This is a genomic window from Vibrio sp. 10N.222.55.A1 (assembly GCF_041473835.1).
GTDB classification, from domain to species: domain Bacteria; phylum Pseudomonadota; class Gammaproteobacteria; order Enterobacterales; family Vibrionaceae; genus Vibrio; species Vibrio crassostreae_C.
Map to the genome: position 1 here is coordinate 1 of NZ_JBFRSX010000020.1, position 57,671 is coordinate 57,671.

Annotated in this window: 47 protein-coding genes and 1 tRNA gene (1 of these 48 running past the window's edge); 33 read left to right on the plus strand and 15 right to left on the minus strand. The window is 45.0% G+C overall.

The window, feature by feature from the left end; translation table 11 throughout:
* Positions 1-62: 62 nt before the first annotated feature.
* On the minus strand, positions 63-1,067 hold the full coding sequence (gene purR / locus AB4493_RS05950; protein WP_372154660.1) for an HTH-type transcriptional repressor PurR: 1,005 nt from the start codon (positions 1,065-1,067) through the stop codon (positions 63-65).
* A 317-nt stretch (positions 1,068-1,384) separates the two neighbouring features.
* Positions 1,385-2,032: a molecular chaperone TorD gene (torD, locus tag AB4493_RS05955; RefSeq protein WP_017093386.1), complete on the minus strand. Its 648-nt coding sequence runs from the start codon at positions 2,030-2,032 to the stop codon at positions 1,385-1,387.
* 285 nt (positions 2,033-2,317) lie between these two features.
* Here torD and torR point away from each other — a divergent pair, with 285 nt between their 5' ends.
* On the plus strand, positions 2,318-3,031 hold the full coding sequence (torR, locus tag AB4493_RS05960; RefSeq protein WP_017067841.1) for a two-component system response regulator TorR: 714 nt from the start codon (positions 2,318-2,320) through the stop codon (positions 3,029-3,031).
* 166 nt (positions 3,032-3,197) lie between these two features.
* Here torR and elyC read toward each other — a convergent pair whose 3' ends face one another.
* Positions 3,198-4,049, minus strand: a complete 852-nt coding sequence (gene elyC / locus AB4493_RS05965) for an envelope biogenesis factor ElyC (RefSeq protein ID WP_102332487.1) — start codon at positions 4,047-4,049, stop codon at positions 3,198-3,200.
* A 115-nt stretch (positions 4,050-4,164) separates the two neighbouring features.
* On the opposite strand from elyC, the gene cmoM reads away from it, so the two are divergent.
* The 5 genes from cmoM (at position 4,165) to fdhF (ending at position 16,220) form a co-directional block, all read left to right on the plus strand.
* Complete coding sequence (cmoM, locus tag AB4493_RS05970) at positions 4,165-4,950, plus strand: tRNA uridine 5-oxyacetic acid(34) methyltransferase CmoM (RefSeq protein WP_017063509.1); 786 nt, start codon at positions 4,165-4,167, stop codon at positions 4,948-4,950.
* Between the two features lie 125 nt (positions 4,951-5,075).
* Positions 5,076-6,413 (plus strand): chromosome partition protein MukF, encoded by a 1,338-nt coding sequence (gene mukF, locus AB4493_RS05975; protein WP_372154661.1) that lies wholly within the window; start codon positions 5,076-5,078, stop codon positions 6,411-6,413.
* On the plus strand, positions 6,394-7,200 hold the full coding sequence (gene mukE, locus AB4493_RS05980; RefSeq protein ID WP_017067527.1) for a chromosome partition protein MukE: 807 nt from the start codon (positions 6,394-6,396) through the stop codon (positions 7,198-7,200). The genes mukF and mukE overlap by 20 nt, the downstream gene beginning before the upstream one ends.
* A complete protein-coding gene (gene mukB / locus AB4493_RS05985) occupies positions 7,197-11,657 on the plus strand; it encodes a chromosome partition protein MukB (RefSeq protein WP_372154662.1) in 4,461 nt (1,486 codons plus the stop codon). Before mukE ends, mukB begins: the two co-directional genes overlap by 4 nt.
* Positions 11,658-11,990: 333 nt before the next feature.
* Positions 11,991-16,220, plus strand: coding sequence for a formate dehydrogenase subunit alpha (fdhF, locus tag AB4493_RS05990; protein ID WP_372154663.1), 4,230 nt, complete (start codon positions 11,991-11,993; stop codon positions 16,218-16,220).
* Positions 16,221-16,344: 124 nt separating this feature from the next.
* On the opposite strand, the gene AB4493_RS05995 is transcribed toward fdhF, so the two are convergent.
* The 6 genes from AB4493_RS05995 to AB4493_RS06020 form a co-directional block, all read right to left on the minus strand.
* Complete coding sequence (locus AB4493_RS05995; protein ID WP_029235462.1) at positions 16,345-17,325, minus strand: alpha-L-glutamate ligase-like protein; 981 nt, start codon at positions 17,323-17,325, stop codon at positions 16,345-16,347.
* A 3-nt stretch (positions 17,326-17,328) separates the two neighbouring features.
* Positions 17,329-18,834: an inactive transglutaminase family protein gene (locus tag AB4493_RS06000; RefSeq protein WP_029235905.1), complete on the minus strand. Its 1,506-nt coding sequence runs from the start codon at positions 18,832-18,834 to the stop codon at positions 17,329-17,331.
* 17 nt (positions 18,835-18,851) lie between these two features.
* A complete protein-coding gene (locus tag AB4493_RS06005; RefSeq protein WP_017062085.1) occupies positions 18,852-19,592 on the minus strand; it encodes an ATP-dependent zinc protease in 741 nt (246 codons plus the stop codon).
* A gap of 312 nt (positions 19,593-19,904) precedes the next feature.
* Entirely contained in the window at positions 19,905-20,876 is a 972-nt protein-coding gene (cmoB, locus tag AB4493_RS06010) for a tRNA 5-methoxyuridine(34)/uridine 5-oxyacetic acid(34) synthase CmoB (RefSeq protein ID WP_017062084.1), read from the minus strand.
* 186 nt (positions 20,877-21,062) lie between these two features.
* Positions 21,063-21,791 carry a carboxy-S-adenosyl-L-methionine synthase CmoA gene (gene cmoA, locus AB4493_RS06015; protein ID WP_017062083.1) on the minus strand — a complete coding sequence of 243 codons (729 nt, stop codon included), beginning with the start codon at positions 21,789-21,791 and terminating at the stop codon, positions 21,063-21,065.
* 139 nt (positions 21,792-21,930) lie between these two features.
* Positions 21,931-22,836, minus strand: a complete 906-nt coding sequence (locus AB4493_RS06020) for a DUF72 domain-containing protein (RefSeq protein WP_029235140.1) — start codon at positions 22,834-22,836, stop codon at positions 21,931-21,933.
* Between the two features lie 314 nt (positions 22,837-23,150).
* Here AB4493_RS06020 and aspS point away from each other — a divergent pair, with 314 nt between their 5' ends.
* The 18 genes from aspS to AB4493_RS06110 all read left to right on the plus strand — a co-directional run bounded on the left by aspS (position 23,151) and on the right by AB4493_RS06110 (position 40,951).
* On the plus strand, positions 23,151-24,929 hold the full coding sequence (aspS, locus tag AB4493_RS06025) for an aspartate--tRNA ligase (RefSeq protein ID WP_017062081.1): 1,779 nt from the start codon (positions 23,151-23,153) through the stop codon (positions 24,927-24,929).
* Between the two features lie 171 nt (positions 24,930-25,100).
* A complete protein-coding gene (gene ruvC, locus AB4493_RS06030; protein ID WP_004736470.1) occupies positions 25,101-25,622 on the plus strand; it encodes a crossover junction endodeoxyribonuclease RuvC in 522 nt (173 codons plus the stop codon).
* A 196-nt stretch (positions 25,623-25,818) separates the two neighbouring features.
* The gene (locus AB4493_RS06035; RefSeq protein ID WP_136973579.1) at positions 25,819-27,279 is read left to right on the plus strand and encodes a methyl-accepting chemotaxis protein; all 1,461 of its coding nucleotides are present in this window, start codon (positions 25,819-25,821) and stop codon (positions 27,277-27,279) included.
* A 92-nt stretch (positions 27,280-27,371) separates the two neighbouring features.
* Positions 27,372-27,983, plus strand: a complete 612-nt coding sequence (ruvA, locus tag AB4493_RS06040) for a Holliday junction branch migration protein RuvA (protein WP_372154664.1) — start codon at positions 27,372-27,374, stop codon at positions 27,981-27,983.
* Positions 27,984-28,086: 103 nt separating this feature from the next.
* Positions 28,087-29,103 (plus strand): Holliday junction branch migration DNA helicase RuvB, encoded by a 1,017-nt coding sequence (gene ruvB, locus AB4493_RS06045; RefSeq protein ID WP_017062078.1) that lies wholly within the window; start codon positions 28,087-28,089, stop codon positions 29,101-29,103.
* Between the two features lie 552 nt (positions 29,104-29,655).
* Positions 29,656-31,242: a cytochrome ubiquinol oxidase subunit I gene (gene cydA, locus AB4493_RS06050; protein ID WP_017062077.1), complete on the plus strand. Its 1,587-nt coding sequence runs from the start codon at positions 29,656-29,658 to the stop codon at positions 31,240-31,242.
* A 13-nt stretch (positions 31,243-31,255) separates the two neighbouring features.
* Positions 31,256-32,392, plus strand: coding sequence for a cytochrome d ubiquinol oxidase subunit II (cydB, locus tag AB4493_RS06055; RefSeq protein ID WP_017062076.1), 1,137 nt, complete (start codon positions 31,256-31,258; stop codon positions 32,390-32,392).
* A gap of 31 nt (positions 32,393-32,423) precedes the next feature.
* Positions 32,424-32,531: a cytochrome bd-I oxidase subunit CydX gene (cydX, locus tag AB4493_RS06060; protein WP_000270284.1), complete on the plus strand. Its 108-nt coding sequence runs from the start codon at positions 32,424-32,426 to the stop codon at positions 32,529-32,531.
* Positions 32,524-32,826, plus strand: a complete 303-nt coding sequence (gene ybgE / locus AB4493_RS06065; protein ID WP_372154665.1) for a cyd operon protein YbgE — start codon at positions 32,524-32,526, stop codon at positions 32,824-32,826. Before cydX ends, ybgE begins: the two co-directional genes overlap by 8 nt.
* A gap of 172 nt (positions 32,827-32,998) precedes the next feature.
* Complete coding sequence (ybgC, locus tag AB4493_RS06070; protein ID WP_017062074.1) at positions 32,999-33,436, plus strand: tol-pal system-associated acyl-CoA thioesterase; 438 nt, start codon at positions 32,999-33,001, stop codon at positions 33,434-33,436.
* Entirely contained in the window at positions 33,426-34,109 is a 684-nt protein-coding gene (gene tolQ / locus AB4493_RS06075) for a protein TolQ (RefSeq protein ID WP_017062073.1), read from the plus strand. Before ybgC ends, tolQ begins: the two co-directional genes overlap by 11 nt.
* Before the next feature lie 3 nt (positions 34,110-34,112).
* Positions 34,113-34,556, plus strand: coding sequence for a protein TolR (gene tolR / locus AB4493_RS06080; protein WP_017062072.1), 444 nt, complete (start codon positions 34,113-34,115; stop codon positions 34,554-34,556).
* 13 nt (positions 34,557-34,569) lie between these two features.
* The gene (tolA, locus tag AB4493_RS06085; protein ID WP_372154666.1) at positions 34,570-35,637 is read left to right on the plus strand and encodes a cell envelope integrity protein TolA; all 1,068 of its coding nucleotides are present in this window, start codon (positions 34,570-34,572) and stop codon (positions 35,635-35,637) included.
* Between the two features lie 12 nt (positions 35,638-35,649).
* Positions 35,650-37,002 carry a Tol-Pal system beta propeller repeat protein TolB gene (gene tolB / locus AB4493_RS06090; RefSeq protein WP_372154667.1) on the plus strand — a complete coding sequence of 451 codons (1,353 nt, stop codon included), beginning with the start codon at positions 35,650-35,652 and terminating at the stop codon, positions 37,000-37,002.
* A gap of 112 nt (positions 37,003-37,114) precedes the next feature.
* Complete coding sequence (gene pal / locus AB4493_RS06095) at positions 37,115-37,657, plus strand: peptidoglycan-associated lipoprotein Pal (protein WP_017062069.1); 543 nt, start codon at positions 37,115-37,117, stop codon at positions 37,655-37,657.
* Positions 37,658-37,690: 33 nt separating this feature from the next.
* Positions 37,691-38,473 carry a tol-pal system protein YbgF gene (gene ybgF / locus AB4493_RS06100; protein WP_017062068.1) on the plus strand — a complete coding sequence of 261 codons (783 nt, stop codon included), beginning with the start codon at positions 37,691-37,693 and terminating at the stop codon, positions 38,471-38,473.
* Between the two features lie 209 nt (positions 38,474-38,682).
* The gene (gene nadA / locus AB4493_RS06105; RefSeq protein ID WP_017062067.1) at positions 38,683-39,744 is read left to right on the plus strand and encodes a quinolinate synthase NadA; all 1,062 of its coding nucleotides are present in this window, start codon (positions 38,683-38,685) and stop codon (positions 39,742-39,744) included.
* 175 nt (positions 39,745-39,919) lie between these two features.
* Positions 39,920-40,951 carry a potassium channel family protein gene (locus AB4493_RS06110; RefSeq protein ID WP_017063519.1) on the plus strand — a complete coding sequence of 344 codons (1,032 nt, stop codon included), beginning with the start codon at positions 39,920-39,922 and terminating at the stop codon, positions 40,949-40,951.
* A 75-nt stretch (positions 40,952-41,026) separates the two neighbouring features.
* Here the strand turns inward: AB4493_RS06110 and AB4493_RS06115 are convergent, their stop codons facing one another.
* The gene (locus AB4493_RS06115; protein WP_372154668.1) at positions 41,027-41,596 is read right to left on the minus strand and encodes a UPF0149 family protein; all 570 of its coding nucleotides are present in this window, start codon (positions 41,594-41,596) and stop codon (positions 41,027-41,029) included.
* Positions 41,597-41,767: 171 nt separating this feature from the next.
* Between AB4493_RS06115 and AB4493_RS06120 the strand changes: the two genes are divergently transcribed.
* The 6 genes from AB4493_RS06120 to AB4493_RS06145 all read left to right on the plus strand — a co-directional run bounded on the left by AB4493_RS06120 (position 41,768) and on the right by AB4493_RS06145 (position 49,318).
* Positions 41,768-44,221: an ATP-binding protein gene (locus tag AB4493_RS06120; RefSeq protein ID WP_372154669.1), complete on the plus strand. Its 2,454-nt coding sequence runs from the start codon at positions 41,768-41,770 to the stop codon at positions 44,219-44,221.
* Between the two features lie 249 nt (positions 44,222-44,470).
* Positions 44,471-44,920 carry an L-alanine exporter AlaE gene (locus tag AB4493_RS06125; protein ID WP_017072260.1) on the plus strand — a complete coding sequence of 150 codons (450 nt, stop codon included), beginning with the start codon at positions 44,471-44,473 and terminating at the stop codon, positions 44,918-44,920.
* Between the two features lie 180 nt (positions 44,921-45,100).
* Positions 45,101-45,191 (plus strand) — tRNA-Ser (locus tag AB4493_RS06130).
* 254 nt (positions 45,192-45,445) lie between these two features.
* Complete coding sequence (gltS, locus tag AB4493_RS06135) at positions 45,446-46,660, plus strand: sodium/glutamate symporter (RefSeq protein ID WP_017062061.1); 1,215 nt, start codon at positions 45,446-45,448, stop codon at positions 46,658-46,660.
* 251 nt (positions 46,661-46,911) lie between these two features.
* A complete protein-coding gene (locus AB4493_RS06140) occupies positions 46,912-47,838 on the plus strand; it encodes a LysR family transcriptional regulator (RefSeq protein ID WP_017062039.1) in 927 nt (308 codons plus the stop codon).
* Positions 47,839-48,064: 226 nt separating this feature from the next.
* Entirely contained in the window at positions 48,065-49,318 is a 1,254-nt protein-coding gene (locus tag AB4493_RS06145; protein WP_136978945.1) for a D-amino acid dehydrogenase, read from the plus strand.
* Between the two features lie 75 nt (positions 49,319-49,393).
* On the opposite strand, the gene AB4493_RS06150 is transcribed toward AB4493_RS06145, so the two are convergent.
* From AB4493_RS06150 to AB4493_RS06165, 4 genes are all read right to left on the minus strand, one after another.
* On the minus strand, positions 49,394-50,131 hold the full coding sequence (locus tag AB4493_RS06150) for a dienelactone hydrolase family protein (protein WP_372154670.1): 738 nt from the start codon (positions 50,129-50,131) through the stop codon (positions 49,394-49,396).
* Positions 50,132-50,353: 222 nt separating this feature from the next.
* The gene (locus AB4493_RS06155) at positions 50,354-51,289 is read right to left on the minus strand and encodes a pyridoxal-phosphate dependent enzyme (protein WP_372154671.1); all 936 of its coding nucleotides are present in this window, start codon (positions 51,287-51,289) and stop codon (positions 50,354-50,356) included.
* Between the two features lie 139 nt (positions 51,290-51,428).
* Positions 51,429-52,715, minus strand: coding sequence for a sensor histidine kinase (locus AB4493_RS06160; protein WP_372154672.1), 1,287 nt, complete (start codon positions 52,713-52,715; stop codon positions 51,429-51,431).
* The gene (locus AB4493_RS06165; protein WP_017062034.1) at positions 52,712-53,389 is read right to left on the minus strand and encodes a response regulator transcription factor; all 678 of its coding nucleotides are present in this window, start codon (positions 53,387-53,389) and stop codon (positions 52,712-52,714) included. The genes AB4493_RS06160 and AB4493_RS06165 overlap by 4 nt, the downstream gene beginning before the upstream one ends.
* Before the next feature lie 125 nt (positions 53,390-53,514).
* On the opposite strand from AB4493_RS06165, the gene AB4493_RS06170 reads away from it, so the two are divergent.
* Genes AB4493_RS06170 through AB4493_RS06180 form a run of 3 tightly spaced genes read left to right on the plus strand, consistent with a single transcriptional unit; the run spans position 53,515 to position 56,469 of the window.
* Positions 53,515-54,534, plus strand: coding sequence for a glycosyltransferase (locus AB4493_RS06170; RefSeq protein ID WP_372154673.1), 1,020 nt, complete (start codon positions 53,515-53,517; stop codon positions 54,532-54,534).
* On the plus strand, positions 54,531-56,018 hold the full coding sequence (locus tag AB4493_RS06175) for a glycosyltransferase family 39 protein (protein ID WP_017063527.1): 1,488 nt from the start codon (positions 54,531-54,533) through the stop codon (positions 56,016-56,018). Before AB4493_RS06170 ends, AB4493_RS06175 begins: the two co-directional genes overlap by 4 nt.
* The gene (locus AB4493_RS06180) at positions 56,005-56,469 is read left to right on the plus strand and encodes a GtrA family protein (protein WP_017062031.1); all 465 of its coding nucleotides are present in this window, start codon (positions 56,005-56,007) and stop codon (positions 56,467-56,469) included. Before AB4493_RS06175 ends, AB4493_RS06180 begins: the two co-directional genes overlap by 14 nt.
* Before the next feature lie 85 nt (positions 56,470-56,554).
* Here AB4493_RS06180 and AB4493_RS06185 read toward each other — a convergent pair whose 3' ends face one another.
* On the minus strand, positions 56,555-57,671 hold the final stretch of the coding sequence (locus tag AB4493_RS06185) for a YgiQ family radical SAM protein (RefSeq protein ID WP_017067347.1). It continues 1,181 nt past the right edge of the window; 1,117 of the gene's 2,298 nt are visible here — the last part of the coding sequence; its start codon lies beyond the right edge, outside the window; the stop codon is at positions 56,555-56,557.

The window sequence follows — 57,671 nt, forward strand, 5'->3', positions numbered from 1 at the left end:
CGATGAACCAAAAAAAAGCGCACCTAAAGGTGCGCTTAATTATATTAAACTGAATTTATCAATTAATTTAACGTTTTAACTGTGCTTCGCTCAACAATTTCAGGATGCATTTCGAACACACGCTTTTCATGGTCTTTATCTTTAATGCGTTCTAACAAAATTTCGAAAGCATTCTTACCAACACGACGTTTGGGTTGGTGAACCGTTGTTAACGGCGGAGAGAAGTATTCAGCCAACTCGATGTTGTCATAGCCGATCACTGAAATATCTTCAGGGATACGAATTCCTTTCTCTTGCAGTCTGCTCATTAGGCCGAGTGCCATCGTGTCGTTAAAACAGAATACTGCCGTTGGGCGATCTACCATCTTAATGATTTTCTCTGCAGCAAGAACCGCAGTATCACACTCGAAGTTACCTTCAATGATCATGTTATCATCGGCAGCAATCTTAGCTTCGTTGAGTGCGCGTTTGTAACCCGCGATGCGTTCAACACATGCCGCTTTGTCTAAGTGGCCACTTAAACATGCAATCTTAGAGTGACCGCGTTCAATAAGGTATTTGGTCGCTAGGTAGCCACCTTCTTCTGAGTTATCGATGATCTTATCAGCCTGAGAGCTCTCAGGGCCCCAATCCATAATCACTTTAGGGATGTCAGCGTGACGATCTAACATGCCTCTCAGTTCTTCAGTTAGGTCAGAACACATAACTAAGATGCCATCTACACGTTTCTCTGCAAGCATTCGAATGTAGTCACGTTGCTTCTCATAGATACCGCCCGTATTACACAGGATCAAAGTGTAACCTTGACGGTAGCAGTAGCTTTCAACACCATCGATAACTTCAGAGAAGAATAGGTTAGTTGATTGAGTAACTAGCATGCCGATAGTGCGGGTTGTATTGCACTTCAAACTACGAGCAACGGCACTTGGTGCATAGTTCAGTTCGTCTACGGCTTTATTTACTTTTTCTTGCGTCGCTTCTGCAACAAAGCGAGTTTTGTTGATTACGTGAGAAACGGTTGTTGTTGATACGCCTGCTAAGCGAGCGACATCTTTTATAGTGGCCATGGTTTTATCCTATTAGAAGCTACTTTCCCAAAGTACGGAATGAAGTAGCCGTTAAGCTACCTAACTAAGAGCTTAAATTTGTAGGGCTCTTTGGGTACTAAAGTGCTAAAAAACAAAAAACCGCTATTGAGCGGCTTGTCTTAACACCGAAATGCTCTGAACTTTAAGTAAGCATAGCATTTCGTGAATGTTTCATATTTTATCGTTTGCGGTCACAATTTTAGACTGACTAGAAATTACTCGCAATAAAATTCACCCGGAAATCCGGGTGAATTGTCACATTCTTCTGAATTTATTTAACGAGTCATCCAATAAGCTTATTCACCAGCGAGGTATTGGGTGTCCAATTTGCAGAATGCAAGTAGCAGAGATGAGACACTAGCGTAGAAACCGAATTCGTCAACGTCATGACATTTAACGTTGAACTTTGGTACCCAAGTAAGAAGTTGTTGCTCGATAAATTGCTGTTGAACAATGAACGATTTTTCTAGCTCTTCTTCAAGTTCCGTTTCATTAGAACGGATGATCAAGTTGCCAAGGAAGTCGAGTTCGATAGCGATGTGGTCAGCTGGTTCTTTTAGGTCTTGGTTCACCACTAAGTTGTGCTTAGCCATGATCTCTTCCATATCTTTTGCTGGCTTATCATTCAAAAGGCCAGTCTCACCGATATACATAGAAGCGTAAGGAAGTGCGCCATGCTTATCTGTTTTTAAGAATAAGTCACAGAAGTCAGCAGACAATTCTAGTTGAGCATCTTCACGCGTTTGTAGGCGGTTTAGCGCATCCACTAGGCTATCGATCGCTGGCTTTAGTGTTTCATTTTCGCCTAAACCAGTTAGGAAAGAACGAATTTCAACAGAGTGGTAGTGATCGAGTTCTTCTTGAGTGAGCTCTTTAGCGAATAAGCTTGATAGCCACCAGTATATTTCTGCTCTTTGCTCGTTGAACGCTTTCGTATCTTTCATTTCTTAGATCCTGATTTAGTCTTGTGGTGTTACTTATATACATCTTGAAGTCACTAGTGCATAAGCACACCAAGGCTGAATAACAAGGTTATTTGCGAAAGGCAAAGTTACTCGTTAGTAGTAATGCCTATATTGAATTGCGATGGACGATAAATAGCAAGGTTTAAGATTGTCTTGTATCAAAAAAGATCCATGTTTCTGGCTTTTATCTTGTGTACCACTAGAATTGTTACGAGTTATGAATAGAATAGTCACTGAAACTATTAAATAAGAAAAGTGGTGTAGATGAGCTATCACGTATTAGTCGTAGAAGATGATGTGGTAACCCGCAGTAAACTGGTCGGATACTTCCAGAACGAAGGTTACACAGTAAGCGAAGCAGAAAGCGGCGCTCAAATGAGAAACGTGTTAGAAGAAAACAACGTTGACCTCATTATGCTGGACATCAACTTACCAGGCGAAGATGGATTGATGCTAACTCGCGAATTACGCAGTCAATCAGACATTGGAATTATTTTAGTTACTGGACGCACGGATAGCATCGACAAAATCGTTGGCCTTGAAATGGGCGCTGACGATTACGTTACTAAACCCTTCGAACTTCGCGAGTTATTGGTTCGAGTTAAAAACCTACTTTGGCGTATCTCTGCTGCTCGTAAAACAGCAGCGGGCGCTGTAGAAGAAACATCAGATGAGTCTGTGGTTCGTTTTGGTGAGTGGACATTTGATATCCCTCGTCGTGCGTTAAGCAAGAACGGCGAACCAGTGAAACTGACCAAAGCAGAATACGAACTGCTAGTGGCTTTGTCTTCTTACCCTAATCAAGTATTAAGCCGCGAACGTATTTTGAATATGATTAGCCACCGAGTGGACGCGCCTAATGACCGTACTATCGACGTGCTGATTCGTCGTATGCGTGCAAAAATGGAGTTCGATCCTAAGAACCCACAAATCTTTGTGACGGTTCACGGTGAAGGTTACATGTTCGCTGGTGATTGATTTCCTTCGGGAGTGATTAATTAACAACGACATTTAAACGTAAAAAGCCGAGACATCATTGATGTCTCGGCTTTTTTATTACTCAGCTTTTACTGTTAACGACCAGAGAATCTACAAATACTTGGCGACTCTGTATGCTTAAGATGAGTTTAAAGATTCAATGGGCTTATTGAGGCTGAGCCGCGGAAACTTCACCGTCATCTTCAATTAAGCTGGAAGCTTCTGGAATAACAGGCTCTTCAACAATGTCATTGCTTGTATCTAGCCAATCACGCAGGCTTTGCCAAACCAATCCCATGGTTTCGTGCCAGTAACGCTCAGTCTGCTCAAGGTATAGCGCTTTCGGCATGTACTTTTCCCACGGCTCAACTATACCTTCTTGTGCAAGGTAGTTAGTTGGTGCCGGCAGTGGTTTCATTCCAGCAGCATTGAATTCGTTCAGTGCGCGAGTCATATGGCTCGCTGAAGTCACCAACACCATTCTTTTATTCTTAACGAACGCAGCGGCTTGGCGGGCTTCTTCCCAAGTGTCTTTTGCGGTTTCAAGCAGAATGATGTCGGGCTTTGCTACGCCAAGTGCTAAAGCCACTTTAGCCATCATTCTTGCGTTACTTACTTCAGTGCCTGCGCCATAGCCAGACAAAATGAGTTTTGCACCAGGGTAGAGGCGTAGAATACGAATCCCTTCACTTAAACGCATCAGGCCGGTGCGGCTAAGTTCTGATGTCGGTGGAATTTGGTCGTCTACGACGTGACCACTTCCAAGAACCATCACGTAATCGACGGTTTCATCGACAGGTAAAAATGCGGTGTGTTGCCTTTCCATTGGCATTAAAAGTTGACTAGAAACTGGCTGGAAAGCGATTAGGAAAATACCACATAGGGCTGAGAGGGTGATTAGGCAACCAGTCTTCCTTTTGGTAGTAAACATCACTAGGGCTAAACCCAGAAAAGCGAGAATTAACATTGCTGGCAGTGGCATCAATAGCGAAGACACTACTTTTTTCAGCTCAAACATATCCGAATAGTCCGAAAAAACATCACTTAGTAGTAAAAAGAGACATCGCCTCTTTATTCCTGAAATTCCTGTGACAGAATAGCAGGCACGATAGGACATAATAACTCAAGTAGCCGTGACTGAAGACCGTAATTTCGACGATATTGCCCACAAATTTGCAAAAAATATTTACGGCTCTGACAAAGGAGAGATCCGTCAGATCATCGTATGGGAAGATTTAGAACAAGCTTTGAGCAAGTTTGAGCAATCAGCTTCGCCGCTGCATGTGCTTGATGCTGGAGGCGGCCTTGCGCAGATGTCGCAAAAAATTGCGTCGCTTGGGCATAACGTTTCTCTGTGTGATCTCTCTTCTGAAATGCTGAAGCTCGCCGAAGAAAGTATCAGCGAAGCGGGTTTGCTAGAGCAATATCGATTTATTCATTCACCGGTACAAAAAGTCGCAGAACATCTCGATGAGAAAGTCGATTTTGTGATGTTTCATGCCGTAATGGAATGGTTAGCCGATCCTAAAGAGGCGCTTGATTTATTGCTTGAACAAGTTAAGCCAGGTGGTGTTGCCTCGATAATGTTTTACAACCACCACGGATTAGTCCTGAAAAATGTGATTTGTGGCAACATTCCTCATGTATTGAATGGGATGCCACATCGAAAACGGTTTAAGCTGCAACCACAAAAAGGCTTGAAGCCGGAAGAGGTTTATCAATGGATAGAAGACGCTGGTCTAGAAATCTGTGGTAAATCAGGCATTCGCTCTTTCAGTGACTACATAGGTAATATGGAGTACATGGGCGATTACCAATTTGAAGATGTATTGGAACTGGAAAAACAGCTATGTCGCCAAGAGCCATATCTGTCACTAGGCCGTTATATTCACGTTTGGGCTCAAAAACCTGCGCAATAACAGCGGTGAATGTGGTAAAAGAAGCCACAACATGCGCTATGCAATCGTAAGAAGCCCGCGTCATAAAGAAATAGGCGTCATATCTAATACATTCGATATGACGAAGAACAGTAACAGGAACCACAATGAGTGAAATGACTCAAACTGCCGAAGAGCAGCCAATTGATGAGTTGGTGGGCTGGGTCAAGCAGCATGATTTTTCATTAAACTTGCCACCAGAGCGCTTAGCATTTTTGATTGCTATCGCAGTACTAAGCAATGAAAGGTTCGATGAAGAGTTGGGCGAGGGTGAACTGCACGATGCATTTACCATCGTCACTCGACTGTTTGAAGATACTGGCGAAGCGTCCGCGTTTCGTGCCAACAATGCCATCAACGAGTTAGTTAAACAGAAGTTGATTAGCCGCTTTACCAGCGAAATCACCGATGGTGCGAGTATTTATCGCTTATCACCATTGGCGATTGGTATTTCAGATTATTACTTACGCCACCGTCAGTTCTCTAAGTTAAAACTGTCTATCCAGCTTTCTATGGTTGCGGACGAGATGGCAAAAGCCATTGAAGCAGCACAAAAAGGCGGAACTCCAGGACATTGGAGAAAGAATGTTTACGGCGTGCTCAAGTACTCTGTTGGTGAAATTTTCGATCAGATTGATCTTAACCAACGTGTTATGGATGAGCAGCAGCAAACCGTTAAACAGCAAATTGCCGACCTTTTAAACAAGGATTGGCGAGAGGCGATTAACAACTGTGAAACCTTGCTTTCAGAAACCTCGTCCACACTAAAAGAATTGCAAGACACCTTGCAAGCGGCGGGGGATGAACTGCAAACACAGATCCTCGATATTCAAGAAATTGTTTACGGTGACGATGAACTCGAGTTCGTTGGCGAAACCCTGTTCGGCTTGCAGATGAAGCTAGACCGAATCACCAGTTGGGGCCAACAAGCCATCGATTTATGGATCGGCTACGACCGCCATGTTCACAAGTTCATCCGTACCGCGATTGATATGGATAAAAACCGCGCCTTTAGCCAGCGCTTGCGTCAGTCAGTCACTGACTACTTTGATGCGCCTTGGTTATTGACCTACGCCGATGCTGAGAAGCTGACGGATCTTCGTGATGAAGCGCTCGTGCTTCGTGATGACGAAGTGATGGGACAAGCACCAATCGACGTAGAGTACGAAGAATTTGAGCAAGTAAATGACATGCTTTCAGATCGAATTGCAGAGATGTTAAAAGCTCACAAACAGCAAGGCGCGCCAATTGATCTTGGCCTTGTGTTACGCGATTACCTCGCTGCACACCCTCGCACACACCATTTTGATTTAGCCAGAATTGTTGTCGACCAAGCCGTGCGCTTAGGTTACTCAGAGTCTGACTATCAGGCTATTCAGCCAGATTGGCAGGCAATTAACGATTTCGGTGCAAAGGTACAAGCAAATGTCATTAACAAGTACTGATGATTACATGCCAGAGAAACTGGTAAAAGCGATAGCGAACCCACTGTTCCCTGCGCTAGATAGCATGCTGCGTTCAGGTAAGCATGTTTCAACAGAAGACCTAGATAACCACGCGTTGCTGTCTGATTTTGAAGTTGAGCTTCAGCATTTCTATCAACGCTACAATACGGAATTGGTAAAAGCGCCGGAAGGTTTCTATTACCTGCGTCCGCGTTCTACGTCTCTGATTGGTCGTAGTGTGTTGTCTGAGCTCGACATGTTGGTTGGAAAGGTGTTGTGTTTCTTATACCTAAGCCCAGAACGTCTTGCTCATGAAGGTATCTTCACCAACCAAGAACTGTTTGATGAGTTGATGTCGTTAGCGGATGAGAAAAAACTCATGAAGCTAGCAACCAACCGTGCGTCTGGTTCTGACCTAGATAAAGAAAAGCTGTTCGAAAAAGTACGTACTTCTCTACGTCGCTTACGCCGTATCGGTATGTTGATTGCGATTGGTGAAACCGGCAAGTTCCGTATCAGCGAAGCGGTATTCCGTTTTGGCGCTGACGTTCGTGTTGGCGATGATATGAAAGAAGCGCAGTTACGTCTTATCCGTGATGGTGAAGCTGTGGTGCATACCCAAGAGCCTAACCAAGGTAGCTTGTTGAATGAAGAACAAGCGGAAGCCACATCAGAAGTAGATGCAGACGTAGACGAAAACGGTCAACAAGACATTTTTAACGATCAAGCTGACTTTGACCTTGAGTCAAATGCTGGCGAACAAACAAAAGTAGAAGGTGAAGCATGATTGAAAGAGGTAAGTATCAATCATTAACCATGGTCAACTGGAACGGCTTCTTTGCGCGTACTTTTGATATTGATGGATTGGTTACAACGCTTTCTGGCGGTAACGGTGCGGGTAAGTCGACCACAATGGCGGCATTCATCACAGCACTGATCCCTGACCAAAGCCTTCTGCATTTCCGTAACACAACGGAAGCGGGTAGCTCACAGTCATCTCGTGATAAAGGCCTTTACGGTAAGCTTCAGCCAGGCGCATGTTATGCCGCACTAGATGTTGTGAACTCTCGTAATCAGCGTCTATTGTTTGCAGTAAAACTGCAGCAAGTCGCGGGTCGTGATAAGAAAGTCGACATTAAACCGTTCGTTATCCAAGGCCTTCCAAGCCATGTGAAACCAACGGATGTGTTGATTCAGAACGTTTCAGACAGCCACGCTCGCGTATGTCAGTTGAACGACGTGAAAGCGGCGGTTGCACAATACGAAGGCGCGCACTTTAAAGCGTTTTCTTCGATTGTTGATTACCACTCACAGATGTTTGAATACGGTGTAGTACCGAAGAAATTGCGTAACAGCAGCGACCGTTCTAAGTTCTACCGCTTAATTGAAGCATCACTTTACGGTGGTATTTCTAGTGCGATTACGCGTTCTCTGCGTGATTACCTTCTACCGCAAAATGGTGGCGTGAAGAAAGCATTCCAAGACATGGAATCAGCACTACGCGAAAACCGCATGACGCTAGAAGCGATCAAAACGACTCAGTCGGATCGTGACTTGTTCAAGCACTTGATCACTGAATCTACGAACTACGTGGCAGCAGATTACATGCGCCATGCCAACGATCGTCGCAACAAGCTTGATCAAACTATGAAGTTCCGTGGTGAACTGTTTGGTTCTCGCGAAACCTTGCTTGATCAAAACAACTTGTTGAACCGCGTTCAAGAAGAGCTTGAGCTGTTGGTCGATCAAGAATCGGCACTAGAGCAAGATTATCAAGCGGCTTCGGATCATCTTCAATTGGTTCAAACTGCACTTCGTCAGCAAGAGAAAATTGCTCGCTACAGTGAAGATCTAGAAGAGCTTAATGAGCGTCTAGAAGAACAGATGATGGTAGTTGAAGAAGCTCAAGAGCGAGTACTTCTTGCTGAAGAGCAGGCAACCATCACTGAAGAAGAAGTGGATAGCCTGAAAACTCAGCTTGCTGACTACCAACAAGCATTGGATGTTCAGCAGACTCGTGCACTTCAATACCAGCAAGCGGTTCAAGCATTAGAGAAAACTAAGCAGCTACTTGGTGATGAGTCTATTACGGCAGAAAGCGCACTAACTCTGGTTTCTGAGCTAAAAGCACAAGAAGAATCAAGCACTCAAACGCTGCTGTCTACTAAACATAAACTAGACATGTCTTCTGCTGCTTCTGCGCAGTTCGACAAAGCGCTCGCTCTTGTTAAAAGTATTGTGGGTGACGTTGAGCGTAAAGAAGCGTCTCAAAGCGCTAAGCAAGCTTTAGAAAAAGGCCGTAACGCAAAACACGTTGTTGAAAATGAACAGCAGTGGCGTGCTCAGCACCGCGATATGGCTCGTGATGTGGCTCAGCAGCGTCAAGCAAAAGAGCTTGCGACTGAATACCAAAAGCAACACAACATCTCACTGACTGACGAAGCGGTTTTCGATGAAGAACGTGAACGTCATGCTATGCAGATCGAGTCTCTTGAGTACGCTCAAGAAGAGCTGCGTGAAGCGAAGAGTGAGCAACGTCGTGTACAACAAAACCACGATCAAGAGATTCAAAAACTTGAGTCTATTGCTCCAGCATGGATCACGGCAAACGATGCGCTTGAAGCATTAAGAGATCAAACCGACGCTGAGCTAGAAGATAGCCAAGCGGTGATGACTCAAATGCAACAAGTGCTTGAAGATGAGAAATCTCAAGCGGTAGCAAAAGATCAGTTGGCTACGCGCCGAGCTGAACTTGAGCACGAAATTGAGCGTTTAGCGTCTCCAGGTGGTTCTAACGATCCTCGCCTCAAAGGCCTAGCGGATACGCTTGGTGGCGTGCTGCTTTCTGAGATCTACGATGATATCACTATTGGTGATGCGCCGTACTTCAGTGCGATGTACGGCCCGGCTCGTCACGCAATTGTGGTTTCTGATCTTGATGGTATTAAAGAGAAGCTGGTGGATCTTGATGATTGTCCAGAAGACCTTTACATCCTAGAAGGCGATGTCGACGCGTTTGATGACAGTTCATTCAATGCCGATGAGCTTGAAGGCGCAGTGTGTGTTCAGCTGAACGATCGCCAAATGCGTTACTCTCGTTTCCCTGAGATCCCACTGTTTGGCCGTGCGGCTCGTGAACAACGCCTAGAGAAACTGCGCGAAGAGCGTGACGTTGTGGTTGAAAACCACGCGAAGGCAGCGTTTGACTCTCAAAAACTGAATCGCCTATACCAAGCATTCAACAGCTTTGTTGCGAAGCACCTGCACGTTGCGTTTAACGCAGACCCAGAGCAAGCACTTGCTGCGATTCGTGATAAGCGTAATCAAATTGTTCGTTCTCTGGCTGAGCTTAACTCTAAAGAGCAGCAGCAACGCAGTCAGCTTCTACAAAGCAAGCAGGCACTTGGTGCGCTAGATAAATTAGCACCAATGGTTCGTATTTTAGAAGACGAAACATTGGCTGAGCGTTTAGCTGAATTAGAAGCGCAACTAGAGCGTTTAAGTGAAGCGAAATCTTACTTGAAGACGCACGGCAAGGCGCTTACTTCTCTAGAACAGTTCGTATCTGCACTAGACGCTGACCCAGAGCAATTCGAAGCTTTGGAAGCAGAGTACCGTCAAGCAGACAACGCGCTACAAACGCTAAAAGGCAAAGTGTTCGCACTGTCTGATCTGATTGAGCGTCGTCATTACTTTGCTTACGCGGATTCTGTTGATTTGCTTAATAAGAGCAGTGAACTGAGCGAGCAACTGAAAGCGAAGTTGGTTCAAGCTGAACAAGCAAGAACCAAAGGCCGCGATGGCTTGAAGCAAGCTCGCGAACAGATGAACCAATACAACCAAGTATTGGCGGCACTGAAGAGCTCACATCAAGCGAAGCAAGAAACGGTTCAAGAGTTCAAACAAGAGCTACAAGAGTTCGGCGTAAACGCTGACGAAGGCGCTGAAGAGCGTGCTGTACGTCGTCGTGACGAGCTTCAAGAGCGTCTGCACACATCTCGCAGCCGTAAGAGTGAATACGAGCGTACGATTACGTCAACTGAACTTGAGATGAAAGCACTGGCTAAGCGTCTTAAGAAAGTTCAAAAAGAGTACACCGAGCTTCGTACTTTCGTTGTTGCAGCAAAAGCAGGCTGGTGTTCAGTACTTCGCTTAGCTCGTGAAAATGATGTTGAACGTCGTCTTCATAAGCGTGAACTGGCTTACCTAACGGCGGGCGAGCTTCGTTCTATGTCGGATAAATCACTGGGTGCTTTACGTCTAGCTGTAGCTGACAATGACGACCTACGTGATTCGCTGCGTCTATCTGAAGACAACGCACATCCAGAGCGTAAGGTTCTGTTCTACATTGCGGTTTATCAACACCTTCGCGAGCGTATTCGCCAAGACATCATTCATACGGATGATCCGGTTGAAGCAATCGAAGAGATGGAAGTTGAGCTCGCTCGATTAACAGAAGAACTGACGCAGCGTGAAAACCGCTTGGCGATCAGCTCTGAGTCGGTAGCAAGCATCATCAAGAAAACGATTCAGCGCGAGCAGAACCGTATTCGAATGCTGAACCAAGGGCTGTCGAACATCTACTTTGGTCAGGTTAAGGGCGTACGTCTGAACGTTAAGATTCGTGAAAGCCACGAGATCTTGCTATCAGGGCTAGCGACTCAGCAAGAGCAACACAAAGACTTGTTTGAATCAACACGCTTTACCTTCTCAGAAGCGATGGCGAAGTTGTTCCAACGTGTTAACCCACATATCGATATGGGTCAACGTTCTCCACAAGTTCTAGGTGAAGAGCTACTGGATTACCGCAACTACCTAGAATTAAGTGTTGAAGTTAACCGTGGTTCAGACGGTTGGTTACAAGCGGAATCGGGCGCACTGTCTACGGGTGAAGCGATCGGTACGGGTCAGTCTATCCTACTGATGGTTGTTCAGAGCTGGGAAGAAGAGTCTCGTCGACTTCGTAGCAAAGACATCGTTCCATGTCGTTTGTTGTTCCTTGATGAAGCAGCTCGTCTGGATGCGAAATCTATCTCTACCTTGTTCGAACTGTGTGACCGTTTAGGTATGCAACTTTTGATTGCAGCACCAGAGAACATTAGCCCTGAGAAAGGCACAACCTACAAACTGGTTCGTAAGGTCTTTAAAGATCACGAGCACGTACATGTTGTTGGCCTGCGCGGTTTTGCTCAAAACAAACCGGCATCCCCAGTTCAAGAGCTTATTGAAGAAGCTGAGCAATAACCTTGATAGCCGAGCAATAAGCTTGATAACTGAGTTATAAGCTCGAAAGCGACTCAATGATATTTGTACAAAGCCCCTAATCAATAGGGGCTTTTTTGTATCTTGAATCTAATTTCCTCAACTGAACTCCTCTCGCCTAATTCTTTTATCGATACTGATAAGACCACTCATACCTTGTGGTTATTATCAATGGAACTTGTTTGAGGTCACACGCACAAAACCACAAATAATATATGGTAATGACATAGATTTAATAATATTAATAATATTGTATTACTTAAATTTTAATTATTGATAACTCGCGTGTGCGAAAGGTAAAGGTAGGACTTAGGTATGATTCAAATCGTGATTGATGGGAAATATCGAATCGTCGAGCAAGGACAAACCGTTCTTGAAGCGGCAAAAACATGTGGTTTGGAAATCCCATCTTTATGTGGTTTGAACAAAACAGCGGATAAAGTGCCGTGTGATTTGTGTGTCGTTGAAGTTGATGGCGTTGGTGTTACTCGCTCTTGTGAGCTTGAAGTGTCTAATGGGCTGAATATTACCACTCAGTCAAAACAGTTAACGAATCATCGACAAGAAGCGTTGAATCGCATTATGACCGATCACTACGCTGACTGTGAGGCGCCATGCCAAACAGCCTGTCCTGCTGGGGTCGACATCCAATCTTACCTGCACCATATTGCTCAAAATGATCACATCAAAGCGATTGAAGTGATCAAAAAGACATTACCAATGCCGCTTTCAATTGGTCGTGTGTGTCCTGCTTTCTGTGAAACCGAATGTCGTCGTAACTTGGTTGATGAATCCATTGCGATTCGCCAACTCAAACGACACGCTGCCGACGCGGATTTAGCGACTCAAGAGAGCTACATGCCAGCTAAGAAACCGAATAAAGGCAAGAGTATTGCAATTGTCGGTAGTGGCCCCGGTGGGCTTACGGCGGGTTATTACCTATCTAACGAAGGCTATGATGTCAGTGTCTATGAGTCGATGCCGCAAGCGGGTGGTTGGCTGCGTTACGGTATCCCTGAATATCGCTTACCTAAGTCGATTCTAGATAAAGAAATCGAGTTGATGTGTCGCAACGGAATGGTGGTTGAGTGCGGTAAAAAACTCGGTGTTGATTTTACACTGTCTGATTTAAGTAACGATTTTGATGCGGTTTGTTTAGCCGTTGGTGCATCGCAAGCGGTCGAGATGAATTACCCGGGTAGCGAACTCGGAGGTTGTTATTTGGGTGTCGATTATCTGAAAGATTACGTGACCGATCAGCAGTACGTCACTGGTAAAAAGGTTGCCGTGATCGGTGGCGGTAATACAGCGATTGACTGTGCTCGAACCGCAGTTCGTGATGGCGCGGATACTACGCTGATTTATCGTCGTACTCGAGATGAGATGCCAGCAGAAGATTACGAAATCGAAGAAGCTGAACATGAGGGTGTGAAGTTCCACTTCTTAACCAACCCTGCAGAAAACATAGCCGATGAAAATGGTCATGTATCAGAAATACGATTAGAACGAATGGCTTTGGGTCCTGCTGATGCTTCAGGCCGCCGCAGCCCTAAACCAACTGGCGAGTTCTTTGTTGAAGCGTTTGATACGGTTATTGCTGCCGTGTCGCAAAAGCCTGATCTGAGCTTTATGGACAATGAAGCGATTGATATTCCTCTTACTCGTTGGAATACCGCAGATGCTGATCCACAAACCATGCATACCGGAACCGGAAATATTTTCAGTATTGGTGATTTCCGACGCGGCCCTGCAACCGCAGTCGAAGCGGTGGGGGATGGGCGTATTGCTGCACAAGCGATCGATCGCTTCTTCCATGGTGATATGGACAATATTCCAGCCAAACCGTTTAACTCAAGAAAGCACAAACAGCTCAAAGCGGTGGATCCTGAGCAATACCAGTCGATACAACGCATGGCTCGTAAGATCATGCCAGAACTAACGCCCGAGCAGCGTGAACAAAGCTTTGATGAAGTAGAAACAGGGTTTGAGAATGCTGATGCAATAGCGGAAGCTGCAAGATGTCTAGAGTGTGGCTGCCAAGCCAATACCGATTGCGACCTACGAGACTACTCGACCGAATACAAAGCAACGCAAACGCATCCTGAATACAAAATCGATGTGGCTTCGAATGAGAGTTGGCAGGCGATTCGTGCTGAAGAAGCGAAGGTCGGGTTAACAAGGCAAAAATTTTCGGCCGATGACAGTTCTGAGTTCATTATCTTTGACGCCAACCGCTGTATTAGTTGTGGCCAGTGTATTCAAGCATGTCGAGAACAGAATGTTCATGGCGTTCTAAGCTTCATGAATCAATCGGATGGCAAACCTGCATCAAGACCTGAATGTCGCCCTAACTTTGGGGCAGATAAGACCTTAATGGGCGACTCAAACTGCGTTCAATGTGGATCGTGTATTCAGGTGTGTCCAACCGGTGCAATGGTGGATGCTCGCGACAGAAAGCAGGGAGACACAGACGTACTCAAGAAAGTCGATACCATCTGCACCTATTGCGGTGTCGGCTGCAAGCTAACCATGCATATCGATGAGCAGAAAAACAAAATCCGCTATATCGAAGGCGGAGACTCTCCGGTTAATGAAGGCATGTTGTGTGTTAAGGGACGATTTGGCTTCGATTTTGTGGGCAGCGATGCGCGTTTAACCACACCATTAATTCGTAAAGATGGCTGGTTGCAACCTGCAAGTTGGGATGAGGCAGTTAAGCTTATTGCCGAGAAGTTTACTGCGATTAAGCAAGGCTTTGGCAGTAACGCTTTAGCGGGGTTCTCGTCGGCGAAAACCACCAATGAAGATAACTATGCCTTCCAAAAATTCATACGTCGTGAACTCGGTACCAATAACGTCGATCACTGTGCGCGCCTTTGTCACGCATCTACTGTTACTGGTTTAGAGGCTTCGCTAGGTAGCGGGGCGATGACCAATGATATTCCAAGCATCAAGCACTCAGATGTGATCTTTATTATTGGCTCCGACACCACGTCAGCACACCCAATTATTGGCTCGCATATCAAGCAAGCTGTGAGACATGGTGGAGCGAGATTGATCGTTGCCGATCCAAAACGAATCGATATTGCTGACCATGCTGAACTTTATTTAGCGCACCGACCGGGTACTGATGTAATGTTGATCAATGGTGTGATGCAGCAAATCATCAAACACGGTTGGTACGACCAAGAGTATATCGAAGACCGTGTGGATGGCTTTGATACCTTGCTTCAAGAGGTAATGTCACCAAGTTATTCACTAGACAAAGTGGAGCTGGTAACTGGCGTTAAAGCGGAAGACATCTTCGCAATGGCGCGATTGATTGGTACTGCAGAGCGTACAGCGGTGTACTACTCGATGGGCATTACGCAACATACCACTGGTCACGATAACGTTCGATCAATCGCTAACCTACAGCTATTGTGTGGCAATATCGGAATTGAAGGCGGCGGTATCAACCCATTACGTGGTCAATCCAATGTTCAGGGTGCGTGTGACATGGGCGCATTGCCAAATAACCTTCCGGGTTATCAGAAAGTGTACAACCCAATGGTTCGTCAAAAATTCGCGATGGAGTGGGGTGTTTCTGACCTACCGGCTGAAACAGGCTTAACGTTGACCGAAATTATTGATGGAGCGTGTCATCGAGATGTTCGTGGTCTGTACGTAATGGGCGAGAACCCAGTGCTGAGTGACCCGAACCAAGCGCATGTGATTGAAGGTCTTGAAGCGTTAGATTTCCTCGTGGTTCAAGATATTTTCTTAACCGAAACCGCTCAATATGCCGATGTGGTGCTACCGTCTTGCTCGTTTGCTGAGAAGTCTGGTCATTTTACTAATACCGAGCGTCGTGTTCAGCGTATTAACCCGGCGGTATTGCCTCCAGGTGAAGCGAAAGAAGATTGGGTGATTATCCAAATGTTGGCTAATGCGATGGGCGGCAATTGGGAATATGACTCGGTTGCTGATATCACCAATGAGATAGCGCGTGTCACGCCACAGTATGGTGGTTTACGTTGGGAGAACATTACGGTGAACGGCGTGCAATGGCCAAGTAATAAGAACAACCCTGATGGCACACGTATCATGCACCAGACCCAATTTACGCGTGGGCGTGGTCAAATGGAGGCGATTCCGTTTAGATACGCTGCTGAGCTACCGGATGCGGAATACCCGTTAGTATTAACGACAGGCCGTATTCTAGAACAGTTCCACACCGGAACCATGACACGTAAAACAAAAGGGTTGGATAACTTAGCAGGGCCGCGTGCCATGGTGAGTGTTCATGATGCTGAAGCGCTAGGTATCTCGAATGGTCAGATGCTTAAGGTCTCAACACGTCGTGGTGAAATCGAAATCGCGGCCTTTGTGACTAAACGAATGCAAAAGGGTGTGGTATTTATTCCATTCCATTTTGTTGAATCACCAGTTAACCGTTTGACTACCACAGCGACTGATCCACACGCGAAGATCCCTGAATTTAAGGTGGCGGCTGTGCGTATTGATCCTATTCGTGAGCCTGAGAGTGAAGTAACAGAGGCTTAATCATATTAGCTCGGTGAAGACGGCTGGCATTAAAAAGCCGCGTAACTCTCAGAGTTATGCGGCCTTTTTATCGAGCTAGATTCAGTATCAATAACTGAGTCGTTTCGCTTTAATTTAGATGAGCTTAGTTTGGAACAATTTCGCTACCGTGAACACCAAATTGCTTAGCAGCGTAGGCAACGCGCTCTGCTGGTTTTGGGTATTCAGCCGGTGTGCCCAGGTTTTCAATATGATGCAAGCGAGGTAATAAACCTGCGCCGTTTGCAATCTGTATTGCTAATCCAGGGCGAGCGTTTAGCTCCAGTACCATCGGGCCTTCTTCTTGGTCTAAAACCATGTCCGTACCCATGTAACCAAGGCCTGTCATTTCCCAAGCACTTGATGCAAGTGTCAGCAGCTTTTCCCAATGGGGTACTTGTAGTAGCGCCAACTCTTTACCCGTATCTGGGTGGTGAGTCACTGGGTGGTCAAATTGAACCGCACGAACGGCTTTACCCGTAGCGATACAAATACCTACGCCCACAGCACCTTGGTGCAAGTTAGCTTTACCATCAGAAGCCGAAGTCGATAGACGCATCATCGCCATTACAGGGTAGCCCTTGAATACAATGATTCGTACATCTGGTACACCCTCGTAACTGAAGCCGTCAAAACACTCGTCAAACTTGATGAGGTTTTCAACTACAGCAACATCGTTCTTACCACCGAGTGAGAAAAGACCCGCGAGAGCGTTACTGATGTGGCGCTCTACGTCTTCTTCATTGATAGTCGAACCCGATGGCTTGGTGTAAACGCCGTCCTTGTGAGAAGTCACAACAAGGATACCTTTACCACCACTGCCTTGAGCTGGCTTGATTACGAAACCCGGCCACTCTTTTACCATCTTGTGGATTGTTTTTACTTCAGCTTGATGACCAATCACGCCAATCAGTTTTGGTACAGTAGCACCAGCCTGTTCAGCAATGATCTTCGTCTTAAGCTTGTCATCAACGAGTGGATACTTGGAACGATCATTGTAGCGACCAATATAACTATGGTTACGCTTGTTCATTCCCATTATGCCTTTGTCTTTCAACCTAAACGGTGAAGTAAACTGATCAAACATAACTTAGTCCTCCGCTAGCGGTTTAAAGCGACGAAGCTCGGTTAGACGGTATCCTGTGTAGTTACCTAGTAGCAAGATGGTCGCTAGAATAACAAGTTGTAAACCAATAAAGTTAAACGTTAAGTGCTGAATGAACGGGTTAGTCATGCCTAAGTAAACAAGAACCGCAGTGAATAGAGAACCACCACCTTGCAGCATTACTTCTTTCGCGCCTTCTTCTTCCCATAGGATAGACATACGTTCGATAGTCCAAGATAGGATAATCATAGGGAAGAACGTAATAGATAGACCTTCAGTCAGACCCACTTTAAACGCGACTACAGTAAACACAGAGATAATCATGATTACCGTGATGATTACGGCGGATATCCTGGCTACCAAGAGCAAGTTGAGTTTGGACAAGTAACTTCGAATAATCAGACCCGTACCTACAATAAGCAGGAAGCCAACAATACCCGTTACCAGTTGTGTTTGTACAAAGGCTACCGCAATCAGTACTGGCATGAACGTACCAGACGTTTTCAGGCCGATGATGACACGTAGGAACACAACAATCAGAGCACCGATAGGAATCAGCATGATGGTTTTAAACATCGCTTGCTCTTCTAACGGTAGGCTGTGAATTGAAAGGTTTAACAGTTGATCAGCAGAGACTTTACTATTGGTTGCTTCCGTTGGTGAAACCTCTTGAGCAATCATAGAGAAGTGAACTTTACTGTTCTGACCGCCAACAACATCCAGTAGAGAAACGTTTGATTCGTCCCAGATGAGTAGGTTTGGTTGAACTTGTTGTTCGCTTGATTCAGGAGAGAATAGAACCCACTCGTCGTTATCCCAGATCTGAATCATGTTTTGAATCGACTGACGACGACGACCATCTTCTAGCTCGATAACACCAACCACTTTGTTGTGTATTTTCGCCGCTGAAAGTAGCTTGTGTGTCGCTTCCACTTTGGTCATGTTGTTCAGAATCAGCGCTGAGTTTTGGCTGTCTGGATCATTAAGTGTTTTGATGAGCTCACGGGTAAAAGTGATATTGTCTGCAGAACGTTTCGTCGCTCTATCAATCAATGCAAGAGAAGCCGCTTCTTCAGGGCCGTCGAAGCTTGGTTGCGAGACTTCACCTTCTGGTGCGATAGCATCAACTTTTGCTTGGTTGTCGACTAGGAATTGTGTTTTGTAGTAGATGGTTTGAGGGCCATCTGCGTATCGAATAGACCACTCTGCGCGGCGACCTGATTCGGTATTCAAGTAAGAGATACCGTAACCCGGCGATGAAGCCGATTCGCCGATAAGTGTGTAGTTAGACTGAGTATGAGGAGCCGCTAAGGAAACTTTTGCTTCTTTGCCTACTGCGTTGAACTCGATGCGAGCTTCAACGTCCCAAACCTGTCTGGTTTCCCCTGGAGTCCAAGGTACACCGTAGGTCGTATGTCTGAACATACTCAGTGTTATACCTGCCACAATAAGCAGGAATATAGAGATATAAAATGGAATTCTTGACGTCATAGCTTACCCTACTATTGTTATTTAACTTCCGTTTGTACGTACTTTTTACTTACATCTACTAGCGCTATGTCTTTGATAAATTCGCGCCCTAGTAACACAGGGTGACTCATTTGAGAGCGATCCGCCAATGTAAATTGCGCTTTTTCATGGATTTTTCCAACTTTCACCCATAATTCGATCACAGCTCGACGTTCTGCTTGATCATTGGTTGATTGACGGATTTTTACATAACGTACAACAGGCGCTTCAATCCATTTCTGGTCTTCTTTAGCTTGGGCTTTGTCGTCTAGGTGAAATTTAACCCAGTTCTTGCCGTTACGTTCGAATTCTTTGATATCGACAGCGTTTAAAGAAGAGGTGGTTGCACCTGTATCAACACGAGCATCAAAGCTTTGCTTGATAGAGTCGATAAACACTTTTTCGATGCCGCCAAGGATAGTCGGTTGTGATATAGGAGCGATAGGAGCAACGGCAATAGCGACCGGTTCCTCTTCCTCTAGCTCTTCAATAACCTTGTGTTCCATGCTCGTTAGATGGGTATCTAATTGACTAGAAAGGGTAGTAATTTCGTCTTCTAAGCTTTCAATATAGTCACTTTGATTGCTTAGTTGCAGTTCAAGATTTTGAACCTTATTTGCGATGTTTGTCTCTGAGCGGGAAATAGCGTCGAGAGTTTCTTGGTGGTAGGTAGCACCATTTGTAAGAGTACAACCAGAGAGCAAACCAACCGCCACAATAGGCGATAATCGCTTAAACATAAAAAAACCTTTGAGAATTAGAGAATAGTTCAGACTATTTAGAAGTTTAGCCCACAAAAAAGGATGCGTGAAGCATCCTATTGTAAGAGTCTGGTCATATTGAATCGCAATGTGAGCGCTACGCCAATTATTGCTATTTGGAATAGCTCACTTATTAAACACAAGTCAATTTTTGTTCAATTCTTAAGCTAAGGAAGCAAGGTTCACCGCGAAATTAACAGTGGCTTTTTGACCATGCAAGCAATTGTTTTGCTGCCTTAATAGGCTTGTGCTTTATTTACTCAATATGCCACTGCTTTGTGGGCAGTAAATCTATGGCTTTGTTGCTACCAGAATCGCACGTCTCGGTGCAGGGTGACCTTCAACCGTTTTACTTGGATCGTTCGGATCGAGGTAATCTGGAAGAGAGTTGTGTGTCATCCATTCTGTGGTGCGTTGTTCACCAATTGTCGTGACATTTTCGTCAACGATTCGTACGTCTTCAAAACCAACTTGTTCTAGCCAGCGTTTCAGTGCGCGAGCTGAAGGGAAGAAGTAGACGTTTCTCATTTGCGCGTAACGGTCAACCGGAACTAATACTGCGTTCTCATCGCCTTCAATCACCAAGGTTTCAAGAACCAGTTCACCGCCAGACACCAATTGGTCTTTCAGTTGAATCAAGTGGTCCAGTGGTGAACGACGATGGTAAAGCACGCCCATGCTGAATACCGTGTCGTAGGCTTCTAGCTTTGGGAGCTGCTCAATACCTAGAGGTAATAGGTGAGCTCGTTGGTCATCGCCCATCAACTTACGAATTGCTTCAAACTGAACCAAGAATAGGTGGGAAGGATCGATACCAACCGTTAAGCGAGCACCTTCACCCAGCATGCGCCACATGTGGTAACCATTGCCACAACCTACATCGAGAACCGAACGGTTTTTTAATGGAGATATATGTGGAAGCACACGATCCCATTTCCAGTCACTGCGCCACTCTGTATCGATATGGATGTCGTGAACCGTATAAGGACCTTTTCTCCACGGGTGGAAAGTCTTCAATAAGCTTTCTAGCTTTTTCAGTTCGCCTGTGTGGTATGGCGTAGAACTACCAATCGTCACTGAATTTTTCAGGTCAACTTGATCTGGCACGTCTTGTGGAATCTTGTTTAGTGCACGTAGCCAGCGGTCAAAGTCACCGTGCTCTGCATTTTGCCAATCGGTCAGTTGCTGTGGCAGGACATTTAGCCACGGCTGAAGGCGAGTATCTTGGGCAATAAGTTGATAAAAATTGGCAAAATTAAACATAGGTTTTCACTGAGTTGGTGGTGTAGAAATTAAATTTGTCACTTCATTAAGAGTGTGGACAAACATGCTAGGGAATCTCGTTTATCGTGTTTGATAAGAGATCCCCAATTCGTTTGTTCCTCGCTCTTGAGGATGACATTTTAGTACGTGCTAACGGTGTCGCGACGGTTACGTAATCTAAAATGTTTACTTTATCGCGAACATTGAACCAAAGTTGAAACATTGGAACCAGACTTCGCTGCTTGAGAAGCCAATCTTATCAAATCGCTCTCTGTGAACAGGGATCGAATCCGGGCGCATCACGTTTTCAATTGCGCTACGTTTCTGACTTACTTCTAGCTCGCTGTACCCGTTAGCACGTTTGAAATCATGGTGCAGGTCGATAAGCAGTTCATTTGAGCTTTCATCTTCGAATACGTATTTTTCTGACAGGATTAAGATCCCGCCTGGGCGCAAGCCAGCATGAATTTTCTCAAGCAGAGCGTATCGATCGTCTGGAGAAAGAAATTGCAGCGTAAAGTTAAGCACCACAACAGAAGCGTCTTTGATTTCCACTTCACGGATGTCGGCTTCAATCACTTCTACCGGTGTGTCACTGCGGTAAGCATTAACGTGCAATTTGCAGCGCTCAACCATGGCTTCTGAATTATCGATCGCGAAAATCGTGCAGCCTTCTTGCTGAATGTGACGACGCATAGAAAGTGTCGCAGCACCAAGCGAGCAGCCAAGGTCGTAAATATTTGAGTGTGGCTTTACAAAGCGCTCAGCCAGCATGCCGATTGCAGAGATGATATTGCTATAGCCAGGCACCGAACGTTGAATCATATCCGGAAATACTTCAGCAACCCTTGCATCAAAGGTGAAGTCTCCAATTTTATCAATAGGAGCGGAAAAGATATTGTCTGTGTTGCTCATAGCATTTTCTCTCGACAGTCAGCGTAATTGGCACAAAATTCGTACCAAATAAAAGGGGGCGTATTTTACGTAAAAAAAACGCCACTGTCACGAAAACTGAGATTTAGCTCAAGGTTCGAAGCTACTTACAAGTGAGAGGTTAAAACATCGAGATTTGGTGATTGCCTTTTTGAGCTGGAAACTGAGCCAGTTCGGGCAGTAATAATGATGTATTTTCAGAGACTTGCTTTTGTAGCCTCTTATAAATAGCAATCGCAAGTTCAGGTGCGTGGTTATTGTCTGGGGTGTGGATCATTAAATAGGGCTGCTTGCCTTCATTAAGCCAGTTTGGGATTTTGGCAAACCAAGGCTTAAAAAACTCAATATTAGGTTCTTGGTCTGGGTGACCAATAAATCGAATCATCGGGTTATTGGCGGTAGCAATTGCATGAACAGGAACACGCGGTTTTTTCTGATGCGCATCGATCACCGCTTCTGTGGTGGGTGGCGCAGAGAAAACGGGGCGGCTGTCCATAATGATGCGATTGATGCCTTCCTCAACCAGCCATTGGTTGAAGCGTTTTTCCGCATCGCCCTTATCAAAGAAACCTAAGTGTCGAACTTCGACGCCAAGCTGCATATCTTTTGGGAATAAGGTGCAAAACTTTTGTAGGGCAGGCAGCATGCTGGGCTCAAAACTGTGCGGCAGCTGAATCGTCCATTGACCAATACGGTCATGCAGTGGCGACATCGTCATCAAGAACTCTTTGAGTTCGGCTTGGCAGTGTCTCAGTTGTTGCTGGTGGGTGATGAATTTGGGCAATTTGAAGGTGAACTTGAAATCATCGTGACTGGCGGCTTTCCAATTGTGAACGGTAGACATACTTGGCGTAGCGTAAAAGGTGGTGTTGCCCTCAACGGTATGGAAAACTTGGGTGTATTTTTCCAAGCGTTCGGCAGGCTTGGTGCCTTTACCGTAGAACTGACTTTGCCACTCAGAATGAGACCACATAGTTAATCCAAGTCTTAGAGGTAAAGTTTCTGTTGTTATTACACGATTATCCATCTATTACACCGTTATCCATCACGCCATCAGTCATTACAAAAAGTTTTTGGGTTGAAACGAAAATCTACTTTACGAGAGTTTTGCTGATTAAGGTACTTTCGAGATATAATTATCGCAATTTTTTCGGTTTTGATGAATCTTTGCGCACTTGATGGGCTAAAAAGCAGCAAAGCCAGATAAAACACAATAAATTCGAATGTGGAAGGTCGATTTTAAGCGAGTTTCCGCGTATAAATGTTCCTTTGCTCTGTTGTGTGGAATGACCACTGACAGCTTGGAAATTAGTAAATAATTAAGAGATTGGGAAATTCATTATGCGTACCCATTACTGTGGTAACCTGAACAAGTCCCTGGCGGGACAAACTGTAGAATTGTGCGGCTGGGTAAACCGTCGCCGTGATTTAGGCGGTCTTATCTTTATTGATATGCGTGATCGTGAAGGCATCGTTCAGGTTGTTGTCGATCCAGATATGAAAGATATCTTCCCGATCGCTAACCAACTGCGTAATGAATTCTGTATCAAGTTTACTGGTGAAGTACGAGTTCGTCCGGACAGCCAAGTAAATAAAGACATGGCTACTGGTGAAGTAGAACTTTACGCGACGGGTCTAGAGATCATTAACCGTTCAGAAGCGCTTCCACTAGACTTCAACCAAACGAACTCTGAAGAGCAGCGTCTTAAGTACCGTTACATCGATCTTCGTCGTCCAGAAATGAGCGACCGTATTAAGCTTCGTGCACGTGCTTCTAGCTTCGTTCGTCGTTTCCTAGATGAGAACTTATTCCTAGACATCGAAACGCCAGTACTAACGAAAGCGACACCAGAAGGTGCTCGTGACTACCTAGTACCAAGCCGTGTTCACAAAGGTAGCTTCTACGCACTTCCTCAATCTCCTCAGCTTTTCAAGCAACTGCTGATGATGTCTGGTTTTGACCGTTACTACCAAATCGTTAAATGTTTCCGTGATGAAGATTTACGTGCTGACCGTCAGCCTGAATTTACTCAAATCGATATCGAAACATCTTTCATGACTTCTCAAGAAGTACGTAACGTGACTGAGAAGCTTGTTCACGATATGTGGAAAGAACTTCTAGATGTTGAACTAGGTCAATTCCCAGTAATGCCTTTCTCTGAAGCGATTCGTCGTTTCGGTTCTGATAAGCCAGATCTACGTAACCCACTAGAGCTAGTGGACGTTGCTGACTTGGTTAAAGATGTTGAATTCAAGGTATTCTCTGGCCCAGCTAACGACGAAAAAGGTCGCGTAGCAGTTATCCGTGTTCCAGGTGGTGCTAAGCTAACTCGTAAGCAAATCGACGGCTACGCTGAACACGTAAACATCTACGGCGCGAAAGGCCTAGCTTGGATGAAGGTTAACGACCGTGCTGCAGGCATGGAAGGTATTCAATCTCCAGTTGCTAAATTCCTAAGCGAAGACGTAATCAACGGTATTCTAGATCGTACTCAAGCTGAATCTGGCGATATCATTCTGTTCGGCGCAGACAAAGCGGGCATCGTTGCTGAAGCAATGGGCGCACTTCGTCTTAAACTAGGTACGGATCTAGAGCTAACAGACACATCTGCATGGGCTCCACTGTGGGTTGTTGACTTCCCAATGTTCGAAGAAGACGGCGAAGGTAACCTACACGCAATGCACCACCCATTCACATCACCACTAGGTGTGAACGCGGAAGAGCTAAAAGCGAACCCAGCAGCAGCAAATTCTGATGCATACGACATGGTAATCAACGGCTACGAAGTAGGCGGCGGTTCTGTACGTATCCACAACGCAGAAATGCAAACAGCGGTATTTGGTATCCTAGGTATCGAAGCACAAGAGCAACAAGAGAAGTTCGGCTTCCTACTTGAAGCGCTTAAGTACGGCACGCCACCGCACGCTGGTCTAGCATTCGGTCTTGACCGTCTAGCAATGCTGCTTTGTGGTACTGAGAACATCCGTGACGTTATCGCATTTCCGAAAACAACAGCTGCAGCATGTCTACTGACAGACGCGCCAAGCCTAGCGAACCCAGCATCACTGGAAGAGCTAGCAATCGCAGTTAAATTGGCAGAGAAAAAAGAGCAAGCGTAAGCCTGTTATCTTTTCTTGTTGATGAAGAGATCCTAGTTGATAGAGAGCTCTCAATTAATTAGCCAAGACTTGCCAGTAAATTAGAGAATGCCCGTTAATTTGACGGGCATTTTTTTTTGCGTTCGATATACTAAGCTCATAAAGCATGTATAAATAATCAGTATTGAAGTTATGTCTATTATCTTAGGAATTGACCCTGGCTCGCGTATTACCGGCTATGGCGTGATTCGTCAAAATGGTCGCCATCTATATTACTTAGGTAGCGGTTGTATTCGCACCTCTGAAAAAGAACTGCCGGGCCGACTCAAACAAATCTACGCCGGTGTGAGCGAAATCATCACTCAGTTTCAACCGGATGTGTTTGCGATAGAACAGGTCTTCATGGCGAAGAATGCGGATTCTGCACTTAAGCTGGGACAAGCGCGTGGCAGTGCGATAGTGGCAGCGGTAAATGCTGATCTCCCCGTTCATGAATATGCGGCTCGTCTAATCAAACAAGCGGTGACAGGCAATGGTGGTGCAGATAAGTCGATGGTTCAGAACATGGTGATGAGCATGCTTAAGTTACCCGCTAAACCACAGGCCGATGCTGCCGATGCTCTAGGCGTAGCGATCACTCACGCCAACACCAATAAAACTTTGGTAGCTCTTGCTGGTAAAGCGACAGGCGCGAGAAAAGGGCGCTACCGTTAATCCCATCCCTCTATTTTCTAATAGCTTGCATTACATGAGCCTTACGCCTCGTTTGGCTCAGTTCAAAACAATACGCCCCTAAATCCTTGATGAAATGAGATCTTTCGAACACAAACCAAATAATAACATTGCGCATCATTTAACATGTTATTAACATCGGTCAGAGGTCTAACAAGTTAATCAAGGATGATCACTGATGAACCCTATCAAGCTGTGGCGCGCGTTGTTTCTACCCAAAAGTAATGGGTGGAGTAACAACCAAGTCAGACAAGCCGATATCTTATTACTCTTTACCTTTATCGCCTTCTTTGTGGGTGTCTACAGCTTAATTAAATGGACAAAGCACGAAGAGCAACTTCTGATCACCACATCTGTATTCCTTATCGTGTTTGAACTGATCTCCGCACTGCTGTTGCGTGTTACCAGTAAACCCAGCCTTGCACTTAGCTTTGGTTTTGTCGGGATGGCAGTACACGCGTTGAACATCATCTACCAAAGCGGTGGTGTGGTGGCGTCAACACAGGCTTATTGGGTGCCTTTGCTAGTGGTCGCTTTTTTCTTGTCGGGAACTCGAATTGTCGCCCTTGTATGGAGTGGGTTAGTGATTGGCGTTTCTTTGGTGATGACTTCAGCTCATCTTGATGGCTTTGAATTTCCGCAGTTAGTACTTACTCCGGAAGCGGTGGTGGTTGAAACATGGTCTGGTGTGATCATGCCGCTGGTGGTGATTTGCATTGCTCAAGCGTTTACCGCTAAGCAAAAAGAGGTGGCAATTGAAATGGCAGAAGATGCGATCTCGGAAAGCCAACAGATTGCCAATCAAGCGACGCAAAGTGAAGGTCGACTTTCTATTGTCCTAGACCAAGCTAACTCAAACTCTGAAAGCTTACAGGGCGTATCTGTCCATTTAGATCAGCAGTCTCAAGACCTGCATGCTCAAGTTGAAGTGTTGAACATCAATTGCGAATCTCAGGCGAGTGCAGCAGAACAGATGAGCCAACAACTGCATCAAATGACTCAAGGCATCGAAGAATCTAATTCATTTGTGGGTGAGCTAAAAGAGCGCAGCGAAGCGGTCGGAATGAAAGCGCAAAAGAGCTCAGAATCACTAGAAGCCTCAACCAGTGCAATCAGCCAGATCATTCAAAGTAATCAAGAAATCATGAAAGTCGCTGATTTGATTACCTCGGTTGCCGAGCAAACCAACCTATTAGCACTCAATGCAGCTATAGAAGCGGCTCGTGCCGGTGAGCAAGGACGAGGTTTTGCGGTAGTTGCAGACCAAGTGAGAGAGCTATCGGCGAAAAGCAGCCATTCCGCGATAGAAATTCGAACCTTATTAGACCGAAGTAAAGAAGAAGTGGAACATGGCAGAGCCATCATTGAAACTACGGCCAATGAAATGAACGGCATTATCTCTGAGGTGCAAACCATCTCGACCGATGTTAATCAGCTCACCAATATTATGGCGATGCAGATGAGCTCATTGAAAGAACTCGATCTCGCCAGTTCAGAAGTGGCGCAGAGCGTTGCAGAAACCAAATCCGTGTCAAGTTTAGTCGCTAATTATGGTTCTGAACTGACCGGGCATGTCACCTCAGTAAAAGAACTGGTCGAAAGCTTAAACAGCGTGGTTTCCCAAGCTAAGCAAGCTTAAATAAATCATCCTAATAAACACAAAGAACTGGATAAGCATCCAGTTCTTTTATATTCTGTCCCTCAAATTATATTCCATCAAGAGAGTGAATTGTGATCGGACGTCTACGCGGTACATTAATAGAAAAACAGCCACCAGAATTACTAATCGAAGTGAGTGGCGTTGGCTATGAAGTTCAAATGCCAATGAGCTGTTTTTATGAATTACCAAACGTGGGCGAAGAGGCAATCATCTACACGCACTTTGTTGTACGTGAAGATGCGCAGCTACTTTATGGTTTTAACACGGTTAAAGAGCGTGCGCTGTTCCGTGAAGTTATCAAAGCAAACGGTGTGGGCCCTAAGCTTGGCCTTGGCATTCTTTCAGGCATGACAGCTAGTCAATTTGTGCAGAGTGTTGAGCGTGAAGACATCTCGACGCTGGTTAAACTTCCGGGTGTGGGTAAGAAAACCGCTGAACGTCTGGTTGTTGAAATGAAAGACCGCCTGAAAGGGTGGGGCGCGGGTGACTTGTTTACTCCAGCGACAGATGCAGCTCCGATTGATTCTATGCCAACCGTTCACGACGCGGAAGAAGAAGCGGTAAGTGCGCTACTTGCATTAGGCTACAAGCCGACTCAAGCTTCCAAGGTGGTTTCTCAAGTGGCTAAAGATGGCATGACCAGCGAACGGTTGATTCGCGAAGCTCTGAAATCGATGGTTTAATACCCAATATACTTGTTCGACAAAATAGACTCATTCACTTTGCCTTTACACAGAGTCAAGAAGCGCAGAGTCAACAAGAGCATAGTTAGGAATAGCAGAATTTATGATTGAAGCCGATCGCCTTATTGCACCGGATAACCCAGTATTCAAAGATGAAGATGTCATTGATCGTGCAATACGCCCTAAAGCACTGGCTGACTATCAAGGTCAGGATCACGTTCGTGGCCAGATGGAGATTTTCATCAAAGCGGCACAACTGCGTAACGAGGCGCTCGACCATCTGTTGATATTTGGCCCTCCAGGCTTGGGTAAAACCACGTTGGCGAACATTGTTGCCAATGAGATGGATGTCAACATTCGTACGACTTCAGGCCCTGTTCTAGAAAAAGCAGGCGACCTAGCGGCGTTACTGACCAATCTCGAAGAAAATGATGTCCTGTTCATTGATGAGATTCACCGTTTAAGCCCTGTGGTTGAAGAGGTGTTGTACCCTGCAATGGAAGACTACCAATTAGATATCATGATTGGTGAAGGCCCAGCGGCACGCTCTATCAAGATTGACCTTCCTCCTTTTACTTTGATTGGCGCAACCACTCGTGCTGGCTCACTGACATCGCCGTTACGTGACCGTTTTGGTATTACTCAGCGTCTTGAGTACTACAAGGTTGAAGATCTACAAAACATCGTTCAGCGCAGTGCAGATTGCCTTGGTCTTTCTATGGAGTCCGAAGGGGCGCTAGAAGTTGCTCGCCGAGCTCGTGGTACGCCACGTATTGCTAACCGTCTACTGCGCCGTGTTCGTGATTATGCGGAAGTAAAAGGCGACGGGCATATTTGTCCGGAGGTTGCTGACAAAGCGCTAAACATGTTGGATGTCGATGCTAAAGGTTTCGACTACATGGATAGAAAGCTTCTGCTGGCGATTATGGAGAAGTTTGGTGGTGGTCCGGTAGGTATCGACAACATGGCTGCCGCGATTGGTGAAGAGAGAGACACTATTGAAGATGTGTTAGAACCTTACTTGATTCAACAAGGTTACCTACAAAGGACGCCAAGAGGTCGAATCGCGACCGACAGAGCGTATTTACACTTTGGAATAGATAAACCCTCCAATCGTTAAATTATTCATTTTTAAAGATCCCAGTTGCATAAGCGCTGGGGTTTTTTGCTTTTTACTGAATAACAACTCTTTGAGCGAGTCGATAAAAAGATCGAAAAGGGAGCTTCAAAAATGGAAACTTTGATTTCAGGTTTGATTTAGATAACAGGAAATGAAATAAGTTGTCATATTTTTTGTTAATACTTTATAGGTAGTTGTAATTCGGATGTTGAGGCGGTGCTGAGCATTTGTCACAGATATCATGCGCTGTTATTAAGACAAGCATAATTGGTGTGATTTTAATCATAATTGTACAAAAATAACTCTAATTTGCTCGAATAAATTTGATACAAATCAACGCAGGGTTCTCCCATAAACCTTTTGAAACATACTGATTTTACCAGTAATATTAGCGCCAGCTATATTAGCTCATGCTTAACAATAATCTAACTATAACGGTACGTTTTTGCTACAAATTTCAACTTGTAATAACAATTACACAAATTGTTTTAACATGGATTTTTGCGGTGAATAATCACACAAGTGTCATTCAGCCGACACAAAGGAGTTACCATGATTGATGTTGTTGATCTGTCGCGATTGCAGTTTGCATTTACAGCGATGTATCACTTCCTATTTGTTCCACTGACTTTAGGTATGGCATTTCTACTTGCCATTATGGAGTCAGTTTATGTAATGACTGGCAAGCAAATTTACAAGGACATGACCAAGTTCTGGGGTAAATTGTTTGGTATTAACTTTGCTCTTGGTGTAGCGACAGGCTTAACCATGGAGTTCCAGTTTGGTACTAACTGGTCTTACTATTCTCACTATGTTGGCGACATTTTTGGTGCTCCGCTAGCTATCGAAGCGCTTGTTGCATTCTTCCTAGAGTCTACTTTTGTTGGCCTATTCTTCTTCGGTTGGGACAGACTGTCAAAGCGTCAGCACTTAGCGGTAACTTGGTTAGTAGCACTTGGCTCTAACTTCTCTGCGCTTTGGATCTTGGTAGCAAACGGCTGGATGCAAAACCCAGTGGGTGCGGAATTTAACTTTGAAACTATGCGTATGGAAATGGTGAGCTTCGCTGAAGTTGTACTAAACCCAGTAGCACAAGTTAAATTCGTACACACAGTAGCGTCTGGTTACACAACGGGTGCAATGTTCATCCTTGGTATCAGCTCATACTACATTCTTAAAGGTCGTGACCTTGCCTTTGCTCGTCGTTCTTTCGCGATTGCAGCGTCTTTCGGTATGGCGGCGATCTTGTCAGTAATCGTACTAGGTGATGAATCTGGTTACGAGCTTGGTGAAGTTCAAAAAGTGAAGCTCGCTGCTGTAGAAGCGGAATGGCACACTGAAGAAGCACCAGCAGCATTTACTGTTTTTGGTATTCCGAACCAAGAGACAATGAATACTGACTACGCAATTAAAATTCCTTACGTAATGGGTATCATCGCAACGCGTTCGCTTGATACTGAAGTAACGGGCCTACGTGACCTACGTGATGACCACGTTGATCGTATCCGTACTGGTATGTACGCGTACGAGCTGCTTGAAAAGCTACGTGCAGGCGATAAGTCTGAAGAAAACATGGCTGCGTTCGACGAAGTGAAAGGTGACCTAGGTTACGGCTTGCTTCTTAAGCGCTACACAGACGACGTTGTTGATGCAACTGAAGACCAAATCCAAATGGCTGCGGATGATTCTATCCCAACAGTTTGGCCTCTATTCTGGTCATTCCGTCTGATGGTTGCTTGTGGCTTCATCATGCTGTTTGTATTCGGTGCTGCGTTTGTTCAAACGTGTCGTCAGAAAATCGAACAGAAACCATGGGTACTTAAAGCTGCGCTATTCTCAATCCCACTTCCTTGGATTGCGATTGAAGCAGGTTGGTTCGTTGCTGAGTTTGGTCGTCAACCATGGGCGGTTGGTGAAATCCTACCGGTTAACGTTGCTGCATCAGCACTGACTATTGAACAGCTTTGGACTTCTCTATTCGCTATCCTGGCACTTTACACAGTGTTCTTGATTGCTGAAGTTTACCTAATGCTGAAATTCGCACGTAAAGGTCCAAGTAGCTTGAAGACAGGCCGTTACCACTTCGAACAAAACGATAACTCTGTTGAAGACAAAGTTAGCCGTTCAGTTGAAGTATAAGTGAGGGAATATTATGTTTGATTACGAAAGCTTACGACTTATTTGGTGGGTATTGATCGGTGTTCTACTGGTTGGTTTCGCCGTAACTGATGGCTTTGATATGGGTGTTGCCGCTCTGTCACCTGTTATCGGTAAGAGCGACACTGAACGTCGTATTATGCTAAACACGATTGCCCCTCACTGGGATGGTAACCAAGTTTGGCTTATCACTGCGGGTGGTGCATTGTTTGCTGCATGGCCACTGGTTTACGCGACGTCTTTCTCTGGTTTTTACTTCGCAATGTACGTAACGCTAGCTGCACTTTGGTTACGTCCACTTGCTCTTGACTACCGTTCAAAGATCGAAGATCCAAAATGGCGCAAAACTTGGGACTACGCACTTTGCTTTAGTGGCGCAGTACCACCAATCATTTTCGGTGTGGCATTTGGTAACCTACTACAAGGTGTTCCATTTGAACTGAACGAATTTATGATGTCTAAGTACCATGGTACGTTCTTCGCTCTGCTTAACCCATTTGCATTGCTTTGTGGTGTGTTGGCTCTGATGTTGTTCGTGATGCAAGGTGCAACATGGCTTCAAATGAAGACAACAGAAGCGCTGCACGCTCGTGCTCGTAACGTTGCTCAGATCACTGGCCTAATTGCTATTGCTCTATTCGTTATTGGTGGTTTCTGGGTTCAATCTATCGAAGGCTATGTAATTACGAGCACTATCGATACGTTTGCTGACTCAAACCCACTAAACAAAGAAGTATCACTTCAAGTGGGTGCTTGGATGACAAACTTCGAAACTTATCCAGCAATGTGGGCTGCGCCGATCCTTGGTGTAGCAATGCCACTGCTTGCTGTGATTGCATCTCGCTTTGAGCGTGGTGGTTTCGCATTCTTGTTCTCAAGCCTATCGAACGCTGGTGTTATTCTAACGGCTGGTTTTGCAATGTTCCCATTCGTAATGCCATCAAGCCTGAACCCTAACCAAAGCTTGACTATGTGGGATTCAACAGCGAGTGAGCTAACGCTTGGTCTTATGACTGTCGTTGCGGCGGTAATGGTTCCTGTGATTCTTGGCTACACAACTTGGACATACTACAAAATGTTCGGTCGTCTAGATAAGAAACACATCGAAGATAACGACGTTTCAGCTTACTAAGCTAGAAGTTAAATAACTTAGGAGAAATTTTATGTGGTATTTCGCATGGATTTTGGGTGTACTTCTAGCATGTGCATTCGGCATCATCAATGCTCTATGGCTAGAGCATTCAGAAATGATGGACAAAGACAGTGAGTAATCTCGCAGAGCAAATCGCTAAGCTGCATCAACCAATGGATAAGACTCTGTTTAGAGCCTTAGCCCTAGTATTGGGTTTCATGCATGTGGGTTTAGTGATGTGGGATCCTGAAGCGTATGCGACAAGCATCGGTGGCTTTAACGCGATCATCGGACCAATGTTTATTTGGGCAGTATGCTCAAGCATGGTTTACGGTATCGGATTTAAGCCAAGAGCTTGGATGTGGCAGCTACTGTTTAGCCCATATGTTTCACTCACAATTTTGCTCTACCTAACGGTGCTGCGCCTTCTATAAAAGGCAAAGGATTTAGGTTCATAACAACGTGAGCCTTTATACTTGTTGGGTTTTTAGCCAAAAAGAGGTCATCTTATACAGATGGCCTTTTTTTTCGTCTCTCAAATCAAAAAATTCACAGCGATATACTATTAATGATAAGGAGTTAGGTTATAGTGAGATCTTTATCGTTTTGGATTGTGGTAGCAAATTGCAGGGATTATCTAAGCTATTTACGTGGCCAGTGACTGTGTATTACGAAGACACCGATGCGGGTGGCGTTGTATACCATTCAAACTATCTTAAGTTTTTCGAACGCGCTCGAACTGAGATGTTGCGCTCAATTGGCGTTTCTCAGCAAGTATTGTTAGAACAAAACATCGGTTTTGTAGTCCGACATATGGACATTGATTTTATTCAAGGCGCGCGTCTTGATGATTCTTTACAAGTCATTACAAATATTTACGAGTTGAAGCGAGCTACCTTGGTCTTCTGTCAAGAGATCGTAAATCCTGATGGCAAGGCATTGTGTAAAGCAATGGTTAAGGTAGCATGTATCGATAATCAAAAAATGAAACCCAAAGCAATGCCAACATTTATTCTCACGGAGCTAACGAATAGTGACTGCTGAAATCTCAATCTTAGGCCTAATTTTAGAAGCTAGTTTACTAGTTAAGATGGTCATGCTGACTCTTATGGGCATGTCTGTTGTTTCTTGGGCGATGATCATAAAAAGAAGTAAAGTGTTATCTCAAGCTTCTAAACAAACAGAAGTGTTTGAAGACAAATTTTGGTCAGGCGTTGATCTTGCAAAACTGTACCAAGAGAGCAACAAACGCAAAGACGAGCTTTCTGGTACTGAAGAAATTTTCTACGCAGGCTTTACTGAGTTCGCTCGCCTTCGTAAATCGAATGCAACATCACCTGACTTCATTATGGAAGGCACTGGCCGTGCGATGCGCGTTGCCGTTGCTCGTGAGGTTGATGAACTAGAAACTAACTTACCTTTCTTGGCGACCGTTGGCTCTATCAGCCCATACATCGGCCTATTTGGTACGGTTTGGGGCATCATGCACTCATTCATCGCATTAGGTGAAGTGAAGCAAGCGACGCTCGCAATGGTTGCTCCTGGTATTGCAGAAGCACTGATCGCAACAGCAATGGGTCTATTCGCTGCGATTCCAGCGGTAATGGCGTACAACCGCTTCAGCAGCCGAGTAGGCAAGCTAGAACACAACTACGCGACTTTCTCTGAAGAGTTTCACAGTATCCTTCACCGTCAAGCGATGGCTGGCAGGGAATAATAGATGGCTGGATACCAACCTAAAAAACGCAAAATGACAGCAGAGATTAACGTTGTACCTTACATCGACGTTATGCTTGTTTTGCTGATCATTTTTATGGTGACTTCGCCGTTTGTTACTCAAGGCGTTGACGTTGAATTGCCTCAGGCTTCAACGGCTAAATCGGCACAAGACCTACTGGGTGACGACAATGCAAGTTTCATCATCGTTGAAGTGAACAAAGACGGTGAACTTGGCTTGAGCGTTAATGACGAAGAAGTACAGCGTGGCTTATCAATGGAAGATATTATCGTCCGTGTGAAAGCCGAGTTGTCTCTGAAGCCAAACTCTCCAGTGGCGGTTGGTGGTGATGCCGCAACGCCATACGCTGAAGTGGTTTTATTACTTGATGAATTAAGCCGTGCAGGTGTGCCAAAGGTTGGCCTTTTAACGGATATAAGGGAATAGCTCCGTAGCATTCATGAAAGCGAATAATAAAAAATCCAATAATTTCAGATCACCGCTTCTTATTTCTCTTGGGCTGCACGTCATTTTATTCGTTGCGCTCATTTGGGGGGCGGATTTCACGATGTCAGAGCCAAAGCCTACAGGGCAGATGGTTCAAGCAGTGGTGATTGATCCTCAGTTGGTTCGCCAGCAAGCTCAACAGATTCGTCAACAAAGAGAAGCGGCAAGCAAGAAAGAGCAAGAGCGTCTTGACAAACTAAGACGTGAAAGCGAACGACTTGAAAAGAATCGTAAAGCTGAAGAAGAAAATATTCGCAAGCTAAAAGAACAGCAAGTGAAAGAAGCTAAAGCAACTCGTGAAGCTGAAAAGCGTCGAGTTGAGAAAGAGAAACAACGCAAAGCTGAAGAAGCGCGTTTACAGCAAGAGCAAAAGAAAGCCGCTAAAGCCGAAGCTGACCGTAAGCTAAAAGAAGCTGCGTTAGTGAAAGCCGAGAACGAGCGTAAAGCCAAAGAAGCGGCAATCGCAAAAGCTGAACAAGAACGCGTGGCAAAAGAAAAAGCAGCGAAAGAGGCAGCAGACAAAGCTCGTAAAGAGAAAGAAGCCGCTGAACTCGCGGAAAAGCAACGCATAGCGAAAGAGAAAGAAGCGGCAGCCGCAGCAGAGAAAGCCCGTAAGGCAAAAGAAGCTGCAGCAAAAGCAGAAAAAGAGCGTAAACAACAAGAAGCCGCATTGAACGATATCTTTGCTGGGCTTGAAACGGAAGCGACTCAAAACTCTTCAGCAAGACAACAATTTATCACTGATGAAGCGCAACGTTACGGGGCTATCTATACCCAACTGATTCAACAGAACCTGTTGTTAGAAGACAGCTATCGAGGACGCTCATGTCGAGTGAACCTTAAGCTGATTCCAACGGGCTCTAACGCGATATTGGGTAGTTTGAGTATCTTAGATGGCGATAGCCGTTTATGTGCAGCAACCAAGCGTGCGGTGGCACAAGTACAATCTTACCCGTTGCCTAAAGACCCAGACATTGTGAACTCACTGAAAGACATTAACTTAACTGTATCACCAGAGTAAAAGGACGAACTTGTGTTAAAGAAACTATTACTGAGTTTTGTTTTCTTAATAGCTACAAGCAGCCAGTTTGCACATGCAGCGCTGGAGCTGGTTATTACAGACGGTATTAACTCTGCAAGACCTATCGCTATTGTACCTTTCCGTTGGGAAGGCTCAGAGCCATTGCCACACGATGTATCAGCGGTTATCGCTTCTGACTTACAGCGCAGTGGTAAATTCAGCCCAGTTGCGACAAGCAAAATGCCTCAAACGCCTTACAGCGAAACTGAGGTTAACTTTGATGCTTGGACTAACCTAGGTGTTGACTCATTGCTTACCGGTAGTATCACTAAAAATGCCGAAGGGCAGTATGTGGTGAATTACCAATTGATCGATATTGTTCGTGGTCAACTGACCAAAGGACAAAGTCGTGCGCTGAGTGATGAAGGCCAATTAGTGCTTTCTAAAGATCACGTTCTATTCAATAAGAAGGCTACGGTTCCTGGTAATCGCTTGAGAGAGTACGCACACCGTATCTCAGACCTAGTGTATGAAGAGCTAACTGGTGAGAAAGGCGCGTTCTTAACTCGTATCTCTTACGTGGTAGTGAACGATAAAGACAAGTACCCGTATCAACTTCGTGTTGCTGACTACGATGGCTTTAACGAGCGTTTAGTACTTCGTTCTAAGCAGCCTCTCATGTCTCCAGCATGGTCACCAGACGGCAAAAAGCTAGCTTATGTGAGCTTCCAGAATGGCCAAGCTGAAATATTCATCATGAATATTTACACGGGTGAACGTGAGAAAGTGACGTCATACCCTCGTCACAATGGTGCGCCAAGATTCTCGCCAGATGGTAAAACATTGGCATTGGTATTGTCGAAAACGGGCAGCCTTCAGGTGTACACACTTGACCTTGCTAGCCGTAAGCTGACTCAAATTACCCGCGGCCGTTCGAATAATACTGAACCATTCTGGCACCCAGATGGCAAGTCTCTTATTTTCACATCGGATCGTGGTGGTAAACCACAGATTTATAATGTAAATTTGTCCAATAATTCGACTTCTCGTATTACTTGGCAAGGTAGCCAAAACTTAGGTGGCCAGATCACTCCTGATGGTCGATTCATGATCATGGTGAATCGCAGCAACTCAGGTTTTAACTTGGCTAAGCAAGATTTGGAAACCGGTGCGGTTCAGGTACTAACAAAAACATTGTTAGATGAGTCTCCAAGTATTGCACCGAATGGAGGTATGGTTATCTATAGCTCTATTTACAACAAAACAAATGTACTATCGATGGTTTCTATCGATGGACGTTTTAAAGCTAGATTACCGGCAACTAGCGGACGCGTAAGAGCGCCTGCATGGTCACCGTTCCTCTAGGGAAATTACATATTCTTTTAGCTATTGATAGTGTTAACTATTGTGGCATTTAACTATCTATAGCACTCTTAGTCGCTGTAGAAACTAAGTTTGATAACGTAAGGAAAAAAAGATGCAACTTAACAAAGTTCTTAAAGGCTTGATGATTGCACTACCAGTGATGGCAGTAACGGCATGTAGCTCAACTGATGAAGCAACATCTGCAACATCTGGTACTGAAAGCAACCAAACAACTTCAGGTTCAGAAGGCAATGTAGACACAACTGTTGTAACGCCAATTGACGCTAACGGTCAACTGTCTGAGCAAGAGCTTAAAGAGCAAGCGCTACGTGAAACTCAAACAATCTACTTCGCATTCGATAACTCTACTATCGCTGGCGATTACGAAGAAATGCTAGCAGCTCACGCAGCATACCTAGTTAAGAACGTTGACATGAACGTTACTATCGAAGGTCACGCTGATGAGCGCGGTACTCCTGAGTACAACATCGCACTTGGCGAGCGTCGTGCACAAGCTGTAGCGAAATACCTACAAGCTCTAGGTGTTCAAGCTGACCAAATCTCTATCGTAAGCTACGGTGAAGAGAAGCCACTTCTTCTAGGTCAATCTGAAGATGTGTACGCTAAAAACCGTCGCGCAGTACTAGTTTACTAATTTTAGTAGACTATATAATTGAGGAATTGCCTCATGTTCAGTAACACAAAGCGAGTCATTTTGCTTTCGTTACTGGCAAGTGCAGCGAACACCGCGTTCGCTGCACCAGCTCCAGTATCCGATCTCAATAGTACCGCAACCAATTCATCATCTTCCTCTCGATCAGCATCTAACGAATCAGATATTGAGCGTTTAGAGCGCCTGCTTCAAAATCGCAATCTCGTTCAGCTTCAAATGCAACAGCAAATCGACGACATGGCACTGGAGATCAGTGAACTTCGTGGTGATCTGGAACGAAACAGCTACGATATGAAGCAAATGCTAGAGCGTCAGCGTGAACTGTTCATTGAACTGGATCGCGTAAGAGGCGAGGTGAAAGCAGCAGGAACAGCAACGGTAGCAGTGGCGGCGAGCGAAGGCTCTAAAGACGCTTCTGGTACGTTCAGTACTGATGTGGATGAGCAAACTGCTTATCAAAATGCTGTAGATATGATTCTAAAGCAACGAGACTACACGGGTGCTATCGCTGCATTCCAAAAGTTTCAAAAAGACTTCCCAGATTCTACCTTCACACCTAACTCACATTACTGGTTAGGTCAGCTTTATTTCGCTAAGAAGCAAGATAAAGAAGCCGTGAAGAGCTTCGCTGCTGTTGTGTCGTACAAAGACTCAAACAAGCGAGCAGATGCACTGGTTAAGCTTGGTGACATAGCAGCGCGCAACAACAACGCGACGCAAGCTAAGAAATATTACCAACAAGTCGTAACCGAGCACCCAAACAGTGCTTCGGCTAAAGTGGCCAAAACCCACTTATAACCAAAATAGGGGTGCTTAGGCGCCTCTTTTTTATACCTGTTCACTTCCGTTTAGTGTTTACTTCTCTTGCTAGTGATGACAACACATCGCCTTGTTTATGCGTTTTAAGCATTAGCTAGTCACCGCTTGCAACCAATCCTTTTTGATCCCAATCGCTGTCCTGTGTAGAATACTCTAATTCTCGGAAGAAGTTGCGTAGAGCAAGAGCAATGAGTCATATACTAGATAAAATCGATACAGTTTACCCGTTTCCGCCTAAGCCAGTTCCATTGAGCGATGCTCAGAAACAGGCCCACATCGCAAACATCAAAAAACTACTTCAAGAAAAAGATGCAGTTCTAATTGCACACTACTACACCGATCCTGAAATTCAGGCTCTGGCAGAAGAAACTGGCGGTTTCGTTGGCGATTCATTAGAAATGGCTAAATTCGGTAACCGTCATTCAGCAAGCACTTTGATCATCGCTGGTGTTCGTTTCATGGGTGAGTCTGCAAAGATTCTTACTCCTGAAAAACGCATTCTAATGCCAACACTCGAAGCTGAATGTTCGCTTGATCTTGGTTGTCCGGCTGACAAATTTACAGAATTTTGTGATGCTCACCCTGACCACACCGTGGTTGTATACGCGAACACTTCAGCGGCTGTCAAAGCTCGTGCAGACTGGGTGGTTACGTCGAGCATCGCTTTAGAAATCGTTGAAAGCCTAGACGCTGAAGGCAAACCTATTATTTGGGGCCCAGACCGTCACCTAGGTTCTTACATCGCAAATCAAACCGGCGCTGACATGTTGCTTTGGCAAGGTGAGTGTATCGTTCATGATGAGTTCTCAGCTGATGCTTTGAAAAAAATGAAATCGGTATACCCAGAAGCGGCTATTTTGGTACACCCAGAATCACCAGCAAGCGTGGTTGAACTGGCTGATGCTGTAGGCTCAACAAGCCAGCTGATCAAGAAAGCAAAAGAGCTGCCTCATCCACAGATGATTGTGGCGACAGACAAAGGTATCTTCTTCAAGATGCAGCAATTGGTTCCTGAAAAAGAGCTGATTGAAGCGCCGACAGCGGGTGCTGGTGCAACGTGTCGTAGCTGTGCACACTGTCCTTGGATGGCAATGAACGGCCTTGAAGCGATTGAAAACGCACTTGAGAATGGTGGTGAGCAACACGAAATCTTCGTTTCTGACGAATTACGCGTGAAGTCTCTTATTCCTTTGAACCGCATGCTAGATTTCGCAGAGCAGTTAAATGTGCAGGTAAAAGGTAACGCGTAAGTCGTTCTTTTATCTAATCAACAAAAAAACCAGCCAATAGTGCTGGTTTTTTTGTGCCTGAGTATAGGCCGCTAATATCAATTTTGTGGTCATGTATCTTTTTCTTATGATACATCTTGTTGATATCGCGTATTTTTTCTAGCATGTAAGTAAGAGGAAAAGATTAGAGGCTCGAATGATAATCTGGTTACAACTCAAACGCTGGATCAAAGCAAACATCTTTGTTTTGAATGGCAAAAACTTACTGTTCACTTTTCTTGGCTACATCGCTTTATCGTGGTCGATGCTGTATTTGGCGGGTGAAACAGATTTAACCAGTTCGGTTACCGTATTCGCTTACTACTTGGTGGTGACGGCTTCTACGGTTGGTTATGGTGATTTATCACCGACCACGGTAGCGGGGCAGTGGATCGTTATTCTATTTGTGATTCCAGGCGGGTTGAGCCTTTTTGCCGCGTTGCTCGGTAAAGTGGCGACAGAAGGTGTTGAATATTGGCGAGCGGGCTTGCTAGGAAAAAGGAGAGTTAGAGTGGACAACCACATTTTGATGTTGGGGTGGAATGAGCAAAGAACCATTCATCTCATCCGCATGCTACAACACGAAGAAACGGGTAAACGACCAATCGTGCTATGTACGCGTTCAGATATCGAGAACCCGTTACCCGGTGAAATCAATTTCGTCAAAGTAAACAGCTACACCGATGGCAAAGAGATGGAGAAAACGGGCATTGAGTCTGCAAGTTGCATCCTGATTGATAACCCAGAAGACGACATTACGTTATCTGCGGCGCTTTACTGTGCCAACCGAAACCCTAAAGCGCACCTTCTTGTTTACTTTAAAGATGAAGCGCTGAGCGATTTGTTACACAAGCATTGCCCTAACTCAGAATGTATTCCAGCGGTGGGTGCTGAGATGCTAGCAAAGGCTGCGGTAGACCCAGGTTCCAGTGCGCTTCACCAAGAATTATTGAGCTCAACAAGAGGCATGACACAGTATTCAACGTATTTCCCTGAAGACGCTGAGTCTGTCACCGTCGCGCCTATTTTCTCAGTGTTTAAAGAGAAGTATCAAGCAACTCTGATCGCCATTGATACGGGGAGCGGTATTGAACTCAACCCAGAGTTAGATCAAGTGGTCAGCAGTGGCACTAAGCTGTTTTATATTGCTGATGAGCGAATTGATGACTTCGATTGGAAAGGCTTCTAAAGCGACTATTTTATTTCGTCTGAAAACTAAAAAAGGCCTCATAATGAGGCCTTTTGGCTTGTATAAAGCTAACTGTTATTGAGCTTCAGCCAGTGCAATGCCACGCTGCGTTAGTCCGCAAAGCATCACAGGAACAGCGTTAAAGATCTCTTCGAACTGCTCTAGGCCTTCGATGCCTTGCTCTGCAAGCGTAGCAATTGACGTTTCTGGATCGTAAAGCATGCTCAGTGACAGCAGGACACCGCCAACGAGTGCGTTATCTTCGCTCTCTTCAGGCATTAGTGTTTCCCAATCGTCGCGAGCAATCTGCCAGCCTTGAAGCAAGCCTTCACAAAAATCACGAGCGGCAGTGTTCACCACTTCTTCGTCGTCTAATTGACAAGCTTCAGGCCAAACCCAAGTCCCTTCAAGCAGTTCTGGGCGGGTTTTATTCCAAAGCTCGATGATAACTTCAATGTAGCTTTCTAGCTGTTCACCATCCGTAAAAGGTGCGACTTCTTCGCCACCCCATAAGAACGGTAGCCACTCATGCGGGGTTAACACGTTCGGTGCCGCTGCCATTGCAGTGACAAAGCCCATTGTTTTGTGTTCTGTGATTAGCTTTCCTTCCAACTCTGGAAGCGCAAGAATATCTTGTAAAGTCAAAGTGAGGTACCGTAAAAGGGAACATATTTGCGCTTATAGTACCAATGAACTTGTGCCAATCAAGCTTCAATCTAAAAAGGCTTGATGTCATGGATGATAAACACTAGGTTTAACAGAAAAGAAAACAATAAAAGAATTATGCAGATACGGTCGTCTTTAAAGAAAAAAAGCATGGTAGCGCTTGGATTATACCTTGCGATGTTTATTGCCATTGTCGGTAGTGTGACGTATTACGTCGTAGAATCCCCTGTGCGCGCCAAATTACAACAAAACCTCGACTTGCGTACGCAACTGTTATCCGCATTGATTACAGAGCCACTCAGTAGTTCTCGAGGCTTCGTAGACAGTCTCGTTGGGTTTGCTCAAGCGCATCGTAACGGTGATGATGTTATTCCGCTCTTTAAGTCCATGTTGGCGGCGAGCGACGATACGATTGTCAGTGCCGGTATTTGGCCCGAACCTTATGCGCTTGATTCTAAAAAGCTTCTCAACAGTTACTTTTTTAATAAAGCCGACGATGGAATAATCGACCAGATATATTCTTACAACAACCCCCAAAATGCCCCTTATCAAGAAGAGTATTGGTACACCTCTGTCGTCAACCAAAAACAAGGCACGATCTCTTGGAGCGATGTTTATATCGATCCATACACCCATGTTCGAATGATCACCGCTTCATCCCCTTATTATTATGATGGCATCTTTGCTGGCGTGGCAACGGTGGATCTCTCTCTCGAAGAGTTATTGGGTTTTATTAAGAACCATGCGGAAGAGTATGATCTTGGTATTACGCTTAGGGACAAACTTAACCAAGTGTTGGTTTCGCATAACTTTAATCTCGTTGAAGGCATTTACATCAGTAGCAATCAATTTGGTGATTTCGGCTGGCAAGTGGATGTGGTGAACTCCAAATCACGAGTAGAAGACGAAGTGTTTCGTCAGGTGATGAGCATTGAAGGCGGTATTGTTCCGCTATTGCTACTTTGTGTCATGGCGGGGTATTACTTATTGAACCGTTATTTGATTAGTCCAATCACAAGGATTGCAGCACAGGTTGATAGTTCGAAAGCCGGCGAAATCATTGATGTGGATTACTCGAGTGATGACGAAATCGGCCATTTGATTAAAACCTTCAACGAAAAGACCATTTATCTCGAAGCGGAAAAGGTTAAAGCTCAGGCATCCACCAATGCAAAAACCGCTTTCCTTGCGACCTTGTCACATGAAATTCGCACTCCGATGAATGGGGTATTGGGTACCGCTCAAATCCTATTAAAAACGCCTCTAAATTCTGAACAAGAGAAGCATCTTAAGAGCTTGTATGAGTCCGGCGATCATATGATGACTCTACTCAACGAGATCTTAGACTTCTCGAAGATCGAGCAGGGCAGGTTGGATCTTGATGAAACGCGTTTCCCGCTTGATTCGATCATCGGCAGTATTAACAGTGTTTACTACACATTGTCTTCCGAGAAAGGGCTTCAATTCAAAGTGTACTCTGAGGTGACTTCGGGTCGTTGGTACTTCTCAGATAAAGCTCGCCTTCGCCAAATTTTGTTTAACCTATTGAACAACGCGGTGAAGTTCACCTCCAGAGGCTTTGTTGAGGTGTACCTGAAAGAAGTTGTAGAGGGGAGTGACACCTATCTGAGCATTCGAGTTCGTGATACCGGAATTGGTATTTCTAAAGAAGCTCAGAAGCGTATTTTTAAACCGTTTGAACAAGCGGAGTCTTCGACCACAAGGCGTTTTGGCGGTACTGGCCTTGGCCTCGCGATTGTGAAGAAAATTGCCCAGTTGATGGATGGCAGTATTACCGTCACCAGTGAAGAAGGGATAGGCACGAGTTTTGATGTTCGCTTGAAGATTCAGCCATGTCAGCCAGGAGAAATCGAGAGTTTGCCACATAAGAAGTTGGACTACTCTGGCTTAAAGGTACTGATCGTCGAGGACAACCGAACTAACACGGTGATCATTGAAGCCTTCATGAGCAGTAAAGGCTTTACCTGTAAGAGCGTCGAAAACGGTGAACTTGCGATACAAGCCGTGGTTGCTGAGCGCTTTGATTTGGTGCTCATGGATAACCATATGCCTGTGATGGATGGCGTTGAATCAACCACTGCTATCCGTGCTTTGATAGGCGATGTGTCATCGGTATTGGTGTTTGGTTGTACGGCTGATGTCTTTAAAGAGACTCGTGAGCGTATGTTGGGGGCAGGTGTGGATTATATTATTGCTAAGCCGATTGACGAGCGTGAACTGGATGATGCCTTGTTCCGCTATTCAAATAAGCTTTATCAATACCATGAAGTAAAAGCGGATGAGCTCGAAAGCCAAGACGTAAAACCACACGATTCGAAAAGTAAAAGCGAGTCACTGCCTAAACCTGATCTTCGCAACAAAGATAACACTGAAGAGCTGTTAGTGACGTTGTATGTGGCGCTAGAAGACAACAACCTAGAACTGATTCAATTTGCACTAGAGAGCCTACGTGTCCACGTTGAAGCTATGAACAACGCGGAACTTACTGAACAAGTCGATAAAGCGTTAGAGCAGGTTGCTTTAGGATCACCACCTACACAAGATGTCATTAATATCATTACTGTAAATCTACCTATGGCTTAAATGTTGTTTAATTACGGTAAGGTAAATGACGAACTGTCCAATATTTGACCTTGGTTGGATTTTTTGGTGAAAGTGACTGCTTTTAAAGTGGTTTTTGGTTGTTAATTTACAACTTGATTTTTAATTTGGAGTGTATGACTACTAATCTTGTGATTTAATAGCGACATTATCTGGTGAGGTGCAAATGTGCCTTGTTTATATGTTACTAAATCACTAATTAAGCAGTGATATATTTTAGGTTTGTCGTCAATGAAGTCTCGTGGTCCATTTTGTATTCGAAACGCAGCTGCGGATACATTTGCTATGGTCGTTTTCTGTTTTATTTCTGGCATGATCGTAGAAGTGTTTATTTCTGGTATGACGTTTGAGCAATCTCTTGCTTCTCGAACGTTATCTATTCCTATAAACATTGCTATCGCTTGGCCTTATGGCGTTTTTCGTGATTGGTTCTTACGCAATGGTGCAAAACTTTCAGAAAGCTCATTGATGAAAAACTTGTCTGATTTGATGGCATACGTGTTATTCCAGTCTCCAGTGTATGCGGGTATTTTGTTGGCAGTGGGTGCTTCAGGCGACCAGATCGTTACGGCTGTCACCAGTAATGCAGTTATCTCGTGCGGTATGGGCGTACTTTACGGCTACTTCCTCGATATGTGTCGTAAATGGTTTCGAGTTCCTGGCTACTATCAACAAGCTTAAGAAAAGCAACAAGCGTAAGTGCAGCGAAAGAATGAAATTTGGTTTGTTTTTGATCTAATGAGTTAATTTGTAATCGAACAAACCGAAAAAGGCACTTTTTTTGAGAATGCCCCTTGACCAAAGCAAGCAGAATCAATAAAGTAGCGCCTCGTTGAGTGACATGCTCAACACACAATTTGTGGAAGGATGGCTGAGTGGCTTAAGGCGCTCGCCTGGAAAGCGAGTATACGTTTATAGCGTATCTGGGGTTCAAATCCCCATCCTTCCACCACTATTCAAAACCCTAGCAGAAATGCTGGGGTTTTCTCGTTTTAGAGCCTCTATATCCCACCTCATCTGTATACCTCCCTAATATCCGTTCCTTTAATCATTGCTTTATAGTTATAATCTCTATTAATACCGTCGCAGAATTAACCATATTAGATGTTTTTATCATCGATAATCGCTTGATTTTTTGGCCTGAATCTAGATTATTAATAGTACGCAATATTATGAATAATCTAACTATTAGGAACCCATAGCCTCATGACAGAAACCCTAGTTTCTCCAATGCTCTCTTTTACGATCGCGATTTCGTTACTGTTTATCGGTAAAGGTTTGATTGAGCGATCTGAAGTATTAAGAAAGTATTCACTGCCAGAGCCTGTGATTGGTGGCTTTGTCTGCGCAGCGACCGTAGCGGCGCTTTACTATATTTTTGAAATCCAAATCACTTTTAGCCTAGATGTCAGAGACTTTTTGCTTCTCTACTTTTTTGCTGGCATCGGGCTCCAAGCGGATATTAAAACACTGATTAAAGGCGGGCGACCGTTGTTCATCCTACTGTGTCTTGCTGCCATTTTTATTGTGTTGCAAAACGTAGTCGGAATGGCAGTCGCTTCTGGCTTTGGAATGGATGCGAAAGCAGGCTTGCTATCTGGGTCTGTTAGCTTGATAGGCGGCGTAGGCACAACGTTAGCTTGGGCGCCAATGTTTGTGGAAGAGTTTGGTATTGCTAACGCGCTCGAACTTGGTGTCGCTTCAAACACGGTTGGTTTAATTGCAGCGTGTGTGATTGGTGGTCCGATTGCGAACTACCTGCTCAATAAACACAAAGTAAGCCCTTCTAATGAAGAAGAGGTTACGGTTGGTGCATTCCAAGAGAGTGAAACAAAAACAGAGCTTAGCCACTACGGCGTTCTGTGGGCGTGGTTGATTCTTAACTTAACACTAATGCTGGGTTACAGCTTGAGTGAAGTTATCGACTCGATGGGCCTAAAACTGCCGTTATTCGTTAGCTGTTTGATCGCAGGTATCCTAATCGGAAACGTTGGTCGCGCACTGTTTAAGAAACGTCGTACACAAGAGAAAATCGCTCAAGGCCGCAAAGGCTTAGCGATGATCTCTGATATTTGTTTAGGCATGTTCTTGACCATGGCATTGATGGGGTTGCGTATCTGGGATCTCGATGGACTGTTTGGCTATATCTCTGTTGTCATGAGTATCCAGATCTTGCTTTCCCTGTTGTTTACTGTGTTTGTCGTTTATTACTTGATGGGAAGAAACTACGATTCTGTGGTGATATGTTCAGGCTTCGGTGGTATCACTCTAGGCTCGACCGCAACAGCAATTGTGAACATGACCGCAGTAACTCATCGATATGGCGCAAGCCCACAAGCATTCATTGTGGTGCCATTAGTATGTGGTTTCTTTGTTGATTTGATCAACGCATTGGTGATCAGTTTCTTTGTTGGTCTGTAGTGAAGTGACCGGTTATTGACTGCTTGAGGTTTACATCGGGATAATGACCACAAAGGCGATGACGAAAGTTGTCGCCTTTGTTTTATCGACAGCAAGCTAAAACACGTATATCAGCCTTTGATGTGATGTCTTGAAGTGACTCGGTGCACAAGTTAGTAAGAGCAATTACGATCTTGATAAATTGGGATATATGTTCGCAGCAAATTTGTGAGACGCTTGATTAAGTGTCAGTTGAATTACAAGGAAGTTGAATGCACCACTTTAATATCCGTGCTCTTGAGTATTTAAATGCGTTGTCAAAATATGGGTCGTTACGTAAGGCATCTAAGATGATGAACGTTGACCCTGCCGCGATGAGTCGGATGTTGACACAGTTAGAAGCGCAAGCGGAAATGAAAGTATGGGAGCGCAACAACCGCCAATCACTGTTAACCGAAGCGGGTAATGAACTGCTGAATTACTACCGTTCCATTGTTCGTGGAGAGGCCGCTGTACTTGCTCGACTAACTAAGCTTAAAAACCTCAAAGGAGGCAATGTCAGCATTGCTATCGGTGAAGGATTTATTACCAACTTGGTGTCAAAACCGATGCAAACCTTCATGACTCGTTATCCTGATATCAATCTTTCTATTGAGATCGCTGGGGCATTGGATGCAGTCAAGATGTTGGAAGATCAACAGATAGACTTTGCGATAACCTATGCGTCTGCACCGCACCCTAAACTGCACTCCCACGTTGAACGCAGCCATCCGCTCGAATTGATTGCTCCGAAGGGGCACTTCCTTACGATGAAAGAAGCACCAGTGGTAATGCAAGATATTCAAGACGCTTCTCTCGCCTTGATCGATAACTCGACCGGTATGGGGAGGCTAGTAAAGCAGGCTGAACAAATTTCCCATCTTACCTTGCAGCCAAAACTTCAAACTAACTCAGTCACGGCACTGACTAACTTCGTTTCAGCAGGGTTGGGCGTCACCTTTATGCCTAAGCTCACTGTGATCGATGAAATAAAGTCAGGGCAGATTGAAGTGGTTGCGACCGAGTTGGAGATGCTATCGAAGGCGACGGTTAAGGTTCAATCTTTGAAAGGCCGTGCACTTACGCTACAAGCCGAAACCTTGTTGGATTTCTTACTCGAGAACGCCACTTTCTTAAGCCATGACGCTTACAATATCTAGGCTTAGTTGATTTACTTAGCGACTCCTACCTAAGCTTTCAAATACCGCCAATATCACACTTTTAAACTGCCGAATTCGTTTTTAAGCTGAATTGAGTTTTTGTCAACGATTACTCTATTGTTAAGTCAACATGTGCGGAATAAGTTACAAATCATTAACGAAACGAGTTTTAGACTGACAGCTGTGTTCGACAGATTCTGTCTTTGTCGGGCATTAGGGGAAGATAATGGAAGTTATTGTAATTGGCAGTGGTGTTATTGGATTGACCAGCGCATGGTATTTGGCAAAAGAAGGTCACTCGGTCACGGTTATTGATCGTCAAGATAGCAGTGGCAAAGAAACCAGTTTTGCGAATGCCGGGCAAATTTCTTACGGTTATTCATCACCATGGGCGGCACCGGGCATCCCTTTGAAAGCGATGAAATGGCTTACCCAAGAACATGCGCCACTTAAAGTGAAGCCTTCTCTTTCTCCAGAGTTAATGTCTTGGGCGACTAAGATGCTCGCCAACTGTAATGAAGCCAAGTACGCACAGAATAAATCGCGGATGTTACGAGTCGCTAACTACAGCCGAGATTGCCTGACTCATCTAAGAATCAGTGAAGATTTGGCTTATGAGGGCCGGCAGAAAGGCACCTTGCAAGTATTCAGAAGCGAAAAACAATTGGACGCTATTCAGCAGGATATGAAGCTATTAACAGAGAGTGGAATCGAACACTCGCTGTTTGATGTTGAACAGTGTCTGTCAGTGGAGTCTGGTTTAGCAGACGTTAAAGACAAGCTGGTGGGCGGCCTGTATTTACCACACGATGAAACCGGTGATTGTCATCAGTTCTGTTTAACCTTGACCGAAAAAGCCAAGCAACTCGGCGTTCAGTTCGTGTTTAATACCGAAGTGGTTAGGCTCAATCATCAGAATCAAACCATTGAGAGTATTACAACGACTCAAGGCGAGTTCAAAGCGGATGCTTACGTGGTCGCTTCAGGAAGCTATTCTCGAGAACTGTTGAAGCAAGTCGATTTGTCGATCCCGGTTTATCCAGTGAAAGGCTATTCGCTAACACTGCCGATCGTGAATGCAGATAAGTCACCAACCTCGACTGTGATGGATGAAACTTACAAGGTAGCGATGACGCGATTTGATGATCGTATTCGCATTGCAGGGACGGCAGAACTTGCGGGGTTTAATTACCTTATCCCTGAAAAACGCAAAGCCACGATTGATATGGTGATTAAAGATCTTTTCCCACAAGCGGGTGACTTTTCTAAGGCTGAATACTGGACTGGGTTAAGACCAATGACGCCGGATGGTACGCCTATTATCGGTAAGACGCCTATCAAGAACCTATTTACAAATACTGGACATGGGACATTAGGTTGGACAATGGCATGTGGCTCAGGAAAGATCTTGGCAAGCGTGGTCAGTGGCTCTGATTGCGATATAAAAGCAGACGACTTGAGCATCCATCGTTACATGTAGTTCATCCAAATCCTTGGTCATACGAATTAGCCCATGTTTATTAAGCATGGGCTAATTTGGTTTGAGTGTCGCGGCTTATCGGGTGGTGGTTTCTAACACATGAGTGAATCGTTCCCACGATTTTTGGTCAGCTTCATGTTGATAGTTATTCGATCCGAATACTGTGAAGGCGTGTGGCGCACCACTATAAGTGATCATCTCATGCGGAACTTTGGTTGATTCAAGTTGAGCGGCGAGGCTTCCAAAGTCGTGCATTGAAATCATGGCATCAGCCGTGCCGTGGAACACGACTACGGGAGCTTTAGTCTGCGAGTAGTCTTGACCTTTTGGTGTTGATAAACCGCCATGGAAGGTTACGTAAGCCTTCGAAGGAATTCCCGCACGAGCAGCTTCCAATACAGCAGCTCCACCAAAGCAGTATCCCATTATTACGTTGTTATCTAAGTTGCCGCCAAGTCTTTTCGCTTCCATGGCTCCTGCGTTGAGTAGCGCACGCATTTTCTCTCTGTCTTTGTACAGTTCACCTGTGTGTTGTTTTTTGTCTTTCACTTCGGTTGGGCGAATGCCTTTACCAAATAGGTCGATGGCGAACACGTTGTAACCGAGTTCGTTGAGCATCTCAGAACGTTTCTTTTCGTAATCGGTTAAGCCATCCCAATCGTGTATTAGCAGTACTAAAGGTGCTTGGTCACTGGCCTCACTCCAATAACCTTCGTAATCCATCCCATCGACTTGGTAAGTGACGTTTTCTCCTGATATCGCAGAGAAGGGCAGTAAAACTGAAAACAGGCCGAGTGTAGTGAGTTTTCGCATGCGTAATTCCTTTCGATGACAATTGACGTTCCAATCGAAAGTATAGATAACGCGATGATTCTCGCCAGATTTCTGTCTCTAACTTGAAATGTCTGGCAGGGATAGCAGGTGGCTATTACTGATAAACAGCCATCGAAAGGGAGTGCGATGGCTGTTCATGATGCGCTGAGAAATTCTCAGTTCGCAGAAACGCGGGGCATTAGAGTAGAAAAGAACGGATTACTACCAAGTAGCGTTATCAGCGGTGTGACTACTTCGAAGTTCTGGGTACTTACGTTGATAGCGCGGCAACATCGACTCATTACCTAAGATACCACCTTGATGGATATAGATGACAGTTTTGGTTGGGTTATCTTCTTGCCATTGTTCTAAGCATTGCCACATTAATGGGTCGTAGAGCAGGTCGAATTCAATATCAGTTTGTTCTTGTAGAGCCAACCAAGTTTGATAATCCTGTTGATACAATTTTCCAAAGTGGTGTTTGGCTTTAAGCGGTAATATCTGCGGATGTTCACTTTCGCCAAGCTCATTGAATTGCTGCGTTAAATAGTCACTGCCACCAACACAAGCACAGGTTAACACTGGGATGTTGTGCATTTTTAAATGCTTATGAAGGTACAGCGCAGTACTGCCAGTCCCTGCGGGGAGTGCGATCACAAAATCGTGTTGGTTTTCGAAGCGAGTCCAGCTCAGTATTTCTATTGCCAATTGCTTAACACCATACTCAGCAAGCTGAGAGCGGCCACCCTCGGGTAACACAATGCAGTGTGAGTCAGGTTGTCTTACTTGCTCAATATACTCTTGTGGATGAAGCTCAGAGCCTGTTTCTTTGACTGAAATAACCTCAGCCCCGAGATCGATAGCGCCACGGTAGTTGCCGAGTGGGCGTTCTTGTAGCCATCGAGGTAGGTGATCAACGTAAAACTCAAGCGTCCAACCTTTGATTTTTGCAAGTGCGGCTAGCGAGAACAGAGAGTTAGCCTGCGCAGAGCCATAGCTGATCAAGGTTGTGGTCTCTGGGTGCTCGTCTTCCAGTAGCTTCATGAACTTTCTGGCTTTGTTGCCGCAAAAGTGGGAATGAAGCTGATCGTCACGCTTTAAGAAAAAGGTGTGGTCGTTGTATTGATGTTGAGTTACAGGGCTATTATTTAGTTTCATCGCACTTAGACAAAATGCTGACTCAAGAGCCAGCATTTTTAAATCAAATAGGACTGACGAGTATCTAGTAGCTAGGGACCGCTGTAAACCAACTAAATCAAGTTTTCGTTCGATATTGAGCTTCGAACTATGAACTCATTTACTCTGGGGTGGATGCGGATAGATCGGTTTGAAAGGTGATCTTAGCGGTACATCCACAACAGCTGCGATTGACCAATTCAAAGCCCCATTGGAAGCGTTGACATAAGTCCTCGACAATCAATAAACCTAACCCATGCCCATTTGGATTGTATTGTTCTTGGAGGCCTTCTCCTTGGTCTTCAATCACAACACTCTCGTGGGACAGAGTGACCGTTACGGTGCCACTATTGGTCGCTGCAATGGCATTTCTCAACAAGTTTCCGACCAACATATTCATTATCGCGCTGGTGGCCTGAATTGTGGGTTCTGATTGAACTTGTAAGGTTATCGCGACTTCCTTCTCGTCAGCCTGCAACGAATTTTTAGAAACGATAGTCTCTAGCTCTTGCTGGCTGAATAAACGTAGCGGTGCATCGTCACTGTTTCTTTCATAGCGAACGAGACCAAGCAGTGCATCGACCATTTCAGACATTTGAACAATGGCCTCATCAATACGTTCAACCTGACGAGATTGAAATTCGGTGGTTTCGCTTCTCAGTAACAGTTTGTTGGCACCACGAGCAACAGTCAACGGAGTTCTTAGTTCATGACTTGAGTAGCGTGCGAAAGCTTGCTCGCGTTTTACTAGAGAATTGATTTCTCTTCTGTATTGATTGAGTTGATCCGTCAACTGACGAAACTCCACCGCCGCATCGTCATTCACTCCAAATTCTTCGTTTAGATTGAGCTTATTGGATTCAAGCTGTTCAGACAGGGAGTTGAAGGGCTCAATCAGCCGTTTAGACAACCGATAGAGCAGAGCTCCGAAGCTGAATATTAGAATAGAGAGAAGGGCTAATACAAATGTGGTGGCATAAACGAGCTCAAAGACACTAAGCTCGACACGGTCTATTTCAGAAAGCAGAACAATAGGGTTAGTTCTACCTTCATGAGTATACTCGCCTACATAGACCATGCGAGATTCTGGATCTTCACCGACCTCACCAATGAAATTTTCTTTGCCTTCAATATACTTTAAATACTTTTTCGGTAGATAGGAAAGATCGTTGTAAGCGATAGTCAGGTCATCAATACGAAGCTCTCCACTTTCACCTGACTGGAATAACCCGACTGCATAGTTGCGGTCAATTAGGATGCGTCTTTCACCCACGCGGTCTTCCGACAAGTACAGGGCTGTGATAAATACCACATAGACAAATGCCGACACAATTACGGCCATTAACCCAAAGAAAACCGCTAAGCGGCCCGTTAGGGTTTTTGTGCTTGTAAGAACATTTGAAATCAATTCGATGGCTCCAATCGGAAGCCAACTTTAGGCACCGTAATTAACATCTGAGTGTCGAAAGGCTTGTCGAGTTGATTACGTAACTGATAAATGTGACTGCGCAACACATCATTGTTGGGTTCGTTTTCTTCCCATAACTTGTAGGAAATAGCTTCACGAGTGACTACTTCAGGTGCGCTTTGGCACAGCATCTCAAGTATGGTGTAAGTGGTTGGGTTGAGCGCTAGTAGTTTATCTTGGCGGTAAGCTTTACGCGTTTTTTGGTCGATGGTGAGTTCATCGAACTGAAGTTTTGAAGAGGCGACTTTTCCGCGGTAACGACGGACTAACGCGTTCATTCTTGCTTCTAGAATATCCAAATCAAATGGCTTGGTGAGGTAATCATCGGCACCGTGTTCAAAGCCTTTCAGCATATCTTCTCGGCTATCTAAGGCGGTCAGCATCAAAATAGGTGTCGCGTTACCTTGGTCTCGCAGTTTATTACAAACCGTTAGGCCGTCCATTCTCGGTAACATTAGATCCAATATGATGATATCAAATGAGTTTTCCAACGCGAGTTGTAGGCCAAGTTCACCGTTGTCTGCGTAATCGAGTTCCATGCCAATACACTCAAAATAATCAAACAAGACACCTGCAATTTCACGGTTATCTTCGACTAATAGAACTCGTTTCATTTTGATTCTCATACAGAAATAGACAGTAACATTATCCTGAGTGAGCGTGAAAAATATGTCAATAACATAACTTTCACTTATGGGAGGGTAGATTGGCTTCAGATTAAAAAATAGAAGAACGTATTATGTCTGAACTTCATATTAGCCGCCCTAAGATATCTACATCGCAGATCAATCCTGCGGTCTCTTTGTCTATCATTGTGCCTTTTTACGATGAACAAGAGGTATTGGAAGAGTTCCACTCTCGCCTTACCAAGGTGCTTGATAGCTTACCGATCACGAGTGAGATTGTTTATGTCGACGATGGCAGCAAAGACAACAGCTTGGACTTGGTGAGTTCATTCACTTCAATCAACAGCTCAATCTCGGTGATTGGTTTAAGCCGTAACTTTGGTAAAGAGTCAGCGATGAGTGCTGGCCTCGAACACTGCCGAGGACAAGCTGTGATCTTGCTCGATGCCGATCTGCAAGATCCGCCCGAGCTGATTCCTCAAATGATTGCCAAATGGCGCGAAGGTTATGACGTCGTCAATATGCAGCGTAGCCAACGTGACGGTGAAACGTGGTTTAAGAAGTTTTCAGCCGCAAGCTTTTACAAAGTCATGAACGTGGCGGCGAAGATCGATGTTCCAGAAAATGTGGGTGATTTCCGATTGTTAAGCCGAGAGGTTGTCGACCATATCAACCAACTGCCTGAACGTAACCGTTACATGAAAGGCATCTTTTCATGGCCAGGTTTTAGACAAGCAACGATTCAGTTTAAGCGCGATGCTCGCTTCTGTGGCGAGACGAAATGGAACTACCTGAAACTCATCGGATTGGCGATGGATGGCATCACATCATTTTCTATCCGCCCACTGCGTATTGCGACGGCCGTTGGTGGATTAGTGGCGCTTACCGCTTTTGTGTATGGCGTCTTCATCGTGTTCAAAACCATGATGTTTGGTGAGCCTATTACTGGCTACCCATCCATGATGGTGGTTCAACTTGCCCTTGGCGGCATTCAACTTCTGAGTATTGGTTTAATGGGGGAATACATAGGTCGTATTTTCATTGAAACCAAGAATCGTCCTTTGTATCTGATTCAATCGGTGGTCGATACCCCAGCATTAAAAACACATTTTAAATTAGAGGAGTCAGCATGAGCCTGAACCGAACGCACCTATGGTATTTGTTGGCTTTTGCATTGGTTCTAAGGCTCTTATCTCTGGCGACATACCCTTTAATGGATACTACGGAAGCGCGCTATGGAGAAATGGCTCGCTTGATGGTAGAAACCGGCAATTGGTTAACCCCTCAATTTGATTACGGCATCCCTTTCTGGGGTAAGCCTCCGATGTTTACCTGGATGAGCGCGATTGGCATTGAGCTGTTTGGTTTGAGTGAGTTTGCTGTGCGTGCGCCACACTGGTTAGCAGGTTTTGCGACGATTTTGTTGGTTGCGTACATGGCTAAGCGCACCGGACAAAGTGCCTTGGTGGCGGCCGTGGTATTGGCGACATGTGGGATTTTCTCTATCGCGGCGGGTGCTGTTATGACTGACATGGCATTAACGTTAGCGATGACCATAGCCATGTTAGGTTTCTACCTATGTTGGTTAGGAGGAGAGGGTTCGAAGGGAGAAGGGAGCGCGAAGACTAATCGGTCTTGGGGCTATGTCGGTTTCATTGGCTTAGCACTAGGCTTGCTGGCAAAAGGGCCGGTAGCGATTGTGATTATGGGTATCGCCGTTTTCCCTTGGTTAGTATTGCAACATGGATTTTTTGGCGCTTTTAAAGTGTTATGGCAACGCTTTCCACTGTTGTCAGGCTTAGGCGTGATGCTAGCGATTGCTTTGCCGTGGTACATCATGGCTGAAATGGCAACACCGGGTTTTATTGATTACTTTATTGTTGGCGAGCACTTTAAGCGTTTTGTTGTGAGTGGTTGGGAGGGCGATTTATACGGTTCTGCCCATGACCAAGCAAGAGGCATGATTTGGATTTTCTGGATTCAAGCGGCTGCGCCGTGGTCGATTGTGTTGCCTATTTTGACTTTCGCCCGTCGTAAGAAAATCGCAGAAGTTAACGCTGAACATAGTGGGTTGTTTTCATTCCTTGTGTGTTGGTTGGTCTCTCCTCTAATTCTTTTCACTATGGCGGGTAATATTCTTCCAGCTTACGTCCTACCGGGTATTCCAGCCCTTGGCTTGCTGGTGGCAACGCTTGTGGTAGAAAAAGATAAGAAGTGGTTCTCGAGTGTGGCTTTGGTGCTACCTGTGCTGTTAATGATTGCGATGGTCTACCTCAACCTAGGCAAAGCGAACGAGAAAAGTGACCGTATTATCTTCGAGCAGATCACGGATGAAGCGCCGAGCTTTTACATCGGTAAACGACCGTTCTCTGGGCAATTTTACAGTCATGGACAAGCGAAAAAGCTACTTGATGTTAAACAGTTAGATGGTATCGACAAGTTCTATCTGATTGGTAAAAGAGCGGAAGTGGAAACCAAGATTAAAGACAATGCGTTGACCTGTATTTTAGAGCCGACGGTGAAGATCAAGCGCGCTCTATTTAGTTGTCATAGCCAAAACATCAAACCAAATCTATCGTTGAGCCATATTCGAAGTGATGGCGATGTTCAATTTTAACTCGTCATCGAGACTGTTTAGCCACAAGTTCGACGTGCTAAACCAAAAACTACAACCTCATCATAAGATGATTAAATTCGCTATGGTGGGGTCGGGTGGCTTTGTTGTCGATTGTGCCGTGTTTGCGTTGCTGCATTACGTTATTGGGCTGCCGTTAATGAGTGCTCGAATTGGCTCTTTCATCGTTGCAGCAACGACAACCTGGTTTGGAAATCGAGTGTTGACCTTTGAATTCAAAGGGCAGGGGAATTGGTCCGAAAAGCTGATTCAATGGCAAAAGTTCATGTTCTCTGCATCAATATCGGCGATACCTAATTTGCTGTGCTTTAAGTTGATGACTGAATTGCTGCCTGCATTTACTGGGGCAGTGTTTATCGCAATGGCGGTTGGCATCTTGGTGGGCATGGTCAGTAACTATTTGCTTAGTCAGTATTGGGTGTTTGCTCGTTAGGCTATCTTGTAACAGACACAAAAAAGCGCAGCTAAATAGCTGCGCTTTGTGTTTTTACGATAGCGAAGTCAATCGGTTCGCGATATTAGCGTTGTGCTGCGCGCTGGCGGTTCTTGCCGTTACTTGCAGGTTTGCCACCTTGACCATTGCCCGCTTTGTTACGGTTTGGTTTGCCATTTCCGCCGCCATTACCTTGTGATTGCTGACCACCAGGACCTTTCTTAATGAAGCCAGTCGCTGGTTTACGAGCATTGCCATTACCGCCACCTTGGTTAGCATTACCTTGGCTACCGTTGCCGTTACCATTCGGCTTCTTGCCACCCGGTTTCTTACCAGAGTGGTTACGTGGGCTTTCGCCACCAAGACCTGGCTGAGATTTACTGTGCTTAGTCGCAAAGCGTTGTGAACCGTGACGACCAGACTTACGACGTTGTGCCGGTGTTTGTGCATCAAAGTCTTCTGCTGGTACTAGGCAGTTTGCTTTGTCACCAATTAGGTGCTGTTTACCCATGCTGATCAGTGCTTCACGGATGATTTTCCAGTTTTCAGGATCGTGGTAACGAAGCAGTGCTTTATGCAGACGACGTTGACGATCACCTTTCGGCACAGGAACATCTTCACGCTTCTTATATTTCACGCGTTTCAGAGGGTTAGTCTCTGAGTAGTACATCGACGTTGCATTACACATTGGCGATGGGTAGAAGTTCTGTACTTGGTCACACTCGTAGTTGTGCTTTTTCAGCCACATTGCTAGGTTAAGCATGTCTTCATCTTCTGTGCCCGGGTGAGCAGAGATAAAGTAAGGAATTAAGTACTGTTTCTTACCGGCTTCAGCGCTGTACTTCTCGAACATCTCTTTGAAACGATCGTAAGTGCCCATGCCCGGCTTCATCATCAGATCCAGTGGGCCTTTTTCAGTATGCTCTGGAGCAATCTTCAAGTAACCACCAACGTGGTGAGTCACAAGCTCACGAACGTATTCTGGAGATTCAATCGCTAAGTCGTAACGTACACCAGAAGCGATCATGATCTTCTTAACACCCGGTACTTTTCTCGCAGAGCGGTACAGGTCGATAGTGTGTTGATGGTCTGTGTTTAGCTTTTCACAGATTTTCGGGAACACACATGATGGACGACGACAGTTAATTTCAGCTTTTGGATCTGAACAACCTAAACGGTACATGTTCGCCGTTGGGCCGCCC

What these genes read in the sequence shown, in the direction of transcription:
- tolA (WP_372154666.1), top strand. Translation starts at nt 34,570, where the DNA reads ATGAAAGCGAATAATAAAAAATCCAATAATTTCAGATCACCGCTTCTT.
- fdhF (WP_372154663.1), top strand. Translation starts at nt 11,991, where the DNA reads ATGATTCAAATCGTGATTGATGGGAAATATCGAATCGTCGAGCAAGGA.
- AB4493_RS06155 (WP_372154671.1), bottom strand. Translation starts at nt 51,289, where the DNA reads ATGAAACTAAATAATAGCCCTGTAACTCAACATCAATACAACGACCAC.
- ruvB (WP_017062078.1), top strand. Translation starts at nt 28,087, where the DNA reads ATGATTGAAGCCGATCGCCTTATTGCACCGGATAACCCAGTATTCAAA.
- AB4493_RS06110 (WP_017063519.1), top strand. Translation starts at nt 39,920, where the DNA reads ATGATAATCTGGTTACAACTCAAACGCTGGATCAAAGCAAACATCTTT.
- pal (WP_017062069.1), top strand. Translation starts at nt 37,115, where the DNA reads ATGCAACTTAACAAAGTTCTTAAAGGCTTGATGATTGCACTACCAGTG.
- AB4493_RS06165 (WP_017062034.1), bottom strand. Translation starts at nt 53,389, where the DNA reads ATGAAACGAGTTCTATTAGTCGAAGATAACCGTGAAATTGCAGGTGTC.
- AB4493_RS06125 (WP_017072260.1), top strand. Translation starts at nt 44,471, where the DNA reads ATGAAGTCTCGTGGTCCATTTTGTATTCGAAACGCAGCTGCGGATACA.
- AB4493_RS06020 (WP_029235140.1), bottom strand. Translation starts at nt 22,836, where the DNA reads ATGGATAATCGTGTAATAACAACAGAAACTTTACCTCTAAGACTTGGA.
- torR (WP_017067841.1), top strand. Translation starts at nt 2,318, where the DNA reads ATGAGCTATCACGTATTAGTCGTAGAAGATGATGTGGTAACCCGCAGT.
- cydX (WP_000270284.1), top strand. Translation starts at nt 32,424, where the DNA reads ATGTGGTATTTCGCATGGATTTTGGGTGTACTTCTAGCATGTGCATTC.
- AB4493_RS06175 (WP_017063527.1), top strand. Translation starts at nt 54,531, where the DNA reads ATGAGCCTGAACCGAACGCACCTATGGTATTTGTTGGCTTTTGCATTG.
- purR (WP_372154660.1), bottom strand. Translation starts at nt 1,067, where the DNA reads ATGGCCACTATAAAAGATGTCGCTCGCTTAGCAGGCGTATCAACAACA.
- cydB (WP_017062076.1), top strand. Translation starts at nt 31,256, where the DNA reads ATGTTTGATTACGAAAGCTTACGACTTATTTGGTGGGTATTGATCGGT.
- AB4493_RS06000 (WP_029235905.1), bottom strand. Translation starts at nt 18,834, where the DNA reads ATGACGTCAAGAATTCCATTTTATATCTCTATATTCCTGCTTATTGTG.
- tolR (WP_017062072.1), top strand. Translation starts at nt 34,113, where the DNA reads ATGGCTGGATACCAACCTAAAAAACGCAAAATGACAGCAGAGATTAAC.
- AB4493_RS06120 (WP_372154669.1), top strand. Translation starts at nt 41,768, where the DNA reads ATGGTAGCGCTTGGATTATACCTTGCGATGTTTATTGCCATTGTCGGT.
- nadA (WP_017062067.1), top strand. Translation starts at nt 38,683, where the DNA reads ATGAGTCATATACTAGATAAAATCGATACAGTTTACCCGTTTCCGCCT.
- ruvC (WP_004736470.1), top strand. Translation starts at nt 25,101, where the DNA reads ATGTCTATTATCTTAGGAATTGACCCTGGCTCGCGTATTACCGGCTAT.
- cmoA (WP_017062083.1), bottom strand. Translation starts at nt 21,791, where the DNA reads ATGAGCAACACAGACAATATCTTTTCCGCTCCTATTGATAAAATTGGA.
- AB4493_RS06035 (WP_136973579.1), top strand. Translation starts at nt 25,819, where the DNA reads ATGAACCCTATCAAGCTGTGGCGCGCGTTGTTTCTACCCAAAAGTAAT.
- AB4493_RS06005 (WP_017062085.1), bottom strand. Translation starts at nt 19,592, where the DNA reads ATGTTTAAGCGATTATCGCCTATTGTGGCGGTTGGTTTGCTCTCTGGT.
- AB4493_RS06145 (WP_136978945.1), top strand. Translation starts at nt 48,065, where the DNA reads ATGGAAGTTATTGTAATTGGCAGTGGTGTTATTGGATTGACCAGCGCA.
- AB4493_RS06140 (WP_017062039.1), top strand. Translation starts at nt 46,912, where the DNA reads ATGCACCACTTTAATATCCGTGCTCTTGAGTATTTAAATGCGTTGTCA.
- aspS (WP_017062081.1), top strand. Translation starts at nt 23,151, where the DNA reads ATGCGTACCCATTACTGTGGTAACCTGAACAAGTCCCTGGCGGGACAA.
- mukF (WP_372154661.1), top strand. Translation starts at nt 5,076, where the DNA reads ATGAGTGAAATGACTCAAACTGCCGAAGAGCAGCCAATTGATGAGTTG.
- AB4493_RS06180 (WP_017062031.1), top strand. Translation starts at nt 56,005, where the DNA reads ATGTTCAATTTTAACTCGTCATCGAGACTGTTTAGCCACAAGTTCGAC.
- torD (WP_017093386.1), bottom strand. Translation starts at nt 2,032, where the DNA reads ATGAAAGATACGAAAGCGTTCAACGAGCAAAGAGCAGAAATATACTGG.
- mukB (WP_372154662.1), top strand. Translation starts at nt 7,197, where the DNA reads ATGATTGAAAGAGGTAAGTATCAATCATTAACCATGGTCAACTGGAAC.
- ybgF (WP_017062068.1), top strand. Translation starts at nt 37,691, where the DNA reads ATGTTCAGTAACACAAAGCGAGTCATTTTGCTTTCGTTACTGGCAAGT.
- AB4493_RS05995 (WP_029235462.1), bottom strand. Translation starts at nt 17,325, where the DNA reads ATGTTTGATCAGTTTACTTCACCGTTTAGGTTGAAAGACAAAGGCATA.
- AB4493_RS06150 (WP_372154670.1), bottom strand. Translation starts at nt 50,131, where the DNA reads ATGCGAAAACTCACTACACTCGGCCTGTTTTCAGTTTTACTGCCCTTC.
- AB4493_RS06170 (WP_372154673.1), top strand. Translation starts at nt 53,515, where the DNA reads ATGTCTGAACTTCATATTAGCCGCCCTAAGATATCTACATCGCAGATC.
- elyC (WP_102332487.1), bottom strand. Translation starts at nt 4,049, where the DNA reads ATGTTTGAGCTGAAAAAAGTAGTGTCTTCGCTATTGATGCCACTGCCA.
- cmoB (WP_017062084.1), bottom strand. Translation starts at nt 20,876, where the DNA reads ATGTTTAATTTTGCCAATTTTTATCAACTTATTGCCCAAGATACTCGC.
- mukE (WP_017067527.1), top strand. Translation starts at nt 6,394, where the DNA reads ATGTCATTAACAAGTACTGATGATTACATGCCAGAGAAACTGGTAAAA.
- cydA (WP_017062077.1), top strand. Translation starts at nt 29,656, where the DNA reads ATGATTGATGTTGTTGATCTGTCGCGATTGCAGTTTGCATTTACAGCG.
- gltS (WP_017062061.1), top strand. Translation starts at nt 45,446, where the DNA reads ATGACAGAAACCCTAGTTTCTCCAATGCTCTCTTTTACGATCGCGATT.